Raw genomic sequence first — 56,501 nt, forward strand, 5'->3', positions numbered from 1 at the left:
CGACCTCGATCAGCGGGAAGCTGTGGCTGGTCGACAGCGACAGCACGATCGCGTCCTCGGTCGCGGCGGCCTGCAGCTCGAAGTTGAACTTGCGGCAGAAGCGCTTGCGCAGCGCCAGGCCCCAGGCGCGGTTGATGCGGCTGCCGAACGGCGTGTGGATGACCAGCTGGGTGCCGTCGGACTCGTCGAAGAAGCGCTCGATCACGAGCATGCGCTGGGTCGGCATGACGCCGAGCGCGGCGCGTTGGCGGGCGAAGTAGTCGACGAGTTGGCTGGCGGCGTTTTCGTCGAGGCACAGTTCGTCGAGCAGCCAGTCAAGCGCGGCCCGACTCCCCTCTCCGGTCGGGAGGGGGAGTGGGGGCGAGGGTCCGGTTTCCGGTGGATCTCCAAGAGTCGCCGCGCCGGCCTGCTTCTCCAAGCCAACGAATGAAGATTCGCTGCGATCATCGGCGTCGTCGTACTCCGGACCCTCACCCCAACCCCTCTCCCGACGGGAGGGGGGCTCAAGCCGCGCCGCAATTTCTTCGCGCAACCGCGACACGCCATACGACAACTCGTCGGAACGCCCGGGCGCCTCGCCGAGCCAGAACGGAATGCTCGGCGGCGCGCCCTGCGCGTCCTCCACCCGCACGCGGCCGGTCTCGACGCGCAGGATCCGGTAGCTGGCGTTGCCGAGCTGGAACACGTCGCCGGCGAGGCTCTCGATCGCGAAGTCCTCGTTGACGTTGCCGATCGCGATCGCCTGCGGTTCCAAGATCACCGCGTAGTCACCGGTGTCGGGAATCGTGCCGCCGGACATCACCGCGGTCATGCGCGCGTTCTTGCGGCCGCGCAGGCGGCGGTGCACGGCGTCGCGGTGCAGGTAGCCCGCGCGCGGGCCGCGACGGGTGGTGAAGCCGTCGGCGAGCATCCGCACCAGCGCGTCGAAATCCGCGCGCGCCAGCTGCGCGTACGGCCAGGCGCGGCGCAGCCAGTCGTACAGCGCGTCCTCGTCCCATTCGCGCAGCGCCACTTCCGCCACGATCTGCTGCGCGAGCACGTCCAGCGGTGCGCGCGGGATGGTCAGCGCGTCGAGTTCGCCGCGGCGCACGCAGTCGAGCAGCGCCGCGCATTCGACCAGGTCGTCGCGCGACTGCGGGAACAGCCGGCCTTTCGGCACGCCACCGACCTGGTGCCCGGAGCGGCCGACGCGCTGCAGGAACGCGGCGATCGCGCGCGGCGAGCCGAGCTGGCAGACCAGGTCGATGTCGCCGATGTCGATCCCCAGCTCCAGCGACGCGGTCGCGACCAGCACCTTGAGCTGGCCGTCCTTGAGGCGCTGCTCGGCATCGAGCCGCAACTCCTTGGCGAGGCTGCCGTGGTGGGCGGCAACGTGCTGCTTGCCGAGCCTGTCGGCCAGGTGCCGCGCGGCGCGTTCGGCCATGCGCCGGGTGTTGACGAACACCAGGGTGGTGCGGTGCGCCTGCACCAGTTGCGCCAGCCGCGCGTAGACCAGCTCCCATTGCGCGTTCGACATCACCGCCTGCAGCGGCACCGGCGGCAGTTCCAGCGCGAGGTCGCGCTGCTTGGCGTAGCCGATGTCGACGATCGCGCAGTCGGGCGTGCCGTCGGCCGCGACCGCCGCGGCGCCAACCAGGAAACGCGCGACCTCGTCGATCGGCTTCTGCGTCGCCGACAGGCCGATCCGCGTCAGCCGCCGCCCGCACAGTGCTTCCAGCCGCTCCAGGGTCAGCGCCAGGTGGCTGCCGCGCTTGCTCGCGGCGACCGCGTGGATCTCGTCGACGATCACCGAACGCGTGCTTGCGAGCATGCGCCGGCCGGACTCGGAGCCGAGCAGCACGTACAGCGACTCGGGCGTGGTCACTAGGATGTGCGGCGGCGTCCGCCACATCCGCGCGCGCTCGGCCGGCGGCGTATCGCCGGTGCGCACCGCGGTGCGGATCGCGACGTCGGGCAGGCCTTGGCGCGCGAGTTCGGCGCGGATCCCGGCCAGCGGCGCTTCCAGGTTGAGGTGGATGTCGTTGGACAGCGCCTTCAGCGGCGAGACGTAGACCACGGTGGTCGCGTCGGGGAGGGTGCCGTTGGCGGCCAGGCCCTCGCGCACCAGGGCGTCGATCGCGGCCATGAACGCGGTCAGGGTCTTGCCCGATCCGGTCGGCGCGGCGACCAGGGTGTGGCGCCCGGACGCGATCGCCGGCCATGCCAGCTCCTGCGCCGGGGTCGGCGCCGGGAACGCGCCGGCGAACCAGGCGGCGACGGCGGGATGGAATGCCTGCAGGGGAGACGGAGGGCGCGGCATCGGCGGATTATCCCGCCGCGTGGCGCGGCCGGGATGAACGTGCTCGGAGAAGGAGCGGGGTGGGTGTTGTCGATGGCGACCGCCATGTCGCTGGCCGCGCCCGCGCGCGGCCGCCACAATGCGGCCATGGACAAACACTTCGATCGCCAAGCCCCCGCGTTGCTCGACACCGTCGAACTGGAAACCGGCCCGTCGCCGGCCTGGAGCGTGCTCTGGCTGCACGGCCTGGGCGCGGACGGCAACGACTTCGCGCCGATCGTGCCCGAACTCGTGCGCCCCGGTTGGCCGGCGCTGCGCTTCGTGTTCCCGCATGCGCCGGTGCGCGCGGTGACGATCAACAACGGCGCGCGCATGCGGGCCTGGTACGACATCCGCGATTTCGACCTGGCCAACCGCGCCGACGCCGCCGGGGTCGAGCAGTCGGTCGCCGAGGTCGAGGCGCTGATCGCGCGCGAGCACGCGCGCGGCATCCCGGCCGAACGCATCGTGCTGGCCGGTTTCTCGCAGGGCGGGGCGGTCACGCTGGCGGTCGCGTTGCGCCGGCAGGAGCCGCTCGCCGGGCTGGTCGTGCTGTCGGCGTACCTGCCGATGGCGCCGCAGGCCGTGGGCGACGTGCCGCGGGCCGCGACCGCGCAACCGGCGTTCATCGCCCACGGCACCCAGGACCCGGTGGTGCCGTTCCAGGCCGGCCAGCACAGCGCGGCGTTGTTCCGGCAGCTCGGCTTCGAGGTGACCTGGCACGCCTACCCGATGGCGCACCAGGTCTGCGCCGAGCAGATCCGTGACCTGGGCGACTGGCTGTCGCGGCGTTTCGCCGCCGCCTGAGCTCGACCGGGATGACCGCGGTGCATGGCCGGGTGACCGACCCCGGCGGCGGGGCTACTATCACCGCGAGTCCAGCGGATGCGCCGGTGCATGGGAGCGGCAAGCCAATGAAGGTGGTGATCGCCGATGACGAACCGCTGGCCCGCGAGCGCCTGCGTGCCTTGCTGGGCGAGCAGCGCGGGATCGAGATCGTCGCCGACGCCGCCGACGGGCTGGAGGCGCTGCACGCCTGCGCCGAGCACCAGCCCGACCTGGTGCTGCTCGACATCTCCATGCCCGGCATCGACGGCCTGGAGACCGCGCGCCACCTGGCCGCGTTCGAGCCGCGCCCCGCGGTGGTGTTCTGCACCGCGTTCGACGCCCACGCGCTGTCGGCGTTCGAGGCCGAGGCGATCGACTACCTGGTCAAGCCGGTACGCGCCGAACGCCTGGCCGCGGCCCTGGAGCGCGTGCGCACGTTCGCCGCCGGGCGCGGTGCCAGCGGCGACACCCGCGCCGGCCAGCGCCGCACCCACCTGTGCGCGCGCCTGCGCGGCAGCCTGCGGCTGATCCCGATCGAGGACGTGCACTACCTGCACGCCGAAGAGAAGTACGTGATCGTCCACCACGCGCGTGGCGAGGACCTGATCGAGGAATCGCTGAAGTCGCTGGAGGAGGAGTTCGGCGAGCGCTTCGTGCGCATCCACCGCAACTGCCTGGTCGCGCGCCACGAGATCGTCGAGCTCAAGCGCGGCGCCGACGGCCACGTGCACGCGATGCTGCGCCACGGCAAGGCGCCGCTCGAGGTCAGCCGGCGCTGCGTGTCGGGCCTGCGCGAGACGCTGAAGCACCTGTAACCCCTCCACTTCCACCATCGCGACGCCGCAGGGCGCCGCGCCTGGGCGCACCCGATCATCACCTCCAACCATCGCATCGAAGGGAATCCCATGCAGACCCATCCCGCCCGCAAGCCGTCCGCCGCGTTCGTCGGTGCCTCGTGGTTCGCCCTCGTCCTCGGCATGGGCGCGTTCCTGGTCGGGCTGTGGAATGCGCAGATGCTGCTCAGCGAGAAGGGCTACTACCTGACGCTGCTGCTGTACGGGCTGTTCGCCGCGATCTCGGTGCAGAAGAGTGTGCGCGACCGCCTCGACGGCGTGCCGGTGACCGCGCTGTACCACGGCCTGGCGTGGTTCGCGGTGGTCTCGGCGCTGCTGCTGCTGTTCGTCGGCCTGTGGAACGCCCAGCTGGTGCCCAGCGAGAAGGGCTTTTACGGCATGGCCTACGCGCTGAGCCTGTTCGCCGCCATCGCGGTGCAGAAGAACACCCGCGACAGCCTCGCCGTCGACGGCGCGGGCACAGACGGATACCCGCGCGTGGCCGCGGCCAGCGAACTGCGCGAGTAGCGGCCTGCTCCGGGACGGGGCGGCGACGCTCCGCCCGGCGCACGGCGGCCCGGGCGATAATGCGCCGATGGACACGCTACGCATCGCCACCCGCAAGAGCCCGCTCGCCCTGTGGCAGAGCGAACACGTCGCCGCCGCGCTGCGCGCCGCGCACCCCGGCCTCGAGGTCGTGCTGGTGCCGATGAGCACGCGCGGCGACGAGGTGCTCGACCGCTCGCTCGCGGCGATCGGCGGCAAGGGCCTGTTCCTCAAGGAACTCGAACTGGCGATGCAACGCGGGCAGGCCGATTGCGCCGTGCATTCGCTCAAGGACGTACCGATGGAACTGGAGCCGGGCTTCGCGCTGCCGGCGATCCTGGAGCGCGCCGACTACGCCGACGCGTTCGTCAGCAACGACCACGCCGACATCGCATCGCTGCCGCGCGGCGCGGTCGTCGGCACGTCTTCGCTGCGGCGCCAGGCGCAACTGTGCGCGCTGCGCCCCGACCTCGTGTTGCGCGACTTGCGCGGCAACGTCAACACGCGGCTGGCCAAGCTCGACGCCGGCGAGTACGCGGCGATCGTGCTGGCGTGCGCGGGCTTGCAGCGGCTCGGCTTCGACCGGCGCATCCGCGCGCGCCTGCAGGCACCGCAGTGGTTGCCGGCACCGGCGCAGGGCGCGATCGCGATCGAGTGTCGCGACGATGCTGCCGCCATCCGCGAACTGTGCGCGGCGCTCGACCACGCCGCCACCCGCACCTGCGTCGAGGCCGAGCGCGCGATGAACCGCGCTCTGCACGGCAGCTGCCACGTGCCGGTTGCCGCGTTCGCGCGGCTCGATGGCCAGCACCTGCACCTGCACGGTCTGGTGGGCTCGGCCTCCGATGGCCGCGCCGTGCGTGCCGACGCCGCCGGGCGCGGCGATGCGCCCGATTGCCTCGGGCTGGAAGTCGCGCAGGTGCTGTTGGCGCAGGGTGCGGCGGAGCTGATCGGGGAGATCGGATGAGTCGCGGCGCGGGATCCGCCGGCACCAGCGTTCGCGCGAGGTGCGTAGGGCGGGTTTCAACCCGCCGTCCGGCGATCCTTGGTCGCCGCGTGCCGGCGGGTTGAAACCCGCCCTACCCCGGCGCGCTCAGTAGTACAGCGTCACCAGGTGGCGCGCCTGCGCGAAGAACAGCCAGCGCTCGACCACCGCGCCGAGCAACGCTGACAGCGAGGCCAATGGCAAGACCACGGGCGCGCTCGCCGGGATCACCCACGCGATCAGCGCCGCGAGCGCCGGCACCGCGCCGAACAGGACCACGGCGATCACCCGCAGCCGGCGCGCATGCTTGCGCGCGACCACGAAGCCCATCTCGCGGGTGAGGTAGTTGTCCTGCGTGTGCGGACGCTCGAACACGCTGATTTGCCGACCCGGCAGGCCGACCGCGTCGCCACGCGTGGCCGGCAGCGCCAGCGCGTCGATCGCGCGCCAGTAGCGCCACTTGGTGGCGCCGGCAGCGATCGCCGCAATCGCGAGCACTCCCGCCACGGCCCGCGCATCCGCGCCGGCCAGCGCCAGGCCGGCGGCCAGCAGCGCGACCCCGGTCAGCAGCGCGAACACGACGTAGGCCGGCAGCACCAGCCGATGCCGCCACGCCGGGATCGGTTTGAGCGAGGCGTAGATCATCGCGGTGCAGACCACGGTCGCGCCCGCGCCGACGATCGCCAGGATGCAGGCCGCGATGCCCCAGGCGTTGCCGCGCACGGCGGGGGTATCGGCATTGGCGGCGATCAGGTTGGGCAGCAGCAGCGCGCCCAGCGCCAGCGCCGGCAGGTAGGTCAGCAGCGACGCCACGCCCTCACGCGACAGCCACGACGTGCGCCATTGCGACAGCGCGCGCCACGCCCGCAGCGGCTTGCCCAGGTGCGCGAGCGAGCTGAGCAGGCCGACGGTGATCATCGCCATCGCGAGCAGCCACAGCAGCAGCAACGCGCGCGCCGGTTGGCCGCCGACCAGGACCGACATCGCGATGGCGGCGAGCAGGCCGTAACCGGCGCCCGACAGGGTGGTGAACCAGATGACCGAGAACGCGGGGTTCATGCGGGCCTCGTTTGCGCGGCACTGCCGCGGCGCTTCGTCGTCATCGCGACAGCACCCGGTCCAGCCAGCGCATCAGCGGCGGCAGCGCGGCGGGGTCGAGCGCTTCGGCCGGTGCCGCCGGCGCAGCCTCGGTCGGTGCGTTGCCCGCGCGTCGCGGCCGCGGCGGCAGGTACTGGTTGACCGGCTTGTAGCCCAGCTGCGGCATCAGGTCGACGCCGCCGCGCGCGGCCACCAGCTGCGACACCTTCGACTCCGGATCGCCGAGGTCGCCGAAGTGGCGCGCCTTGGTCGGGCAGGCCTGCACGCAGGCCGGCTGGCGCTCGCTCTCGTCGAGGTGCTCGTTGTAGATGCGGTCGATGCACAGCGTGCATTTCTTCATCACGCCTTCGACGTGCGAGTACTCGCGCGCGCCGTACGGGCACGCCCACGAACACAGCTTGCAGCCGATGCACTTGGCCTCGTCGACCAGCACGATGCCGTCGGCCGCGCGCTTGTAGCTGGCGCCGGTCGGGCACACGGTCACGCACGCCGGCTCCTCGCAATGCAGGCAGCTGCGTGGGAAGTGCAGGGTCATCGCCGGCTGCGCGGCTTCGCTGGCGAGGCTGTTGGTGGAACTGCAGGCGGTGGCGGTGGCGCTGGCGCCGCCGCGCAGACCGAGGGCATCGTGGCCGCCGGGATCGAACGCCGGCGTCGTGAAATCTGTCGCGGCGACCTCGTAGCTGTGCACGCGGTTGAACCAGACGCCGGTCGGGTCCTTGCCGTACGGCTGCTCGTCGGTCAGCGGCGCGGCGAAGCCGCCGGCGTTCCACTCCTTGCAGCTGACCGCACAGGCGTGGCAGCCGACGCAGGTGTCGAGGTCGATCACCAGGCCCATCTTGACCTTCGACGGGGGTGGCAGCGCGGTCATTTCGATTTTCTTCCGGTGCTGATCAGCCAGACGCCGACCGCGAAGATCGCGATGCCCACGCTCACGCTGGGCAGCAGCGCCACCAGCACCGGTGTCAGCGAGGTGGCGCGGGCCGCCGACGCGCCAACCGGATCGAGCACGCCCAAGGCGAGCAGCACCACCAGCGCAAAGCCAATGGCGATGCACAGCCAGCCGGCGAGCAGGCGCATCGGCTTCATGGGGTGTCCTTGCGACGGGCGTTCTTGTCGCGAAAGCCGATGCCGTAGCGCAACGGCTTGTTGTCGGCGGCGGCGAATTCCAGCGGCACGAATTGCGGTTCGCTCTGCCGGTCGTCATCGGTCGCGCGGGGCGCGTTCGGCGGCGTGGCCTTGGCGATGCGCACGCGCAGGTCGAACCACGCCGCCTGGCCGGTGACCGGGTCGGCGTTGGCGTAGTCGCCGCGCGGCGTGATGTCGCTGATCAGGTGGTTGAGCAGGAAGCCCTGGCGGCCTTCCGGCGCATCCTTGGCCAGCCGCCACGCGCCCTTGCGCTTGCCGATCGCGTTCCAGGTCCAGACCGTGTCGGGTTGGGTGTTCGCGGCGAAGCGGGCCTGCACGGTGATCGTGCCGTGGTGCGATTGCACCGTCACCCAGTCGTCGTCGCCGATGCCGTGGCGCGCACCGGTGTCCGGGTGCAGGTACAGGTAGTTGCGCGCGCTGATCTGCCGTAGCCACGCGTTCTGCGAACCCCAGGCGTGGTACATGAACATCGGTCGCTGGGTAACGGCGCTGAGCGGGAAAGGATGATCGCCGGTCCGGCCCTCGCGCACAGCGCTCGGGCGTTCGTCGACGCGCGAACCCGTGGTTCGCAAACGCGCCTCCTTACCCTGAGCGCCCTCGAACGGCTCGTACCAGATCGGCAGCGGATCGAAGTAGGTCGCGACGCGCTCGCGGTGCTGTTCGGGTGGCTGGTGGTCGCCGTGGCCCTGCGCGGCGAGTCGGAACTTCTGCAGCGTTTCCGAGTACAGCTGCAGCACGATCGGCTCGGCGTGGCCGAGGAAACCCATCTTCTGGGCCCAGTCCAGGTAGCCGCGGTTGGCCATCTTGAAGTAGCGCGCGTGCGCAGGCAGTTCGCTTCGCCAGAAGCCGCCGTGCTCGATGTAGCGCTCGAGCTGTTGCGGGTTCGGCGCGCCCTTGGCCTCGAGCTCGCCGTGCTCGCCGCGCCAGCCCGCGAGCAGACCGACGCCTGGCGCGCGTTCGTGGCGGACGATGTAGTCGGCGTAATCGCGGTAGCGCGGACTGCCATCCTCCAGGGTCATGCCCGGCAAACCCAGGCGCGCGCCTAGATCGAGCAGCATCGACTGGAAGCCACGCACGTCGCGGCCTGGCGACTGCGTCGCCGCATCGAGCACCGGGTGGCGGATCGCATCGGCCGCGCCGTCGGCATCGGAGATCGGCCGGTCCAGCATCGAGATCGCATCGAAGCGTTCCAGGTACGTCGTGTCCGGCAGGATCAGGTCGGCATACGCGACCATCTCCGACGCATACGCGTCGGCGTAGATGATGCGCGGGATCCTGTACTCGCCGCTGGCGTCCTTGTCGGTCAGCCAGGCGATGGTCTCGGCCGTGTTCATCGCCGAGTTCCAGCTCATGTTGGCCATGAACATCAGCAGCGTGTCGATCCTGTACGGGTCGCCGGCCCAGGCGTTGCGGATCACCGTGTGCATCATCCCGTGCGCACTGAGCGGGTACGCCCACGAGAACGCGTGGTCGATCCGGCGCGGGTGGCCGTCGGCATCGACCAGCAGGTCCTCGGGTGCATGCACGAAGCCCAGCGGCGCGGCATCGAGCGCACCGTTCGCCTGGCGGGTCTTGCCGGGGCGGTTCGGCGGCGGGACCGGCTTCGGGAACGGCGGCTGGTAGCGGAACGAACCGGGCGTGTCGACCGCGCCGAGCAGCAGCTGCAGCAGGTGCAGCGCGCGGCAGGTGTGGAAGCCGTTGCTGTGCGCGCTGATGCCGCGCATCGCGTGCATCGCGACCGGCCGGCCGACCATTTCGCTGTGCTCGCGGCCGTGGGCGTCGGTCCATGCGATCGGCAGCGTGACCGGGTGCTCGAACGCGGCCTCGGCCAACTCGCGCGCAATGCGGCGGATAGTGTCGGCGGGGATGCCACAGCGTTCGCTCACGGCGTCGGGCGCGTATTGCGGATCGAGGTAGCGTTCGGCGACCAGTTGGAACGACGGCACCGCGCGGCGGCCGTCGGCGAGCGTGTATTCGCCGACCACAGCCGGCGAGATATCGATGGCGTCGGCGAGGGCTTCTGCTCCTCCCCTTGCGGAAGCAGGGGGAGGTTGGGAGGGGGTGCTTCCGGCAGCCAGCGTTTCGTCCAGCGCCCGACCAACCCCTCCCCAACCCTCCCCTTCGCTACGCGAAAGGGAGGGGGCAGAAGCGGCGCTGCGGTCCCAGCACAACGGCCGCCCCTCGCCGTCGCGCGCAAACAGGCCGTCGTCGGCGCCGCCGGGGTTGCGGATTACCAGCCAGTGCGCGTTGGTGTAACGCACCAGGTAGTCGAGGTCGATCCGGTCGGCGTTGAGCAACTCGTGGATCAGCGCGAACGCGAACAGGCCGTCGGTGCCGGGGCGGATCCCGATCCACTCGTCGGCGATCGCGCCGTAGCCGCTGCGCACCGGGTTGACCGCGATGATCTTGGCGCCGCGCGCCTTGAGCTTGCCCAGGCCGAGCTTGATCGGGTTGGAGTCGTGGTCCTCGGCCACGCCCCACATCATGAAGATGCGCGCGTGCTCCCAGTCGGGCTCTCCGAACTCCCAGAACGAACCGCCCAGCGTGTACAGCCCGCCGGCGGCCATGTTGACCGAGCAGAAACCGCCATGCGCGGCGTAGTTGATGGTGCCGAACTGCTGCGCCCACCAGCCGGTCAGCGCCTGCGACTGGTCGCGGCCGGTGAAGAACGCGAGCTCATCGGGGTTGCGCGCGCGGATCGGCGCGAGCCAGTCGGTCGCGATCGACAGCGCCTCGTCCCACTCGATCTCCTTGAACTCCGCCTTGCCGCGTTCGCCCACGCGCAGCAGCGGCTTGTCCAGCCGCGCCGGCGAGTAGTGCTGCATGATTCCGGCCGAGCCTTTCGCGCACAGCACGCCCTGGTTGACCGGATGCGCGGGGTTGCCCTGGATGTAACGAATCATCTTGCCTTGGGGCCCGCCGTCGGTGAGCCAGACCTTGATGCCACAGCGGCAGGCGCACATGTAGCAGGTCGTGGTCTTGACCTCGTCGCCGGGCGAGGGCGAGGTGTCGATGAACGGTTCGTCGGGCACGTGCGGGCGCATGCGGGGCATTGTGCCTACCCCGCCCACCAACCGCGAGCGCATGCGCTGCACAGCCCGTGATGGCGTCTGGAATCGCTGCGTGCCGCTTTCACGCGTTGGCCGTGGCCACGCGAGCCGCGCGGACTATCTGGGTGGGTCGATGCGGATCGCCGGATCGTTGTAGCGCGAGTAGCGGATCGTGGTGGTCACCGCCTGCCCCTGCAGTTCGCCGTCGCTGGCCACCTGCAGCGGGTAGCCGTCGGTGCCGATCCACAGCGTCACCATGCCCGCTTGCGGCGGCGGGTGGTCGATGCGGAACTTGCGCGCGGGCTGCTCGCCCAGCGTTTCCTCGCCCAATGCCGTGACCGTCATGTCGGCGGCGTTCTGCGCCAGCCGTACCGGATCGCGCCACTGCAGCAGGGTGTCATCGGTGATCGCCGTCGCGCTTGGCTTGCCGTCGACGGCGACGAACAGCACGTCACCGATCACGACCTGCTCGGCCGCGTCCTCGCCGCGCATCCGGTAGCGCCCGGGGGCGACGAACTCGAGCCGTCGGCGCTGGGTGACCGCGCCAGTGATCAGAATGTCGGCATGGAAGCTGCGGGCGGCGAGGAACTGGTCGATCGCCGCATTCACGTCTTCGCGCGGCCCGGCCCACGCCGTTGGCGCCAGCCACGCAGCGAAGCAGGCTGCCAGCACGATCCCGCGCATCGACGCCTTCATGACCGTTCCCTGAGGTATATCAGTAGCGGCCAACGCAAGGCCGATGCCATGCTTAACGCAGGACGCCGGCAGCACCAGCCAGCCCGGACGCGCCGGCGCTCTTCCGCCAATCCCTCTCCAGCGAGTAGCCACCAGCCCCCGCCATGGAACGCATCGAACGCATCCACGCCCTGCACCGGATCCTGACCGCGTCGCGCTACCCGGTGACGGTGCAGCGCCTGCAGGAGGACCTGGAGTGCTCGCGGGCGACGGTCTACCGCGACCTGGCCTACCTGCGCGATTACCTGATGGCGCCGGTGACCGGCAACGGCGAGGCCGGCTTCCGCTACGACCACAGCGACGGCCAGCGCTTCGAGCTGCCGGGCCTGTGGCTGAGTTCGGAGGAGCTGCATTCGCTGCTGGCCGCGCAGCAGCTGCTGCTGCGCACCGGTGGCGGCGTGCTGTCGAACGCGTTGGCGCCGCTGCAGCACCGCATCGAGAAGCTGCTCGACGAGCACGCCGGCGGCCGCCGCGTGCCGGTCGAGCGCGTGCGGGTGATCCCGCACCGCACGCGCAAGCTCGACGAGACCGCGTTCCGCAACGTCGCCACCGCGGTGCTGGACCGCAAGCAGCTCGCGTTCGAGTACCGCGCGCGCTCCACCGACGAGCGCACGCGCCGGCTGGTGTCGCCGCAGCGCCTTACCCACTACCGCGAGAACTGGTACCTCGATGCCTGGGACCACGAACGCGACGCGCTGCGCAGCTTCTCGGTCGACCGCATCGCCGCAGCGAAGTTGTCCGACGACGCGGCGCGCGACGTGCCCGACGAGGAACTCGACCGCCAGCTCGCATCGAGCTATGGGATCTTCTCCGGAACCCCGAAAGGCTGGGCGACGATCGTATTCAATGCCCGCGCCGCGCGCTGGGTCGCCGACGAGCACTGGCATTCGCAGCAGCAGGGGCGGTTCCTGGCCGACGGTCGCTACGAGTTGAAGGTGCCGTTCAGTTCCGGCCGCGAGCTGCTGATGGACGTGCTGCATTACGGTGCCGACGCCGAGATCGTCGAGCCGCCGTCGCTGCGCGAGCAGGCACGCGCGCTGCTGTCGCTGGCGCTGAGCCAGTACGACCGCTGATGGCCGCCGACGCCCCGAAGATCGCACGCGGCGAACGCGTGGCGCTGGTGCTCGGCGCCGGCGGCGCGCGCGGGCTGGCGCAGATCGGCGTGATCGAGGCGCTGCAGGCGCGGGGGCTCAACATCGTCGCGGTGGCCGGTTCCTCCAGCGGCGCGCTGGTCGGCGGCCTGTTCGCGGCCGGCAAGCTGGGCGCCTACCGCGACTGGCTGTTCGGCCTGAGCCGCACCGACATGCTGCGGCTGCTCGACCCGGTGTTCGGCAGCGCGGCGCTGTTCCGCGGGCACCGGTTGATGCAGGCCTTGCGCGAGCTGACCGGCCATGTCCGCATCGAGGAGCTCCCGGTAGATTTCACCGCGGTCGCGGTCGACCTGCTGCGGCAGCGCGAGGTCTGGCTGCGCGAGGGCGACCTGTGGGACGCGGTGCGCGCCTCGATCGCGATCCCGGGCCTGTTCACGCCCTACGAAGTGCACGGCCGCGAGCTCGTCGACGGCGGCCTGCTGGCGCCGTTGCCGATCGCGGCCACGCGCCTGTCGGACGCGCACCGGCTGATCGCGGTCGACATGCACGGCTGGCCGCAGCGCCCGCCGGGCAGCCCGGCCGAGCCCGGGCGCGAGGATGCGCGCGAGGCTCCGAGCCGCTCGCGGCTGGGCGAGTGGTTCGAGCGCCGCCTGCACCGCGATGCGCAAGCGGCCGAGGCGGACGGGCCGGTGCAGCATCCGCCGGTGGGCTTCACCGAACTGATGGCGCGCTCGCTCGACACCATGCAGGCGCAGATCGCGCGCGTGCAGCTGGCGCTGGACCCGCCCGAGCTGGTGATCCGCATCCCGCGCGATGCCTGCCAGTTCTACGAGTTCTGGCGCGCCAAGGAGTTGATCCAGATCGGCCGCGCCGAGGCCGACAAGGCGCTGGACGCGGCCGGGTACTAGCGCCCCGAGCAACCTGTAGATGTCATCCCGAACGAAGTGAGGAACCTGCTGTCGGTCCGTCACAAGCGCATCGGCTGGGGAGGTATCGTCGGACGCCGGCGCGGCCTCAGCTACGACGCTGGTTGGGGATCATCGGGGGCCGGTCGCAGCCCCTGAGACGGCCCGGCGGGATGGTGGCGTCCACCGCCTTCGGAGCCATCGCCATGATCGCCACGTCCTCCCCGACCCGCGCCCGCCCCGCGTCCGAGATCGACCCGCGCCTCGACGCGGCGCTGCGTTACGCCGTGGCGATCGGCGCGGTGCTGGTGTTGCTGCTGCCGGCCGCGCGCGCCAGCCACGCGGCGATCGGCTGGTTGCCGCTGTGGCTGCTGGCGATGCCGCTGGCCGCGTGGTGGGCGTTGCACCGGTTCCCGCTGCCGATGCGGGCCGTCACCCTCGCGGCCTCGACGCAGGTCGCGCGGCCGCGTCGGGTGGGCGCGCAGGCCCGGCGCCGGGTGCGTCCCGCGCCCCGTCGGGTATTGCCGCAAGCCGCTTGACCGAATGCGGCGGGAACCGGCGCGCGTGACTCGGGGCACGGCGGCGGCCGCGGAGGCGTGTGCTAGCGTTCGGGGCCGACTTTCACCCCCACCTTGCCACGCACCGGAGCCACCATGCCCACGTTTTCCCAGGCCTGCCAGAACGCCATGATGTCCGCCGGCCTGGCCGCCGCGGCCGTGGCCGGGACCGTCCACGCCGAGGAGGGCGCAACCATGAACCCACCGGCCGACCCGCATGCCTGGCTCGAGGACGTTGGCGGCGAACGCCAGCTGGGCTGGGTCAAGCAGCGCAACGCCAGCACCGAGGCTGAGCTGGCCAATACCCCGCAGTTCAAGCAGCTCGAAGCGCAGATCCGCGCGATTCTCGACTCCGACGCGAAGATTCCCGCGGTGCAGAAGATCGGCGAGCACTACTACAACTTCTGGAAGGACGCGCAGCACCAGCGCGGCCTGTGGCGCCGCACCACGCTGGCCGAGTACCGCAAGCCGCAGCCGCAATGGGAAACGGTGATCGACCTCGACGCCCTGAACCAGGCCGAGGGCGAGAACTGGGTCTGGCACGGCGCCGACTGCCTCAAGCCGGTGCCCCCGAACAAGGTGTACGAGCGCTGCCTGGTCGCGCTGTCGCGCGGCGGCGCCGATGCCGATGTCACCCGCGAGTTCGACCTCAAGAACAAGGCCTGGCTCAAGGACGGTTTCTATCGCGCCGAAGCCAAGGGCGCACTGGGCTGGATCGACCAGGACCACGTCTACGTCTATACCGACTTCGGACCCGGCACGATGACCTCCTCGGGCTACCCGCGCGTGGTCAAACAGTGGCGGCGCGGCACGCCGCTGGCCAGCGCCAGCGTGGTCTACGAGGGCCAGGCCGACGACATGTACATCGCGGCGATGCACGACGACACGCCCGGTTACGCGCGCGATTTCGTCAGCCGCACGCTGGCGTTCTACAACGACGAGCTGTACCTCAGGGGCAGTGAGGGCAAGCTGGCCAAGATCGACGCGCCGAACTCCGCCAACAAGTCGGTGCACAAGGACTGGCTGGTGCTGGAGCTGCGCGAGGCCTACGCGGCCGGCGGCAAGACCTACCCGGCCGGCAGCCTGCTCGCGGCGAATTTCGATGACTTCATGGCCGGCAAGCGCGAGTTCACCACCCTGTTCGCGCCGACGCAGCGAACCTCGCTGGCCGGTTACACCTGGACCCGGAACCACCTCGTGCTGAACGTGCTCGAGGACGTCAAGAACAGGCTCAGCGTGCTGACCCCCAACGCCCAGGGTGGGGCCGGCGAGTGGAAGCGCGAGGCCTTCGTCGGCGCGCCGACCTTCGGCACGCTCGGCGTCGACGCGGTCGATGCCGATCACAGCGACGCGGTGTGGCTGACCGCCACCGACTACCTGACCCCGAGCACGCTGGCGCTGGCCGACATCGGCCAGAAACCGGAGGTGCTCAAGACCATGCCGACGTTCTTCGACGGCAGCGCGCACGCGATCGAACAGCACTTCGCTACTTCCAAGGACGGCACCAAAGTGCCGTACTTCCTGGTCAAGCCCAAGGACCTCGCGCTCGATGGCAGCGCGCCGACCCTGCTGTACGGCTACGGCGGCTTCGAGATCTCGCTGACCCCGGGCTACTCGGGCTCGGTCGGCAAGGGATGGCTGGAGAAGGGCGGCGTGTACGCGGTCGCCAACATCCGCGGCGGCGGCGAGTACGGCCCGCGCTGGCACCAGGCGGCATTGAAAGCCAACCGGCACAAGGCCTACGAGGACTTCGCCGCGGTCGCGCGCGACCTGATCGCCAACAAGGTCACCTCCACCCCGCACCTGGGCATCCAGGGCGGCAGCAACGGCGGCCTGCTCACCGGCAACATGCTGACCCAGTACCCGGAGCTGTTCGGCGCGGTCGTGGTGCAGGTGCCGCTGCTCGACATGAAGCGCTACAGCCACCTGCTGGCCGGCGCCTCGTGGATGGCCGAGTACGGCAACCCGGACACCGCCGACTGGAGCTACATCCAGACGTTCTCGCCGTACCACCTGTTCGACGCCAAGCGCGACTACCCGCCGACCATTTTCATGACCTCGACCCGCGACGACCGCGTCCACCCGGGCCACGCGCGCAAGATGATGGCCAGGATGCTGGAGGCGAACAAGGACGTGCGCTACTACGAGAACATCGAGGGCGGCCACGGCGGCTCGGCCAACAACGCCCAGGCCGCGCACATGAGCGCGCTCGCCTTTACCTTCCTGTGGAACCAGCTCGGCGGCCAGGAGGTCACCGGCAGCAAGTAAGCCTCAGGCTTGGTCTTAGGGCCGCGGACCAGGTTCGTGATTCCCGGCGAAAGCCGGAATCACGGCAGCGGCAGGTCGGTGCCTGCCGACAGCACCCCGCGGATTGCCAGCCGGAAAACACGCGCCACCCAGTTGCTTCTCCAGCCACCGGACCCCATCCATGAAACCGACTTCCCTCCTGCTCGCGGCCTCGCTCCTGATGACCACCTCGCTCACCGCCCACGCCGCCGCCCCGACGCCGCCCGACGCCGCCAAGAAGCCGCACCTGGTGAAGGCGCCGCACGGCGCGCAGCGCGTTGACGAGTACTACTGGTTGCGCGACGACACCCGCAAGAACCCGGAGATGCTCGCCTACCTCAACGCCGAGAACGCCTACGTCGACGCCTCGATGGCGTCGCTCAAGCCGCTCGAGAACAGGCTGTACGACGAGATCGTCGGCCGCATCAAGCAGGACGACAGCACCGTGCCGTACCGCGAGCGCGGTTACTGGTACTACTCGCGCTACGAGACCGGTCAGGACTACCCGATTTACGCGCGCCGCAGCGGCAGCATGGAGGCGGCCGAGCAGGTGCTGCTCGACGTCAACGCGATGGCCAAGGGCAAGGAGTATTTCAGCGTCGGTGACTGGGAGGTCAGCCAGGACAACGAGCTGCTGGCCTGGGCCGAGGACGCGATCGGCCGCCGCCAGTACACGATCCGCATCAAGAACCTCGCCACCGGCGAGACCTACGCCGACAGCATCTCCGGCGTGTCGGCCAACCTGGTCTGGGCCGACGACAACAAGACACTGTTCTACATCGAGAACGACCCGGAAACCCTGCTCACCGTGCGCGTCAAGAAGCACGTGCTCGGCACCCCGGCGTCGGCGGACGTGCTGGTGTACGAGGAAAAGGACGACAGCTTCTACATGGGCATCGGCCGCACCCGCGACGACAAGTACATCTGCATCGGCGTCGACAGCACCGTGGCCAGCGAGGCGCGCTGCGCCCTCGCGGCCGACCCGAAGGAGTTCGTGGTGCTCGCGCCGCGCCAGCGCGACGTCGAATACAGCGCCGACCATCACGGCGGCCGCTGGGTGATCCGTACCAACGAAGGTGGCGCCAAGAACTTCAAGCTGATGACCGCGCCCAGCGATGCGACCGCGCGCAGCCAATGGAAGGACTGGATCGCGCACCGCGACGACGTGTTCATCGAGGGCTTCGAGCTGTTCGACGGCTTCACAGCGATCGGCGAGCGGTCCGAGGGTCTCGAGCGCTTGCGCCTGCTGAAGCCCGACGGCACCCAGGAGTACGTCCAGGCCGACGAGCCCGCGTATTCGATGGGCCTGGACGTCAACGCCGAACCCGACACGCCGTGGCTGCGCTACACCTACACCTCGCTGACCACGCCGGCGACCACCTACGAGGTCAATACCACCACCGGCGAGCGCAAGCTGCTAAAGCGCCAGCCGGTGATCGGCTACGACGCCGACCGGTACGCCACCGAGCGCGTGTGGGCGACCGCAAAGGACGGCACCAAGGTCCCGGTGTCGCTGGTCTACAAGAAGGGCTTCGAGAAGAACGGCCAGGCGGCGCTGCTGCAGTACGCCTACGGCAGCTACGGCTCGTCGATGGACCCCGGCTTCAACCTGCCGGTGGTGAGCCTGCTCGATCGCGGCATGGTCTACGCGATCGCGCACATCCGCGGCGGCCAGGAAATGGGCCGCAACTGGTACGACGCCGGCAAGCTGTTCAACAAGAAGAATACCTTCACCGACTTCATCGACGTCACCGACTTCCTGGTCAAGGAAGGCTATGCGGCGAAGGGCCGCGTCGCCGCGTACGGCGGCAGCGCCGGTGGACTGCTGATGGGCGCAATCTCCAATATGGCGCCGGACCGGTACCGGGTGATCCTGTCGCAGGTGCCGTTCGTCGATGTGGTCACCACCATGCTCGACGCCAGCATCCCACTGACCACCAACGAGTACGACGAGTGGGGCAACCCGGAGAAGAAGGAGTACTACGACTACATGCTGTCGTACTCGCCGTACGACAACCTGAAAGCGCAGGACTACCCGGCGATGTTCGTCGGCACCGGGCTGTGGGACTCGCAGGTGCAGTACTTCGAACCGGCCAAGTACGTCGCCCGCCTGCGCGACCTCAACACCTCCGAGCAGCCGGTGCTGTTCCGCACCAACATGGACGCCGGCCACGGCGGCAAGTCCGGCCGTTTCCGCCGCTACCGCGAACTGTCGGAGATGTACGCGTTCACCCTCGACCAGCTGGGCGTGCCCAGTGGCGATGCCGGCGCGACGAACGCGGCGAAGTAGCGCGCCCTGGCTCCCTCCCTTGCGAAGCAGGGGAGGGTTGGGGAGAGGTCCTCTTCGCCCGATGCCGAATCCACCCCACACGGCCGCGCCGATGCCCGCTCCTGCATCACCCGAACCACCTGCGACCGGCCGCTTCCGCTGGGCCTGGTGGCTACTCGCCTACGCCAGCCTGGGCCTGGGCCTGGTCGGCATCGTGGTGCCGGGCCTGCCGACGGTGCCGTTCGTGCTGCTGGCCGCGTTCGCCGCGGCGCGAGGTTCGCAGCGCTTGCACGGGTGGCTGCTCGCGCACCGCCAGTTCGGCCCGGTGATCCGCGACTGGGAGGCGCACGGGGCGGTCAGCCGCCGCGCGAAACGGCTGGCGCTGGCGATGATGGCCGCGTGCGCGGTGTTGCTGTTCCTGACCGCACCGCGCGCGTGGATGGCGGCGACCGGCACCGCGGTCATGGCGCTGGTGGCGAGCTGGCTGTGGTCGCGACCGGAACCTCCGGCATCGTGAACCGGCGCGAGCGCGTGGTCGTTGAGCCGCGCCGACGCCGCGCTACACTCCCCGGCATGAACCTGAAGCTCGCCATTGCACTGATCGCGTTGTCTTTGCCGCTCGCCGGCTGTGGCAACAAGGGGCCGCTGGTACTGCCGTCGAAGCCGGTTCCGGTCGAGGCCGACCTGCTGCAGGCCGAGCCGCCCGCGGACGCCGCCAGCACCGACGACGCAACCGCGCCGCCGCCCGCCGCCGACGCGCTCGACCCGGCGACCGACCTCGCTACGCCGCCGCCGGATCCCGCCACCGACGAGCCGGCCACCGAGCCCGTCCCGCCCACCCCGCCCACCAACGATGGCGGCAATGGCTGACGAAGCTGCGCGCGCGCCGGGCCAGCCTCTGCGCTTCAGCAAGATGCACGGCGCCGGCAACGATTTCGTGGTGATCGACCTGCGCGGCGGCCGGCCGCCGCCCGATGCCGCGCAGTGCCGCGCGCTCGCCGACCGCCACACCGGCGTGGGCTGCGACCAGATCCTCACCGTCGAGGACCCCACCGACGCCGGCGCGCTCGCGCGCTACCGCATCTGGAACGCCGACGGCTCGCCGTCGCAGCAGTGCGGCAACGGCGCGCGCTGCATCGCTGCGTGGCTGGTGCGCGATGGCGTCGCAGGCGGCACCGACTTCGCGCTCGACAGCCCGGTCGGCCGCCACGCGGTCACGCGCCTGGGCGACGACCGCTACCGCATCGTGATGGGCGTGCCGCAGTTCGATCCGCCACGCATTCCCCTGCACGGCTTCGCCGACGAGCAGGAGCAGTACGTGATCGACCTGCGCGACAACCTGCTGGGCTTCGGCGCGGTGTCGATGGGCAACCCGCACGCGGTGATCGAGGTCGACGACGTCGATGCGGCGCCGGTCGAGACCATCGGCCCGCTGCTGCAGGCCAGCGACGCGTTCCCGCAATCGGCCAACGTCGGTTTCGCGCAGGTGCACTCGCGCGCCCGCGTGCAACTGCGCGTCTACGAACGCGGCGCCGGCGAGACCCTCGCGTGCGGCAGCGGCGCGTGCGCCGCGGCGGCGGTGCTGATGCGGCGCGGCCGCGTCGATCGCGAGGTCACCATCGCCATGCCCGGCGGCGACTTGCAGGTTTCCTGGCCGTCGGACGACGCGCCGTTGGCGATGGCCGGTCCCGCGGCTTTCGTGTTCGAGGGGGAGTGGAAGCAATGAACGAGACACAAGAAAAGCTCGGCGCGCACGAAGTGGCCGCGTGGCTGCGCCGCCACCCGCGCTTCCTGCAGCAGTTCCCCGACCTCGCGCTGACCCTGGTGGTGCCGCGCGAGGAAGGTTCGGCCTCCTCGCTGGCGAGCTACCAGCTGGAAGTGCTGCGCGACAAGAACCGCGAGCTGTCGCGGCGCCTGCAGGAACTGTTCGGCAACGCCCAGGACAACGAGCGCCTGTCGGTGCGCACCCACCAGCTCACGCTCGGGCTGATGCGCCAGGCAAGCGCCGCCGACACCGTGCGCGCGATGGCCGCCAGCCTGGCCGAGGACTTCAACGGCGACCTGGTGCGGCTGGTGCTGTTCCGGCCGGTCGCAGGTCTGGAGGACAGCGAGTGGCTGCAGGTCATCGACCAGGCCGATGCGCGCCTGCAGCCATTCCGCGATTGCCTGCGCGACGGCGAGCCGCTGTGCGGCCGCCTGCAGCCGGAGAAGCACGCGCTGCTGTATGCAGCGCGCGCGTCCGACGTGCAATCGACCGCGCTGCTGCCGTTGCCGGGCGTCGGCCTGGTGGCCGTGGGCAGTCGCGACGCGAACCGGTTCTTCCCGGGTATGGGCACGGCGTTCCTGCGGATGATGGGCGAGTCGCTGGCCACGGCGTTGCAGCGCTTCGAACGCGACTGATGCGCGCGGCCGACGCCGATGCCGGGGGCGACGTCGCGCTGGAGGTCGATGCCGTGATCGAGCAGTACCTCGCGCACCTGGCCGTCGAACGGCGGATGTCGACGCACACACTCGATGCCTACCGCCGCGACCTCACGGCCCTGTCGGCGTGGGCGTCGACCCAGGCCGTCGCGCTGATCGCCGTGGATGCCGAGCAACTGCGCGGCTTCATCGCCACCGAACACCGCCGCGGGCTGTCGCCCAAGAGCCTGCAGCGCCGCCTGAGCGCGTGCCGCAGTTTCTACGGCTGGGTGCTGCGGCACGGCCGCATCGCCGCCAACCCGGCCGCGGCGATCCGCGCGCCGAAGGCGCCGCGCAAGCTGCCGCAGGTGCTCGATCCGGACGAGACCAAGGCGTTGGTCGAGGTGCCCACCGACGCGCCGCTGGGCCTGCGCGATCGCGCGCTGCTGGAGTTGTTCTATTCCTCCGGCCTGCGCCTGAGCGAGCTGTGCGGCCTGCGCTGGCGCGACCTCGACCTCGCCGACGGCCTGGTCACGGTGCTCGGCAAGGGGTCGAAACAACGCAGCGTGCCGCTGGGTTCGCATGCGCGCAACGCGTTGGCGCAGTGGCGCACCTCCACCGGCGCCGGCAGCGAGGCGCCGGTGTTCCCGGGCCGCGCCGGCGGCCCGATCACCTCGCGCGCGATCCAGCTTCGCGTGCGCCAGCTCGCGCAGCGGCAGGGTCTGTTCAAGCGCGTGCACCCGCACCTGCTGCGGCACTCGTTCGCCAGCCACATCCTCGAATCGTCGGGCGACCTGCGCGGCGTGCAGGAGCTGCTGGGCCACGCCGACATCGCCACCACCCAGATCTACACCCACCTCGATTTCCAGCACCTGGCCAAGGTCTACGACGCCGCGCACCCGCGCGCCAAGCGCAAAGCGTAGGGCGGGTTTTCAACCCGCCGGCTTTTCGGGTCGCCTGCGTCTGGCCGCTCTTTGCTTCGCCGCCGGGTTTGTCGCGGCCATCGTTCGCGACGGCGGGTTGAAACCCGCCCTACGTGGCTGGTAGCGACGCAAGCGAGGATCGCGGCGCGCGGCGGCGCGGCGTGGAATCATCGCAAGCCGGTCTCGTCCCCGCGCCCCTTGCGCGCCCACGACGCGACCCCCATCCAAGGGGTTCGCCCCCCGGAGGTCGCATGGACCCGAGCCAGAATCCCCACGTATTCCACGCCACCACCATCATCTCGGTGCGCCGCGACGGCCGCGTCGCCGTCGCCGGCGACGGCCAGGTCACGCTCGGCGCGACGGTGATGAAGGGCAACGCGCGCAAGGTGCGCCGGCTCGGCCGCGACGGCCAGGTGTTGGCCGGTTTCGCCGGCGCCGCGGCCGATGCGTTCACCCTGTTCGAGTTGTTCGAGGCCAAGCTCGAGAAGCACGGCCAGCTGCAACGCGCCGCGGTCGAGATGGCCAAGGATTGGCGCACCGAACGCCGCTTCGGCAAGCTCGAGGCGTTGCTCGCGGTGGCCGACAAGGACACCTCGCTGATCATCAGCGGAACCGGCGACGTGATCGAGCCGGAGGACGGCCTGATCGCGATCGGTTCGGGTGGCATGTACGCGCTGTCGGCCGCGCGCGCGCTGCTCGCGCATACGCCGCTCGACGCGCGGACGATCGCCGTCGAGGCGCTCAACATCGCCGGCGACGTGTGCATCTACACCAACCGCAACGTCGTGGTCGAAGAACTCTGATTTTGCTCCATCTCCCGCTTGCCACCCAAGGTGACTTCCTTCGGGGCGCGGGAGAGGGTTGGGGTGAGGGCCCGCGGCAGTAGCGCATTGGCGCATCGCCCTCGGGCCCAATCACCTCCACCTCAATCACCTCCACCCGATGATCGCGACGCCACCCGTGGTTCGCGCCCTCATCCGCCCTCCGGGCACCTTCTCCCGCCAGCGGGAGAAGGGAACGACAGACACAGGCAACCCCCATGCCCAACCAACCCGACACCAGCCACGCCACCATGACCCCGCGCGAGATCGTGCAGGAGCTCGACCGCCACATCGTCGGCCAGCACGCCGCCAAGCGCGCGGTCGCGATCGCGCTGCGCAACCGCTGGCGGCGCATGCAGCTCGATCCCGAGCTGCGCGACGAGGTGATGCCGAAGAACATCCTGATGATCGGCCCGACCGGCGTCGGCAAGACCGAGATCGCGCGCCGCCTGGCGACGCTGGTCAATGCGCCGTTCGTGAAGGTCGAGGCGACGCGCTTCACCGAGGTCGGCTACGTCGGCAAGGACGTCGAGCAGATCGTGCGCGACCTGGCCGACACCGCGGTCAAGCTGTATCGCGAGCAGGCCAAGCAGCGCGTGCGCACCGCCGCCGAGGAGCGCGCCGAGGACCGGATCCTGGATGCGCTGCTGCCCAGGCGCGCGGCCAACACCGTGTTCGGTTTCGGCGGCGACGAGGCCAAGGACGAACCGTCGGCGCAGCACAACTCGCCGGAAGCCAACGAGACACGCCTCAAGCTGCGCAAGCAGTTGCGCAGCGGCGCGCTCGACGAACGCGAGATCGAGATCGAGACCGCGCTCAACGTCGGCGTCGACATCATGGCGCCGCCGGGAATGGAGGAGATGGGCCAGCAGCTGCGGCAGATGTTCTCGCAGGTCGCCGGCAGCAAGACCCACAAGAAGACTCTCGCGATCAAGAGCGCACGCACGCTGCTGATCGAGGAGGAGGCCGCCAAGCTGGTCAACGAGGACGAGGTGCGCGAAGCCGCGATCGAGGCCTGCGAGCAGCACGGCATCGTGTTCATCGACGAGATCGACAAGGTCGCCAAGCGCGGCGAGAACATCGGCGGCGGCGACGTGTCGCGCGAAGGCGTGCAGCGCGACCTGTTGCCGCTGGTCGAAGGTTCGACCGTCAGCACCAAATACGGCTCGATCAAGACCGACCACATCCTGTTCATCGCCTCGGGCGCGTTCCACCTGGCGAAGCCATCCGACCTGATCCCCGAGCTGCAGGGCCGCTTCCCGATCCGGGTCGAGCTGACCGCACTGAGCAAGGCCGACTTCGTGCGCATCCTCACCGAGCCCAAGGCGGCGTTGATCACCCAGTACGTCGAGCTGCTCAAGACCGAGGGCGTGGCGCTGGAGTTCAGCGCCGACGCGGTCGACCGCCTGGCCGAGATCGCGGCCACGGTCAACGAACGCCAGGAGAACATCGGTGCACGCCGCCTGCACACCGTGCTCGAACGCCTGCTCGACACGCTGAGCTTCGAGGCCCCCGACCGCGGCGGCCAGACGATCGGCATCGACCGCGGCTACGTCGACGCGCACCTGGGCGAACTGGTGCAGGACCCGGACCTGAGTCGTTACATCCTCTGACGTTCTGCCCCCTCCCTTGCGCAGCAGGGGTGAGGCGAGGCGCTTGCGAGCCACCGGCTCGCGCATCGACGAACGCCCGCAGGCGCCCTGCGGGCGGGACGGGTTGGGGAGGGGCGCTCTACCTTCAGGCGAGCGCGAACGTAACGCGCTACATATTGTCCATCGTGACGCGAAACGTCATTCCTCGCCGATATCCTCGTTCCAGACCTCGGGATTCCTGGCGATGTAGTCGCCGAGCATCGCGATGCATTCGGCGTCGGCCAGGTCGATCACCTTGACGCCGTGCTCGCGCAGCCAGTCGAGACCGCCGGGGAAGTTCACCGACTCGCCGACCACCACCGTGCCGATGTTGAACTGGCGCACCAGGCCGCTGCAGTACCAGCACGGCGCGAGCGTGGTGACCATGATCGTGTCGCGGTAGCGGCGCTGGCGGCCGGCCTTGCGGAATGCATCGGTCTCGCCGTGCACCGAGGGGTCGTTCTCCTGGATGCGGCGGTTGTGGCCGCAGCCGAGCAGGCGGCCGTCGTCGTGGAACAGCGCGGCGCCGATCGGGATGCCGCCCTCGGCCAGGCCCCGACGGGCTTCGGCGACGGCGGTGGCGAGCAGGGCGCGGTAGTCGGGAGTGGCGATCATGCGGGTGGCCCGGCCTGGATTCAGTGCAGTGATTCAGCGCAGTCTGGGGCCGGATCTTGGGTGGGTCGATAGCGGGCGCGATTTGCGTCGTCGGTGCGCCTTCGTAAGCCCTCACCCCAACCCTCTCCCGCGCCCCGAAGGAAGTCACCTTGGGTGGCGAGCGGAAGAGGGAGCAGGGTGAAGCGGTGCGATAATCGCCGCCATGAGCGAGCCCACCTCCAAGTCAGACACCCCCGGCACCACCCACTTCGGCTTTCGCGACGTGCCCACCGGCGACAAGCAGAAGCTGGTGGGCGAGGTGTTCTCCTCGGTCGCGGGCAAGTACGACCTGATGAATGACCTGATGTCGCTCGGCGTGCACCGGGTCTGGAAGCGCTACTTCGTCGGCACCGCGCAGGTGAAGCGTGGCGACCGCGTGCTCGACCTGGCCGGCGGCACCGGCGACATCGCGGCGCTGCTGCGCGACCGCGTCGGCGAGGCGGGCAGCGTGGTGCTGGGCGACATCAACGGCGCGATGCTGCGCGTCGGCCGCGACCGCATGGTCGACCAGGGCAAGATCGTCGGCTTCGAGTACGTGCAGCTCAATGCCGAGAAACTGCCGTTCCCGGACGCGAGCTTCGACCTGGTCACGATCGCGTTCGGGTTGCGCAACGTCACCGACAAGGACGCCGCGCTGCGCGAGATGCAGCGCGTGCTCAAGGTCGGCGGCCAGGCGCGGGTGCTGGAGTTCTCGGAAGTGAAGGCCGACTGGTTCAAGCCGATCTACGACTTCCACTCGTTCAACATCCTGCCCAAGCTCGGCAAGCTGTTCGCGAACGACGCCGACAGCTACCAATACCTGGCCGAGAGCATCCGCAAGCACCCGCCGCAGGACGAGCTCAAGGCGATGATGGCCGCGGCCGGCTTCGCGCGCTGCGACTACAAGAACCTGTCGGGCGGGATCGTCGCGGTCCACACCGGTTACAAGGTGTAGGGCAGGCAGCGTGCACCGGCTCGCGGTTCTACTGCTCTGCGCATGGCTGGCGGCCGCCTGTGCGCTGCCCCGCCCGGCGGCGGCGGACCGCGCGCTGGGCAGCGCGCTCGAAGGCCGTTGGGGTGGCGCGCACGTCGACTTGCAGTTGTCGCAGTCCGGCGGCCGCATCGAATACGACTGTGCCGAAGGCACCCTCGACGCGGCCGTGGTGCCCGCGGCCGACGGCTCGTTCCGCGTGCCGGGCCGGCACGTGCACGGCCACGGCGGTCCGGCCCGGATCGGTGAGCGGCTGCCGTCGCGGCCGGCGCTCTACGAGGGGCGCGTTGACGGCGACCGCATGCAGCTGCGGATCCGGGTGGACGCCGACACGCTCGGTCCGTACAGCGTGCAGCGCGGCGCCGCCGCGCAGCTGTTCAAGTGCTTGTAGCGCGCTAGCGGTTGGCCCGCGCGCAAGGTTTCGTCGAATCGCGGCGGCCGACCTGGCGAACGTGGCGCGGGCCCCATGTAGCGATCTTCGTGACCTTTACGACGCGGGTGCTGCACCCAGCGCGTCTCTGTAGCCTGAACGCTTCACCTTTGTGTTCTGAATGAACACACGACGTTGTTAGTGTGAGCCACGTCACACTTTTCCGCCTCGAGGTGAGCCATCAAGGCGTCCCGCGCGCTGTCGGAGTTTTTTCCGCACTCCTATCGGGCGCGACTGCTCGCGCTGGTGTTGTGCTGCCCGCTGCTGCCGATGCTGGTGCTGGTGGGGTGGTTGTGCACGCGCAATGGGATCCCACCCGAGCGCTTGCTGTTCGGAGTGACGGTGGGGCTGGGCGCGACCCTGGTCGGCACGATCGTGTCGTTGCTGCTGATCTACAAGCTGCTCGATCCGTTGCGGCGTGCCGCGATCGCGCTGGACGACTACTACAGCCAGCAGAAGCTGCCGACCCTGCCGGAAAGCGGCGACGACGAGATCGGTCGCCTGATCCGCGGCATCGACCGCTGCCTGCGCGGGATCGACGCCGGCCGCCGCGAGCTGGAACGCCATGCGCTCGAGGACGCGCTGACCGGGGCCATGAACCGGCGCGGCAGCGAGCAGCAGCTGGCGCACTCGATCGCGATGGCGGAGGGCGGCGAATCGTTCGTGTTGTTCGTGCTCGACCTGGACAACCTCAAGCCGATCAACGACGCGCACGGCCACGACGCCGGCGACCGCGTGCTGGTGTCGCTGGTGGACAGCGCCCGTGCCCGCTGCCTGGGCGAGCACGACTGGATCGGTCGCTGGGGTGGCGACGAGTTCCTGATCGGGCTGCGCGATGAGCTGGGCCAGGCCAAGGGCCGCATCCGCGCCTGGCTGACGGCCCTCGCGCAGCCGCAGGACGGCGTGCCCGCGGTGCAGGTCAGTGCCGGCTGTGCGCATTACCGGCCCGGCCAAAGCGCGGTCGAACTGTTCCGCGAGGCGGACAAGGCGATGTACCAGGCCAAGTTTTCCGGCGGCCACAGCCTGGTCTGTCACAGCCAGATACGCTCCCCCTCGGGATTGGACGCCGTTTACGCCGAGGCCACAGGGCAGCAGTAAACTCCACGGTCCCCTGTCCTGGAGCCGCCGATGCGCCTGTCGATCCTGTCCCTGAGCCTCGCGGCGCTGTTCGCCGCCGGCTGTTCGCGCGATGCCGCGCCGCCGGCCGATCCGGCCGTCAAGCCTGCCGCCACCCAAGACACCGCGAGCACCGCCGTGAACGCCAGCGCCGAACGCGACGAGCACTCCTACGCACAGCCCGAGCAGGTCAAGACCACCGATCTCGCGCTCGCGCTGGCAATCGATTTCGCCAACAAGCAACTCGGCGGCAGTGCCACCTACACGCTCGAGTGGCTCGACCCCAAGGCCACGCAGTTGGTGCTCGACACCCGCGAGTTGACGATCGAGAAGGTTGTCGGCGAACGCAGCGACGGCAAGTGGGAAGACCTCAAGTACGCGCTCGCGCCGGCCGACAAGACCCTCGGCAGCAAGCTCACCATCGAGACCCCGCAGCGCAACAAGCGCGTGCGCGTGACCTACAAGACCGCACCGACCGCGTCCGGCCTGCAGTGGCTGGAGCCGTCGATGACCGCGGGCAAGACCACGCCCTTCATGTTCAGCCAGTCGCAGCAGATCCACGCGCGTTCGTGGGTGCCGCTGCAGGACACGCCGCGGGTGCGCTTCACCTACACCGCGCACGTGACCGCACCGAAGGACGCGATGGTGCTGATGAGCGCCGACAACGACCCCAACGCCGCGCGTGACGGCGACTACACGTTCACGATGCCGCAGAAGATCCCGTCGTACCTGCTCGCGATCGCGGCTGGCGACCTGGTGTTCGAGCCGATCTCGGCGCGCGCCGGCGTCTGGGCGGAGCCATCGATGGCGAAGAAGGCCGCGGCCGAGTTCGCCGACACCGAAAAGATGATGACCACCACCGAGGCGCTGTACGGCCCGTACCGCTGGGGCCGCTACGACATCCTGGTGCTGCCGCCGTCGTTCCCTTACGGCGGCATGGAGAACCCGCGCCTGACGTTCGCCACCCCGACCGTGGTCACCGGCGACCAGTCGCTGGTGTCGCTGATCGCGCACGAGCTTGCGCATAGCTGGTCGGGCAACCTGGTGACGTTCTCCAGCGCCAAGGATGCGTGGCTCAACGAGGGTTTCACCAGCTACGTCGAGAACCGCATCATCGAGTCGCTGTACGGCAAGGAACGCGCCGACATGGAGAGCGTGATCTCGCGCAACGAACTGGCGGTCGAGTTCAAGGAGATCGACCCGAAGCTGCAGGCCCTTGCCCTGAAGCCCGACGCGCTCCCGGATCCGGACGGTTCGTCGAGCGCCACCGTCTACACCAAGGGCGCGTGGTTCCTGCAGTTCCTCGAGCAGCGCTTCGGCCGCGAGGTGTTCGACCCGTTCCTGAAGGGCTACTTCGACCACTTCGCGTTTCAGTCGATCCCGACCGCCACGTTCGTCGAGTACGCCAAGGCCAACCTGCTCGCCAAGCATCCGGGCAAGGTCACCGAGGCCGAGCTGATGCAGTGGATCTACGAGCCGGGCGTGCCCGACTCCGCGCCCAAGACCGTGTCGCCGCGCTTCGACGCGATCGACGCCGCGCGCAAGGCCTGGCTCGACGCCGGCACGTTGCCGGCCAAGGCCGCGACCGCGAAGTGGACCACCCAGGAATGGGTGCACTTCATCGAAGGCATGCCGGAGACGCTCAAGCCCGAACAGCTGGCCGCGCTTGACGCCGCCTACAAGTTCACCGGCACGCCCAATGGCGAGATCGCGCAGCGCTGGTACCCGCTCGCGGTGCGCAGCGGCTACACCCAGGCCAACGACGCGATCGCCGCGTTCCTGTCGACGATCGGCCGGCGCAAGCTGATCATGCCGACCTACGAGGCGCTGGTGAAGACGCCCGAGGGCCTGAAGCTGGCCGAGGCCACGTTCGCGAAGGCCAAGCCGGGCTACCACCCGATCACCACCGGCTCGGTGGTCGAGGCGATCGCCACGGCCAAGGCCGCCCCCGCGGCGCCGGCGCCGGCGAAGTAGGCGTGCAGCCACGCAAGAAGATCGCGGCGACCACCCTGGTGACCGCCGTGCTCGGGGTCGGCGCGGTGGTGGCGACCAACCCGTTCGTGCTGGTGCGCGCGCAGTTCGAGCGCCAACGCATGGTCGCCGGGCTGGAGGCGGACGAGGTCCAGATTGGCGACCATCGTTGGGCCTACGCGCATGCCGACGACGCGCCGCCGGGTGCGCCGGTGGTAGTGATGCTGCACGGCTTCACCGGCAGCAAGGAGAACTGGTACCCGGTCGCCGAGCGCCTGCGCAGCCAGTACCGGCTGCTGGTGCCGGACCTGCCGGGTTGGGGCGAGAGCGAACGCCAGCCCGACGCCGACTACGGATACGCCGCGCAGGCGCAGCGCGTCGCGCAGTTCATCGAGCAGGTCGCGCGCCCCATCGCGGATGAGGGCATCGCAGACAAGGGCGCGTCCGGCACGCGCGGCGAGGTGGTGCTGCTCGGCCATTCGATGGGCGGCGGCATCGCCGCACTGGTCGCCGCGGGCCATCCGCAACTGGTCGATCGGGTTGGCCTGCTCAATGCGTCGGGCGTGCTGTTCAAGGACAACCAGTTCGGGCTCGACGTGCTCGCCGGCAGCAATCCGTTCGGCGTGTCCGACGCGGCCACGCTGAAGCGCTACATCGACATCCTGTTTCACCGCGAGGCCGCCAAGCCGTGGATCCCGTGGCCGGCCTCCAGTGGCCTGATCGCCTTCCGCCGCGAGCAGGCGCAGTTCGAGCAGCAGGTGCTGGAACACATCGGCCGCGGGCCGGAGCGCTTCGCGCCCGGCGAGGCCGCCGCGCGCATCGCCCAGCCGGCGCTGCTGCTGTGGGGGCGCCAGGACCAGGTGATCGACCCCAGCGCGATCGACCTGTTCGCGCAGCAGATGCCGCAGGCGACCAAGGTGCTGCTCGACGATGCCGGCCACATGTCGCTGGTGGAACAACCCGACGCGGCCGCGGCCGCGGTGACGATGCTGATCGAACGAGGCCAACCCCGATGAACCCACGATTCCCCATCGCCGTGCTCGCCGCCGCGCTCGCTCTGTCCGCGTGCACCCCGACCGAAGACCCGCAGGCCGCCGCGGCCGCGAACGCCGCCGCGAGCGAGCAGGCCGCCGCCGAGGCCGCGAAGCAGTTCGAGGCCGAATACGCGAAACAGAACTGGGAGCTGGCGCGCGCGCACGGCGACGTGCTGCTGGCCAAGTACCCCGACAGTGCCGCGGCCGAGCAGATCCAGGCGCGCTACGAGGAGGCCAAGGCCAAGGGCGACGCCGCGCGCGACCTGCGCCGCACCGCCGCGTTGTGGGCCTACCAGACCGAGCCGGCCAAGGGCGGCAGCCAGCTGTCGGCGGCGATCTACGCCAAGGACACCCTCGACACCGACGGCAGCGGCGCGCGGCCGGTGCGACTGATCTTCCGCGACCATTCCGAATGGGGTCGCAGCAGCTACCTCACGCTCGAGCGCGGCGACTTCAATTGCTACGGTGGCTGCCGGGTCAAGGTGAAACTCGACGATGCCGCGCCGAAGCCGATGGCCGCCAGCCGTCCGGATACCGACGAGGCCATCGCGATGTTCATCGAGGACGAGCGCGCGCTGTGGCGCATGGCCAAGGACGCGAAGGTGATCGCGATCGAGTTCCCGGTGAAGGCCGGTGGCACCCGCACCGCGGTGTTCGAGGTCGGTGGGCTGGAGCCGTCGAAGCTGCCGAAGTGGAACTGACGCGGCCCGGTGCCAGCACCGCGCGTGCGGCATGTGCAGCACGCGCGCGCGGCGCTCACGCCACCGCCGCGCGGGCGGAGTAAGCTGCGGGCGACGGCGTTCCCCGCGCCCATGCCGGGCGTTGCGCCGCGATGACGCGCTGCCGGATGCGCGCGCCAGGCCCACCCAGCGGCGCCGCCGCCACCGGATCGCAGCGGCCGCCCCAGCGGAGGCGATCATGCTCAGCCCACGCCTGTACAACTTCCTCGACGAACGCCATAGCCACTACACGACCGTGCCCCACGAGCGCACGATCACCGCGCACGAGACCGCCAGCGCTGCGCACGTCGGCAACCGCCATTTCGCCAAGACCGTGATGCTCAAGGTCGATGGGCAACTGGCGATGATGGTGATGCCGGCCGCCTACCGCGTCGACCTGACCCGCGTGTCGCGCGCGCTGGGCGAGCAGGTAGTCGAGCTGGCCGAGGAATCGGAGTTCCAGCACGCGTTCCCCGACTGCGAGCTCGGCGCGATGCCGCCGTTCGGCAACCTCTACGGCGTGCCGGTGTACGTCGACTCGCGCCTGGCCGAGCAGTCCGAGATCGCCTTCAACGCCGGCTCGCACACCGAGGCCGTGCGCATGCCGTACGCCGAGTTCGAGCAGCTCGCGCAGCCGCGCAAGCTGTGGTTGACGCACGTGATGTAGGCATCGGAGTGGCGGGTCGTCGGCGCAGAAAAAAGCCCCGCGTCGCGGGGCTTCTGGGCGACGACGACGTGTGGTTGCGTCAGAGCGCGTAGCCGAACTGCTGGCGGAACTGCTCGGCGAACTCGGCGTAATCGAAGCGCTGGTTCTGGGTGCCGGGGTGCTCGACCTTGAGCGCGCCCATCAGGTTGCCGATGCGGCCGATGGTCAGCCAGTCGTAGCCCTTCTCGATGCCGAAGATCAACCCGGCGCGGAACGCGTCGCCGCAACCGGTCGGGTCGGTGACGCGGCGCTCGTGTGCCGGCGGGATGTTGTGCTTGGTGCCTTCGGCATGGATCTCGCAGCCCTGCGGACCGCGCGTGACGATGTAGGCCTTGACCTTGCCGGCGATGGTTTTCTCATCCCAGCCGGTGCGTTCCTGCAGCAGGTTGGACTCGTAGTCGTTGACGGTGACGTAGTCGGCCTGCTCGATGAAGTGACGCAGCTCCTCTCCGTTGAACAGCGGCATCGCCTGGCCCGGATCGAAGATGAAGGGAATGCCGGCGGCGGCGAACTCGGTCGCGTTCTGCAGCATGCCCTCGCGGCCGTCGGGGCTGACGATGCCAAAACTCACGCCAGGCACGTCGCGCACGTGGTTCTCGTAGCTGCGCATCATCGCGCCGGGATGGAACGCGGTGATCTGGTTGTTGTCCAGGTCGGTGGTGATGAACGCCTGCGGGGTGAACAGTTCCTCGATCACCTTGACCTGGTCGAGGCGGATGCCCTGCTCGTCGAACCACTCGCGGTACGGGCCGAAGTCCTGGCCGACGGTCGCCATCGGGATCGGGTCGCCGCCGAGCAGCTTGAGGTTGTAGGCGATGTTGCCGGCGCAGCCGCCGAACTCGCGGCGCATGCGCGGCACCAGGAACGACACGTTCAGGATGTGCACCTTGTCCGGCAGGATGTGGTTCTTGAACTGGTCCGGGAACACCATGATGGTGTCGTAGGCCAGCGAGCCGCAGATCAGGGCAGACATCGAATGCACTCCGTGGATGGTCCGGCGAGGCCCGCCGGGCCCGTGCGACCGATTCGCCCGAGCCGCGGCCCGACGCCGCGCGGCGCGTAGGGTAGCCGCTGGCTCGCTTGCGGGCCAGTTTGTTAATGCTGCGTCGCCGCGGGCCAGTGGGTGGATGGCGCGGTCGCCGCCCGGCCGATTCGATGACTGTGCCACCGCGCACCGCCTCGCCGCCACGGCTTGCCGATCGGTTCCCCCAAGGTTGTGTGACCGGATGCCGGAACCGCGCAACCGCAGCTGACCCAAAGCGGCGCAAAGTGCGCAGCCACGCGGTTTTCTCCTTGCCCGGGTGGGGGGTGGGCGTTAGGCTAGCCGGCCTGCTCCCGCACCCCCTCAGACGGCCTGTTCCCCGATGTTCAAGAAGTTTCGCGGCATGTTCTCCAACGACCTGTCCATCGACCTGGGCACGGCCAACACCCTGATCTACGTGCGCGGGCAGGGGATCGTGCTGAACGAGCCGTCCGTGGTCGCGGTGCGCCAGGACCGCCTGATCGGCGGCAACCGCACGGTCGCGGCGGTGGGCAGCGAGGCCAAGCAGATGCTCGGCCGCACCCCGGGCCACATCACCACGATCCGGCCGATGAAGGACGGCGTCATCGCCGACTTCACCTACACCGAAGAGATGCTCAAGCACTTCATCCGCAAGGTGCACAAGTCGCGCTTCCTGCGGCCCAGCCCGCGCGTGCTGGTGTGCGTGCCGTGCGGCTCGACCCAGGTCGAGCGCCGCGCGATCAAGGAGTCGGCCGAGGAGGCCGGCGCGCGTGAGGTCTACTTGATCGAGGAACCGATGGCCGCGGCGATCGGCGCCGGCATGCCGGTGACCGAGGCGCGCGGCTCGATGGTGGTCGACGTCGGCGGCGGCACCACCGAGGTCGCGGTGATCGCGCTCAACGGCATCGTTTATTCCGCTTCCGTGCGCATTGGTGGCGACCGCTTCGACGAGGCGATCATCGCCTACGTCCGCCGTACCTACGGCACCCTGATCGGCGAGGCCACCGCCGAGCGCATCAAGATCGACATCGGTTGCGCCTACCCGCAGGCCGACCCGCGTTCGATCGAGGTCTCCGGCCGCAACCTCGCCGAGGGCGTGCCGAAGATGATCTCGATCGGCGCCAACGAGGTCCACGAGGCGCTGCGCGAGCCGCTGTCCGGGATCGTCGCGGCGATCCGCCTGGCGCTCGAGCAGACCCCGCCGGAGCTGTGCGCCGACGTCGCCGAGCGCGGCATCGTGCTCACCGGTGGTGGCGCGATGCTGCGCGACCTGGACCGTCTGATCAGCGAGGAGACCGGCCTGCACGTGCAGGTCGCCGACGACCCGCTGACCTGCGTCGCTCGCGGTGGCGGCCGCGCGCTGGAGCTGGTCGACATGCACGGCAATGAGTTCTTCGCACCGGAGTAATCCGGCGTGGGTGGTACCGAGGCCGGCCCGTCGGGCGGCTTCGCGGCACGGCGAGGAGGTTTGCGCCGCGCCACAGGGGGCAGGAGCCGCTTGCATCGGTCCAGGGTCGGGCCACATCGGCGTGTTCGCCAACGACTTTTACCGCCTCTTTCCGTGACCCAGCCGCAGACCGCCTGACGTGCCCGCCTACGCCGGTCCCTCCACCGCCGCCCGCACGGGCGATGTCGCCGGCACGCTGCGGCTGATGGCCTACCTGTCGCTGTCGCTGGCGCTGGTGGTGCTCGACCACCGCGGCGGCTGGCTCAGCCAGGCGCGCAAGCAGGCCGCGGCGCTGGTGCAACCGCTGTGGATGGTCGCCGGCTGGCCTGGACGGCTGGCCGAACGCCTGTACGAAGACGCCGGCACCCTGGGTTCGCTGACCGAGGAAAACCGCCGCCTGCGCAGCCAGGCGCTGGTCAACCACGCGCGCATGGCGCGCATGCAGACCCTGGTGGCCGACAACGCGCGCCTGCGCGGCCTGCTCGACGCCGCCCAGCGCGGCCGCCTCGACGTGCAACTGGCGCCGATCCTCGACATCGACCTCGACCCGACCCGGCAGCGCCTGGTGCTCGATGCCGGCAGCAACGACGGCGTGCGCATCGGCCAGAGCGTGATCGACGCCGGTGGCCTGCTCGGGCAGATCATCGAACTCACCCCGATGCACTCCAACGTGCTGCTGCTGACCGACCCCGACCACGCGGTGCCGGTGGTGATCGCGCGCAACGGCGTGCGCCTGGTCGCCTACGGCCAGGGCCGCAGCGACCTGCTGGCGCTGGCCAGCATCCCGCTGTCGAGTGACGTCAAGGTCGGCGACGCGATCGTGACCTCGGGGCTGGGCGGGCGTTTCCCGCCGGGCTTCCCGGTCGGCACCATCACCGCGCTGCGGCCCGACGAGAGCCGCGCGTTCCTGCTCGGCGACGTCAAGCCGGCGGCGCAGCTCGACCGCGGCCGTGACGTGCTGCTGCTGCGGTCGATGCCACCGCCGGCGCCGCCGGTCGAAGTGCCGGTGGGCGGCGTCGCAGCACCTGGTACTGCGAACGCGGCTGGCGCCCCGATCTCCTCCAGTTCCGTGCCCAACGTTGCGCTGTCGAGCCCCTCTCCCGCCGGGAGAGGGGTTGGGGTGAGGGTCCGGCGGAGCGATGTGGCTGCCAATCGCGTCACACCCACCCCGGACTCCCGTAGCGATCTTCAATCGCCTCGCTCCGCCGAACCCTCGCACCCCCAGAGTGCTTCCTCCGGGGCGTCCGCCCTTCGGGCACCTTCTCCCGACAGGAGAAGGAATCAGCAAGCGACTCCCCCGTCCACTCCCCCCACCGAGCCCCGCCGCTGATGCGCACCCAACGATCAAGCTGGGTCTTGCCGCTGAGCATCGTGATCGCGCTGCTGCTCGGCCTGCTGCCGTTGCCGGAGCTGCTGGCGCCGCTGCGGCCGTACTGGCTGGCGCTGGTGGTCGCGTACTGGGTGATCGAAGACCCGAACCGGGTCGGGCTCGGCTTCGCGTTCATCGTCGGCCTGGTCGCCGACCTCAGCTTCGGCAGCCTGCTCGGCGAACAGGCGCTGCGGCTGGTGGTGATGGCCTTCATCCTGCAGCGCTTCCGCGCGCGGCTGCGGTTCTTCCCGTTGTCGCAGCAGGCGCTGGCGATCGGCGGGCTGCTGCTCAACGACCGCATCGTTACCGCCGCGATCCACGTCGCGCTCGCCCAGCCGACGCTGCCGGCCGCATTCTGGCTGGCGCCGGTGGCCGGGATGCTGCTGTGGGCGCCGGTGTTCCTGCTGCTCGACGCGTTGCGCCTCGGTGGCTGGCGGGGGCGCTGAGTGGTGGGGCTGGAGAAGATGCTCTCGCGCAAGCCGCGCCCGCGCCGGCGCGTGCTCAAGAACGCGCCGGCCGAGACCGAACAGTTCCGGCGCCGATCGGCGCTCGCGTTCGCGGGCGTGCTGCTGGCGCTGGCGGGGCTGTCGCTGTGGTACTTCCGCCTGCAGGTCTGGCAGCACGCCGACTACGCCACGCGCTCGGAGGCCAACCGCATCAAGCTGCGGCCGGTGGTGCCCGGGCGCGGGCTGATCTACGACCGCAAGGGCCGGATCCTGGCCGACAACGTGCCGGCGTTCCGGCTCGACGTCACCCCCAACGAGGCCGGCGACCCGGCGACGTGGTTGCCGCAGCTGGGCAAGATCGTCGCGCTCAGCGCGGACGACCTCAAGCAGTTCGAGGACGCGCGCCGCGCCGCGCGCGGCTTCAAGCCGGTGACCCTGAAGCTGCGCGTGTCCGAGGAGGAGGCCGCGCGCTTCGCGGTCGACCGCTGGCGCTACCCGGGAGTGGAGCTGGTGTCCTACCTCAACCGCCGCTACCTGCACGGAGAGCTGTTCTCGCACGTGATCGGCTATGTCGCGCGCATCGACGCCAAGGACGCGGCGATGCTCGGCGAGGCCGGCAGCGCGCTGAGCCACATCGGCAAGACCGGGCTGGAGCGCTACTACGAGGAAGCGCTGCGCGGCCAGGTCGGCTACGAGAAGATCGAGACCAACGTCGACGGCCGCGCGCTCGGCCTGGTCGGGCGCGTGCCGGCGGTGCCCGGCGCGGACCTGCGGCTGAGCCTGGACCTTGACCTGCAGCAGGCGATGGTCACCGCGTTCGGCGACAAGGACGGCTCCGCGGTCGCGCTGGATCCGCGCACCGGCGAGATCCTGGCGATGGTCAGCCTGCCCGGCTACGACACCAACCTGTTCGTCAACGGCATCTCGCAGAAGCACTACGTCGCGCTGACCAGCAACCCGTCGCGGCCGCTGTTCAACCGCAACGTGCTCGGCGGTGGCCCGCCGGGCTCGACGGTCAAGCCGTTCGTGGCGCTGGCCGGCGTCGACAGCGGCATGCGCACGCCCGAGGACGTGGTGTACTCGACCGGCACCTTCTACATCCCCGGCCAGCGCCGCGGCTACCGCGACGCGCACGGCGGCGCCGGTCGCACCGACCTGCGCAAGTCGATCGCGGCCTCGGTCAACTACTACTACTACAAGCTCGCCTACGACATGGGCATCGAGCGGTTCGCGCAGTGGATGCAGCGCTACGGCTTCGGCCAGCCCACCGGCATCGACCTGGCCGGCGAGAACGCGGGCGTGGTGCCGTCGCTGCAGTACAAGGCGTCGCGCACCAAGGAGCGCTGGTACCCGGGCGAGACCGTGATCGCCGGCATCGGCCAGGGCTACTGGATCGCCACCGCGCTGCAGCTGGCGCGCGCGACCGCCGCGGTCGCCGACAACGGCGCGTTGCGGCGCCCGCACCTGGTGGCCGCGCGCCGCGACGGCTACGGCGCGCCGTGGACGGCGCTGCCGCAACCGGCCCCGGGCCGCATCACCGACAACGCCGCGCACCTGCGCGCGGTGCAGGAAGGCATGCTCGCGACCATCCACGGCGGTGGCGGCACCGCGCGCGCGATGGCCATCGGCGCGCCGTACATGATGGCCGGCAAGACCGGCACCGCGCAGAAGGTCAGCCGCAAGGGCGGCGGCGCCAGCGTCGATCCGCGGTCGCTGCCGTACCACCTGCGCCACCAGGCGCTGTTCGTCGGCTACGCGCCGGCCGAGAGCCCGACGATCGCGATCGCGGTGTCGGTCGAGCACGGCGGTTACGGCGGCACCGCGGCGGCGCCGATCGCGCGCAAGGTGTTCGACGCCTGGCTGCTGGGCACGATGCCCGAGCCGGTGCCCGACACGCTGCGCTCGCCGCAGGGCGGGGCGTCGCTGGACTTCGTGCCGCCGCCGGTGAATGTGCCGGCAGCGTCTGCGTCGACGTCGGCAGGTGCAGCGGCGAATGCGACCAAGGGCGGCGCCGCGCCGGCCGCCGCTGCGAGCCCCTCTCCCGTCGGGAGAGGGGTTGGGGTGAGGGTTCGGCGGAGCGATGAAGCGGCCAATCCCGTCCGGTCAGTACAGAACCCGCGTGGTGATCTTCAATCACGCAGCTCCGCCGAACCCTCATCCGCCCTTCGGGCACCTTCTCCCGAGGGGAGAAGGGCTGTGCAACCGCAACTGCAACAGCAACAGCAACCAAAGCCGAAGCCAAAGCCAGGGCCTGCGCCATGAACATCATCCTGCGCTGGCTGCTCGACCTGCTCGTGCGCTTCCTGCGCACCATCGACCTGCCGCTGCTCGGCGCGTTGCTGGCGCTGATGGCGATCGGCCTGGCGGTGCTGTACAGCGCCGGCGAGCAGTCGCCGCGGCTGGTGATGGCGCAGGGCGCGCGCTTCGCCGTGGGACTGGGCGCGATGTGGGCGCTGTCGCGGATGCCGCCGTCGCAGCTGCGCAACTGGACGCCGCTGGTCTACGGCGTGTCGATGGTGCCGCTGCTGCTGGTGCTGTTCGTCGGCGAGGGCAAGCACGGCAACCACTGGATCAACCTGGGCGTGTTCTATTTCCAGCCGGCCGAGCTGCTCAAGCTGAGCCTGCCGATGATGGTGGCCTGGTACCTCAACCGCCGGCCGCTGCCGCCGCGGTTGCCGGTGGTGCTGATGGCGGTGCTGATCATCGCCGCGCCGACCTTGCTGATCCTCAAGCAGCCCGACTTCGGCACCGCGATGCTGGTCGCGGCCAGCGGCGCGTTCGCGCTGTACCTGGCGGGGCTGTCGTGGTGGTGGTTCGTCGCCGCGTTCGGCGCGGTCGCCGCGATCGCCCCGGTGGCGTGGCTGTGGCTGCTGCGGCCGTACCAGCAGGACCGCATCCTGACGTTCCTCAATCCCGAATCCGACCCGCTGGGCACCGGCTGGAACATCATCCAGTCGAAGATCGCGATCGGCGGCGGCGGGCTGACCGGAAAGGGCTGGGGCGAGGGCACCCAGGTGCACCTGAACTACATCCCCGAGCACACCACCGACTTCATCTTCGCCGTGCTCAGCGAGGAGTTCGGCTGGGTCGGGGTGGTGACGACGTTGGCGCTGTACCTGTTCGTGGTCGGCCGCTGCCTGTGGATCGCCGCCGACGCGCGCGACGGCTACTCGCGGCTGCTCGCCGGCGCGCTCGGGCTGGCGTTCTGCGTCTACGTGATCGTCAACGGCGGCATGATCTCCGGCCTGCTGCCGGTGGTCGGCGTGCCGATGCCGTTACTCAGCTACGGGGGCACCTCGGCGGTGTCGCTGCTGGCGGGCCTGGGCGTCGTGATGGCGGTGCGCGCGCACCGGCCGGTGCACGGCCGCTGAGGGCGCGGTCACGCCCCGTCGCACCGAGCCGCGAGCAACCTGACTCCTCGTTCATGCAGGCGAAATCACGCGGTTTTGACCCCAACGCACGCGTGCTAACCTCGCCCCGATGACCCAACGCCACCCCGCCCGTCGCGCCTTGATTGGCGCGCTCACGCTCGCGTTGGCCGCCTGCGCCACGCAGGCGCCGCCGCCGAGCGCCCCCTCGCCCACCGCCAGCCAGCCTCCGGCGCCGGTGATCGTCACCCCGGGTACCAACCCGCTGCCCGAGCCGGTCAAGCCGATGCCGCTGGCGGAAGCGCGTGCCGCGTTCGTGCGCGACACCGCCGCGCAGTACGGCATCGACCCGGGCTACATCCAGTCGGTGCTGGCCGGACGCGAGGTCCGCGAGAGCATCGTCGCGGCGATGTCGCGGCCGGCCGAGGCCAAGCCGTGGCGCGACTACCGGCCGATCTTCATCACCCAGGCCCGCATCGACGGCGGCCAGGCGTTCCTCGCCCGGCACCGCGACGCGCTGGCCCGGGTCGAGGCGCAGACCGGGGTGCCGGCGGAGATCATCGTCGCGATCATCGGCGTGGAGACCAGTTTCGGCGCCAACACCGGCAGCTACCCGGTGGTCGACGCGCTGTACACGCTCGCGTTCGCCTACCCGCGCAGCGGCGACCCGGCCAAGGCCGACCGCGAGAACCGCCGCGAGGCGTTCTTCCGTGGCGAGCTCGCGCAGCTGTTCGCGCTGGGCAAGGAAACCGGCCTGGACATCACCACCCTGACCGGCAGCTACGCCGGGGCGATGGGCTGGGGCCAGTTCATGCCCTCGAGCTACCGCGAGTTCGCGGTCGACGGCAACGGCGACGGCAAGCGCGACCTGTTCACCAGCACCGACGACGTGTTCGCCTCGATCGCCAACTACTTCCTGAAGAAGGGCGGCTGGGTGCGCGGCGGCCCGGTCACGCTGCGCGCCAACCGCGATGCGAACGCGGCCGACTTCGAGCCCGCGGGCCTGGAGCCGGTCTACACCCTGGCCGACCTGGCCGCGCGCGGCTACCGGCCGATGGGCGCGGTGGCGCCGACCGAGACCGCGGTGCTGCTCAACCTCGACGGCGAGTCCGGCAAGGAACACTGGCTGGGTTTCCGCAACTTCTACGCGATCACCCGTTACAACATCTCCAAGCACTACGCGATGGCGGTGTACCAGCTGGCCGAGGCGATTGCCGGCCGGGAGAACCCGCTGGCGGCTGGCGCGCCCGCGCCTGCGCCCGCCGCCGCGCCGGCCGGACAGCCGGGCGCATGACGGCGCCGGCACTGAAGGCGCTGGCCAGCGCGGCGCTGCTGCTGGGCCTGGCGGCCTGCGCCGCTGCCCCGAAAAAGCCGGCTCCCGCGACCGCCGCCGTGGTCGGAAAAATGCAGGACACGCCGCGCGACGCAAGCAAGAAGCGCTCGCCCTACGCACCGGCGCAGGAAGACCTCGGCACCCGCGGTGACTACACCGCCGGCGGCCTGTACAAGCCCGGCGTGCCCGACAGCACTCCCGACTACATCCCCGACGTCGATGCGATCCCCGAGCCGGAGATCGTCGCCGAGCCGCGTTCGCGCGCCGGCAACCGCTCCTCGTACTCGGTGCTGGGCAAGCAGTACCGCGTGCTCGACACCGCCAAGGGTTACGTCGAGCAGGGCAACGCCTCGTACTACGGCAAGAAGTTCCACGGCCGCCGCACCTCCAACCTGGAGGTCTACGACATGTACGCGTTCACCGCCGCGCACAAGTCGCTGCCGCTGCCCAGCTTCGCGCGCGTGACCAACCTCGACAACGGCAAGGCGGTCACGGTGCGCGTCAACGACCGCGGCCCGTTCCACGCCGGCCGCATCATCGACCTGAGCTACGCCGCCGCGGTCAAGCTGGGCATCACCCAGCGCGGCACCGGCCGGGTCGAGGTGCGCGCGCTGCACCCCGGTGAACCCACAACGCCGACGTACGCCAGCGCCGCCAACAACCCGCCGCCGGCCAAGGGCGCGGTCCGCACCGGCACCAGCAGCACCCTCGATAAGCTCGTCGCGGCGATGCCGGTCGCCAGCGGCGCCGCCGGCGAGCTGCCGCCGGGCGTGCGCATCGCCACCGGCAAGCCGGCCCGGCGGGATCCGGCGGCGGACAAGGCCTCGACGGCGAACGCATCCGCCATCGCCGCGCCCGCCGTACCGGCCAGCACCGATTACCGCTTCGACATGCGCCAGGACGGCAAGGCGATGACCGCGGCCGAATTCGATGCCTGGATGAAGGCGCGCCGGGTGCGCGTGGCGACCGGCAAGCCGGGCCAGCCCGCAGCCGCAGCACCCATCGCGCCGGCGCCGGCGGCCCCCGCGGAACCCTCCACCGCAACGCGCGCGCCGCGCGGCCAGGACGTGACCCTGCAGATCGCCAGCTTCGCCGCGCGCGGCAACGCCGACCGCGCGCTGGCGATGCTGCGCAGCGCCGGCATCGACGACGCCCGGCTGCACGACGCCGACGCCAACGGCCAGAAGGTCTGGCGCCTGCGCGTCGGCCCGCTCGCCGCGACCAGCGAACCGGCGCTCGCCGCGCGCATCGCAGGCCTGGGCTTCGGCCCGCCGCAGCGCGTCCGCGACTGATCGCCCGCCCCTTTCCTGACGACCTTGGCCCGCCACGCGCCGGCCCCCGGAGTAGTTGAAACGATGAATGCCCCCGTCCTTGCCAAACGCGCCGTTCTCGCCGCGCTGACCACCTTCGTGGTCGGGTTCGCGCTCGCGCAGACCCCCGCGACGCCGCCCAAGCCGGCCGCGCCGCGTCCGCTCAGCGCCGACCTGCCGGTGCCGCCGCCGCCGAAGATCGTCGGCACCGCGTGGGTGCTGATGGACGCGGCCAGCGGCAACGTGCTCGCCGGCGAGAACTACGACACCCAGCTCGAACCGGCCAGCATCACCAAGGTCATGACCAGCTACGTGATCGCCGCCGAGATGGCCGGCGGCAAGGTCAAGGACAGCGACCAGGTGATGATGAGCGAGAACGCCTGGCGCTCCGGCGGCGCCGGCACCGACGGCAGCTATTCGGGCTTCGAGGTCAACAAGACCGCGCCGCTGCTGCAGATGGAAAAGGGCATGGTGGTGCAGTCCGGCAACGACGCCGCGATCGCCCTGGCCGAGCACGTCGCCGGCAGCACCGACGCGTTCGCCGCGTTGATGAACCAGTACGCCGCGCGCATCGGCATGAAGAACTCGCACTTCGTGAACCCGCATGGCCTGCCGGCCGAGGGCCACGTTTCGAGCGCGCGCGACCTGGCGCTGCTCGGGCGCGCGCTGATCAACGAATTCCCGGTCGCGTACTCGTACAACAAGATCAAGGAATTCACTGTCGGCCCGATCACCCAGCCCAACCGCAACCTGCTGCTGTGGCGCGACTCGACCGTCGACGGCATCAAGACCGGCCACACCTCCGGCGCCGGCTACTGCCTGATGGCCTCGGCCAAGCGCGGCGACCAGCGCCTGATCTCGGTGGTGATGGGGTCGACCAGCGAAAGCCAGCGCGCGGTCGACTCGCAGGCGCTGCTCAACTGGGGCTTCCGCTTCTACGAAACCCACAAGCTGTTCGATGCCGGCAAGCAGGTCTCGCAGCAGAAGGTCTGGAAGGGTCAGGTCAACGAAGTGCAGCTGGGCCTGGCGGCGCCGCTGCTGGTGACCGTGCCGCGCGGCAAGTACGACCGGCTCAAGCCGATGATGGACGTGCCCAAGACCCTGGTCGCGCCGATCACGAAGGGCCAGAAGATCGGCACGGTCAAGGTGATGCTGGACGGCAAGCTGATCGCCCAGCGCCCGCTGGTCGCGATCAACGCGATCGAGACGGCCGGCTTCTTCAAGCGCCTGTGGCACGAACTGCTGATGTGGTGGCAGTCGGAGTGATCCGCCAGGTCATCTGACTGTTGCAAGCAAAGGGCCGGCGCAAGCCGGCCCTTTTGCATCTGGCGCGCTGCATCGCGACACCGCCGCGACCCACTCCGCGGCGCGCTTCCTCAGCGCACCACCACCGTCGTGGCCTTGTTGGCCACGATGTACGGCTGCAGGTCCTCGACGAAGCTCACCTTGCCAATCGCGCGCTGCGCGAACTTCTTGCCGGTGACGCGCACGTGGCAGTTCAGGAACGGCGCGGCCTCGTCCTTGCCCTTCGAGGTGTAAACCACGCGGCCGTCGCGGTCCCAGCCCAGCACGAGGCGTTCCTGGTGGTTGCTGGTGCGGTAGATCCAGCCTTTCTGGATATCGGTTTCGGACATCGCCATGGCGGCGGGCTTCCTGGGTCATTGGGCCGCCCGGGGCATGGCGGCGCGAGCGGCCCATGATGCCAGTGTCGCGCGATCGGCGGACCCGCAGCCCGGCCCGGGCGCGATCGCGCGGCTTGGGTTGCCCCTCCCGCGCCACCATAATGCCGGCATGGAAATCCACTCCGACAACCCCGAACACGGCTTCCAGTTCCCCGGCACCTTCGAGCTCAGCGCGCTCGGCCCGGCCGAATCGGGCCTCGAGCGCGTCCTGCCGCAGCTGCTGATGGACGCCGGCATCGAGGTGCTGAGCGAGGCGATCACGTGGAAGCACTCGGCGAACGGCAAGTACGTGTCGGTGCGGATCGGCTTCCAGGCCCGCGACCGTGCCCAGTACGACCTCGCGCACCAGGTGCTGCGCGACCACCCGGAAGTGAAGTGGACGCTGTAGCCGCGGCCGTCCCGACCGCTGCGGCGCCACCCGTGCCGAGCGCGCGGGTCCGCGACCTCGGCCGCCAGCCGTACACGCCGGTGTGGCGCGCGATGCAGGCCTTCACCGACGCCCGCGACGCCGAGACCGCCGACGAGCTGTGGCTGGTCGAACACGACCCGGTGTTTACCCTCGGCCAGGCCGGCAAGCCCGAGCACGTGCTGATGCCCGGCGACATCCCGGTGCTGCACGTCGACCGCGGCGGCCAGGTCACCTACCACGGCCCCGGCCAGATCGTGCTGTACCCGCTGCTGGACCTGAAGCGGCTCAAGGTCGGGGTCAAGGACTACGTCTGCCGCATCGAGCAGGCGATCATCGACACCCTGGCCCAGTGGAACATCGAGGCTGTCCGCCGCGACGGCGCCCCGGGCGTGTACGTCAACGGCGCCAAGGTCGCCGCGCTCGGCATCCGCGTGCGCCGCGGCTGCACTTTCCACGGCCTGGCGTTCAACATCGCCATGGACCTGGCGCCGTTCTCACGCATCAACCCCTGCGGTTACGAGGGGCTGCAGGTGACCTCGATGCTAGACTTGGGCGGCCCGTCCGGACTGGATGCGGTCAAGCCGGTGTTGATCGAGAACATCGCCCGCCAGTTCGGGCTCGCGGTCGAATCCGCGCCACCGCCGTCGCTCCCCGCCGCCTGATGCCCCCTTCGAAAGACCTGCGTGCCATGACCGAGTCCGTCGCCAAGTCCATTCCGCTCGCGGTCGTCAGCGGCGACGCTCCGGCGCCGCTGCAGCCGGGCGTGAAGCAGCTCGGCGGCGACAAGATCGGCCGTTCGCCGGTGCAGTTCGCCGACGTGCTGGTGCTGCGCAAGCCGTCGTGGATCCGGGTGCGCATTCCGTCCGGCAACTCGGTCGCCCTGCTCAAGGCCAAGCTGCGCGAGAACCGCCTGGTCACGGTCTGCGAAGAGGCCAGCTGCCCGAACATCCACGAGTGCTTCAGCCACGGCACCGCCACTTTCATGATCCTCGGCGAGGTCTGCACGCGCCGCTGCAGCTTCTGCGACGTCGCCCACGGCCGGCCGAAGCCGCCGGACGCGTCCGAGCCACTGACCTTGGCGCAGACCGTGGCCGACATGGGCCTGAAGTACGTGGTGGTGACCAGCGTCGACCGCGATGACCTGCGCGACGGCGGTGCCCAGCACTTCGCCGACTGCATCGCGCAGATCCGCGCCCACAGCCCGAAGACCAAGATCGAGGTCCTGACCCCGGACTTCCGCGGCAAGGGCCGGATGGAGCGCGCGCTGGAGATCCTCGCGACCAGCCCGCCGGACGTGTTCAACCACAACGTCGAGACCGTGCCGGGCCTGTACCCCAACGTCCGCCCCGGTGCCGACTACCAGTGGTCGCTGACCCTGCTGCAGAAGTTCAAGGCGCAGCACCCGGAGGTCGCGACCAAGTCCGGGATCATGCTCGGTCTGGGCGAGACCATGGAGCAGGTGCAGCAGACCCTGCGCGACCTGCGCGCGCACGATGTCGACATGATCACCATCGGCCAGTACCTGCAGCCGACCGCTCACCACCATCCGGTGATGCGCTACTGGACGCCGGACGAGTTCAAGCAGCTCGAGGAATTCGGCATGGCGCTGGGCTTCACCCACGTCGCCTCCGGCCCGCTGGTGCGCTCGTCGTACCACGCCGACCGCTCGGCGATCGAAGCCGGTTTCGCCGAAGCCTGAGCGCCGCGCGAGCGTTAGGTTCTTGCCGCGTGGCCGCTGCGCCGCGCGCTTCGCGTCGCCACAGGTAACGACTCGATAACGCCTGCGTCACGGCCTGCGCGCGCAAGCTGAATGCCGCCTGCCTTCCACCGTGCCCGTTCATGCGCCGGAAGGGTGACAGCCCCGGCAACTTTCGGCACTGTGGGGTTGTCGAACCGCGTTACATGCTGGCCCCGATCAACCGGCTCCGACCCCACCCCGAACATCTGGCCCGCGTTGGCCGAGAAGCTGCCTCGATGAAATTCCAGACCCCCCTGTATGCGTTCCTGCTGACCGCGCCGCTGGCCTTGCTGGCGCGTGCCGACAATGGCGCGCCGTCGACGGCCGAGACCACCGCGCAGGCGCAGACCGCGCAGGTGCCGACGAAGGCGAAGCGCGGCGACACCACGCTGCTCAAGGAGCGGGTCGCGCTGCCGACCACGCCGACCGCCGACCAGACCACCGCGGCCAAGCTGGTCTACGGATTGCTCTCGGACAGTCGCTACGCCTACCGCCCGCGTGCGCTCGACGACGCGCTGTCGGCCGACATGTACACGCGTTACCTGGAATCGCTCGACGGCGGCAAGCAGTTCCTGACCGCCGCCGATGTCGCCCGCTTCGACACCCACAAGCTCAAGCTCGACGACGCGATCAAGAGCGGCAACCTCGCGCCGGCGTACGCGATCTTCAGCACCTACCGCCAGCGCGTCGACGAGCGCGTGGCGCATGCGCGCGCGCTGCTGAAGCAGGACATCTTCGACTTCACCGGCAACGACCGCTTCGAGTACGACCGCGAGGACGCGCCGTGGGCCGCCGACCAGGCCGCGCTCGACACGCTGTGGAAGCAGTCGGTGCGCAACGACTGGCTGCGTCTGAAGCTGGCCGGCAAGCAGCCGGCGGACATCCGCAAGACGCTCGACAAGCGTTACGCCAACCTGTCCGACAGCATCTCCGAGCTCAAGGGCGAGGACGTGTTCCAGACCTTCGTCAACAGCTACGCCAACGCGATCGACCCGCACACCGATTACTTCACCCCGCGCTCGGCCGACAACTTCAACCTGTCGATGTCGCTGTCGCTGGAGGGCATCGGCGCGGTGCTGCAGAAGCAGGACGACGTGGTCGCGATCCGCGAGATCGTGCCGGGCGGCCCGGCCGGCAAGTCCGAGAAGCTCAAGCCCGGCGACCGCGTGGTCGCCGTCGGCCAGGGCGACAGCGGCGCGATGGAGGACGTGGTCGGCTGGCGCATCGACGACGTCGTCGCCAAGATCCGCGGCGCCAAGGGCACCAAGGTGCGGCTGGACGTGATCCCGGCCGAGGTCGGCCTCGACAGCAAGCCCAACCGCGTGGTGCTGGTGCGCGACAAGGTGCGGCTGGAAGACCAGGCCGCCAAGTCCAAGGTCCTGACCATTCCCGCGGCCGGCGACGCGCCGGCCAAGCGCATCGGCGTGATCGAACTGCCGGGCTTCTACCAGGACTTCGAAGGCCGTCGCCTCAACAAGGACGACTACGCCTCCGCCACCCGCGACGTCGCCAAGCTGCTGACCCAGCTGCGCGCCGACAAGGTCGACGGCGTGGTGCTCGACCTGCGCAACAACGGCGGCGGTTCGCTGACCGAGGCGATCGAGCTCACCGGCCTGTTCATCGACCGCGGCCCGGTGGTGCAGGTGCGCGAGTCCGGCGGCCGCGTCAGCGTCGAGGGCGACAGCGACACCGGCATCGCCTGGGAAGGCCCGCTGGCGGTGCTGATCAACCGCGGCTCGGCCTCGGCTTCGGAGATCTTCGCCGGCGCGATCCAGGATTACGGCCGCGGCATCGTCATCGGCGAAACCAGCTTCGGCAAGGGCACGGTGCAGAACCTGGTCGACCTCGACCGCTGGCCGGCCAACGAGAAGGCGCGCTTCGGCCAGGTCAAGCTGACCATCGCCCAGTTCTTCCGCGTCAGCGGCGGCTCGACCCAGAACAAGGGCGTGGTGCCGGACGTGTCGTTCCCGGTCTCGGTCGACGCCAGCGAGTACGGCGAGAGCACCTACGACAACGCGCTGCCGTGGACCCGGATCGCGGCGGTGCCGCACACCAGCTACGGCAACTTCGCGCCGCTGCTGCCCAAGCTGGAGGCGCTGCACGGCAGCCGCATCGCCGCCGACAAGGAGTTCCAGTGGTGGTCGGACGACGTCGCGCAGTTCCGCGAGGAACGCGCCGAGAAGTCGATCTCGCTCAACGAGGTTGCACGCCGCGCCGAGCGCGACAGCGAGGACGCCAAACGCAAGCAGCGCCAGGAAGCGCGCAAGACCCTCGGCTTGGACCTCGACCCGCTGGCCGACGAGGCCGGCGATGACGGCCTTCAGGCCAGCGAGCGCGACTTCGCCAAGGACGTCGCGCGCGAGAAGGCCGCCGAGAAGCGCCCGGATCCGCTGCTGCGCGAGTCGGCCGCGATCCTCGCTGACGCGGTGCGCCTGCTCAACAACGACCGCCAGCTGTCGGCGCAGGTGCTGCCGACCGCGGTGCAGCCGGGGCACTGGGCGGACTGACTTTTCCCTTCTCCCCAGACTCGTGCAAAGCCGGGGGAGAAGGTGCCCGTAGGGCGGACGCCCCAGAGGAAGCACCGTCGGGGTGTGAGGGTTCGGCGAAGTGGTGTTGAACAAGGGCTCATTGTGCGCACCAGCATGCCGTTCTGCCTTTGGAGTTACATCGCTTCGCCGAACCCTCACCCCAACCCCTCTCCCACAGGGAGAGGGACTTAAGCGCAGGAATCGGATAGCGGGCACCTTCGGGTGCCCGTTACGCTTTGGGCCATGAACGCCATGCCTCGAAACCACGCCGCTTTCGACCAGCTCGACCAGGTCCGCGCGCTGCTCGACAGCGGTGAGCCGACCCTGGCCGAACTCGCCCGCGCCACCGGCCTCAGCCCGACGCAGCTGCAACGCCGCTTCAGTGCGCGCTATGGCATCAGCCCGGCCGAGTACCTCGCGCAGCGCAAACTTGGCACGCTGAAATCGGCGCTGCGGGCCGGCAACCCCGACGTCAGCGCCGCCCTGTACGACGCCGGCTACGGCTCGCCGTCGCGCGTGTACGAGGGCGGCGCGGCGAAACTGGGCATGACCCCGGCGCGTTACCGCGCCGGCGGCGCCGGTGAGCAGGTGCGCTGGAGCCTGGCCGACACCGCGCTGGGCACCGCGCTGGTCGCGACCACCGCGCGCGGCGTGTGCATGGTCGAGCTCGGCGACGACCCGGTCGCGCTGGAAGCGAAGCTTCGCGCCGAATTCCCGCATGCCACGCTCGAACGCGTCGACGCCGGTCGCGACGAGTTCCTCGCGCCCCGCGTGCGCGCGGTCGCCGATGCGCTGGCCGGCAAGCAGGCGCAGGTGCCGGTCGACCTGATCGGCACCGCGTTCCAGAAGAAGGTCTGGGATGCGCTGATGAGGATCCCGGCCGGCCAGACCCGCAGCTACGCGCAGCTGGCCGCGCAACTCGGCCAGCCGCGCGCCGCGCGCGCGGTGGCCAGCGCCTGTGCGCACAACCGGGTCGCGATCGTGGTGCCGTGCCACCGCGTGATCCGCGGCGACGGCTCGCTCGGCGGTTACCGCTGGGGCCTGCCGCTGAAGCAGCAGGTGCTGGAACGCGAGCGCGCGGCGTAGCGCCTGGTTAGGCTGCACAGCACCGTCGTCGCAATTTCGACCCAAGAATTTGGAGTTACCGTGTCTGCACCCGCTCGCGCCGGCCTCTTCATCTACGCCCAAGACCCTGACCGGCTTTCTGACTTTTACCAGTGCGTTCTAGGCATGACCGCTGCTCATCGCACCGATCAAATGGTCGTGCTTCGCTCGCCAGATTTGCAGCTCATCGTGCACGCCATGCCCCCGCAAGTTGCGTCGCAGGTCGTCGTCACCAGGCCTCCGCAGCTGCGCGACAGCGCCGCAATCAAGTTCTTCTGCACCGTGCCCAGTCTTTCTTCCGCGCAAGAGTCAGCGCAATCCTTGGGCGGCCAGGTCCTTCCCGAGCAATGGCAGGGGCCGGGGTTCGTGGTGCGCAATGCCTGCGACCCCGAGGGCAACATCTTTCAGCTTCGCCAGAGTGCGGCCTGAGCATGGATTCGATTCACGCCGAAGCCCCTTCGCGGCGCGGCTGGGTTCACGCGGTAGCGCCTATTTCTTGGCGCGCCGCCGTGGCGACAGCCGGGTCGGCAGGTTGAGGCCGAGCTTGACGGTGTCGAATACCATCCGCGTCTCGTAACGGCGAATCGTGCCTTCGTCGGCGAACAGGCGCTCGGCCACTTCGCGGCAATGGGCGACGCCGCTGGTGGCCAGGATCACCAGGTAATCCCATTCGCCGGCGAGCACGTAGCACTGCTGCACCTCGGGCGCGGCGCGCATGCGCGCGGCGAAGCTGGCGTGGATCTTGGCCGATTCGCGCTCCATCGCCACCGACACCGCGGCCAGGGCGACGCCGCCGAGCTGCTGCGGGTCGAGCACCGCGACCTGGCGCAGCAGGCCGGCCCGGCGGTAGCGGTGGATGCGCCGCTGCACCGCGCTGGCCGACAGGCCGACCACGTCGCCCAGCGCCGCCAGCGTGACCGCGGCGTCTCGCTGCAGCAGCTCGAGCAGGCGGTGGTCGAATTCATCCAGCGCGGCGGGCGATCGGGCCATGCAATATTCTTGCGTCGCAGTGCACGGATTTTCAATCGCGATGCTGGTGTCGCCGCTACGCTGGCCATCTCGATACGCCGCGCCATCGATCGCGCCATCGCCAGGCGCCTTGGCGCCATTCTTTCCCCCGAGCCGTCCTCCCCGTGAACGCCATCGCCTCCGCTCCCGCCCGCACCGCCTCCGCGCTCGCCGTGGCCTTGGCCCTGGCCTCGGTCTACATCCTCTGGGGCTCGACCTACCTCGCGATCCGCTTCGCGCTGGAAAGCTACCCGCCGTTCCTGCTCGGCGCCATCCGCATGTTCCTGGCCGGCGCGCTGATGTACGCGGTGCTGCGCGCGCGCGGCGCCACGCCGCCGACCGCGAAGCAGTGGCGCACGCTCGGGGTGCTGTCGATCTGGATGGTGTTGCTCTCGAACGGCCTGGTGAACCTGGCGGAGACCGAGGTCGGTTCGGGCCTGGCGGCGATCGCGGTGGCGTCGATGCCGCTGTTCGCCGGGGTGTTCGCGATGCTGCGCGGCAAACATCCATCGCGAGCGGAATGGGCGGGGCTGACGATCGGCTTTCTCGGCGTCCTTTGGCTCAACGCCGGCAGCGAGCTGTCGTCTTCCACGCTCGGCCTGGTGTGTCTGATCATCGCGCCGATCGCCTGGGCCTGGGGGTCGATCTGGAGCCGCGACCTCGACCTGCCCGAGCCGTTCATGGCCGCCAGCGCGCAGATGATCGCCGGCAGCGCGTGGATGCTCGCCGCCGCGCTGGTCACCGGCGAACGCATCACCGAAGTGCCGACGCTCGATGCGACCGCGGCACTGCTGTACCTGGTCGTCGCCGGCTCGATTTTCGGCTTCACCGCCTACATCTGGCTGTTGCACCACGTGCGCCCCGCGCTGGCGACCAGTTATGCCTACGTCAATCCGCCGATCGCGGTGCTGCTCGGCGCGTTGCTCGGTGGCGAACATTTCACCCGCCACGATATCGGCGCGATGGCGGTGATCCTGGTCGGCGTGGTGATCATCACCTTGTCGAAATCGCGCGCGGCCAAACCGGCCGCGGTCGCGCCGAGCGAGCCGGCCGCATGAGCACCGCGGCGACGCTCGATCGCCGCGGGCTGTGGATCGCGTTCGGCTCGTTCGTGCTGTGGGGGCTGATGCCGCTGTACTGGCACCTGCTCAAGGCGGTGCCGTCGCTGCAGATCGTCGCCCACCGGATCGTCTGGAGCGCGCTGCTGGTCGGCGCCTGGCTGACCTGGACGCAGGGCCGCGGCTGGCTGCGCGCGGCGCTGGCCAGGCCGCGAGTGGCGTGGATGCTGGCGCTGAGCGGGGTGCTGATCGGCGGCAACTGGGGCCTGTACATCTGGGCGGTCAACGCCGGGCACGTGATCGAGACCAGCCTGGGCTACTTCATCAACCCGCTGTTGAACGTGGTGCTCGGCGTGGCGCTGCTGCACGAGCGCCTCAACCGCGTGCAGTGGGCTTCGGTCGCGATCGCGGCGGCGGGGGTGGGGTGGCTGACCTTCCAGCACGGCGCGGTCCCGTGGATCGCGCTGGTGCTGGCGGCGTCGTTCGCACTGTACGGGCTGATCCGCAAGCTCGCCGCGGTCGAGTCGATCCCCGGCCAAGGCATCGAGGGCCTGTACCTGCTGCTGCCGGCGCTGGCGCTGGTGGCGTGGGGCGAAAGCCACGGCCAGGGCGGCTTCCTGCACGGCTGGGGCTGGGGGCTGGGCGTGCTGCTGGTGGTCAGCGGCGCACTGACCGCGCTGCCGTTGATCGGTTTCGCCTACGCGGTGCGGCGCGTGCCGCTGTCGGTGGTCGGGCTGATGCAGTACATCGCGCCGACGCTGCAATTCCTGCTCGGCGTGTTCGTGTTCCACGAAGCCTTCGACCGCGAGCGCGCGATTGGCTTTGCGTTGATCTGGCTGGCGTTGGCGATCTTCGCCGGCGACGGCCTCGCGCGTTCGCGCCGCCCGGTGCCGGCCCCGGCCGCGACAAGCCGGGCATGAACCAGACCCCCCTGAGCGCGCTGGCGCTGTTCCGGCTGCAACGGGAGGCGCACTACGCGGCAGGGTCGGCTTGGGTGCGCTGCCGGGCGCGCGGCCGACAGGCCCAGCCACCCGGTCGGCCGGGGCTGAGAGCCGCTCGGAGAGCGGTAGCAGGACCGCTTCAATGCGGCAGGAAGACCGCTCTAGAGCGGTTCAAGAACCGCATTAAAGCGGCAGGACAACCGCTCTAGAGCGGTAGGGGAACCGCATTAAAGCGGCAGGACAATCGCTCTGGAGCGGTAGGAACACCGCATCGGAGCGGTTCCGAGCCGCACTAGAGCGGCAGGAGAACCGCTCTGGAGGGGCTCGGAGTCGCATCGGAGCGGTTCAAGAACCGCATTGAAGCGGTAGCAGGACCGCTCCGGAGGGATTAAAAGCCGCATTGAAGCGGTGGGGCGACCGCATTAGAGCGCTAGGAATACCGACCCCCCAGCGCCGGCGGCTCAGCGCTCGGACGCGCGCCGCGAACCGGCGTAGGGCTGGATCAGCGACCAGCGCCAGCGCGAAGGATGGCCAAGCCGCTGCGCGGATCCGCCGCCGGGCCTGTCAGGGAACAGATTCCCGCGGACAGGGCACTGTCGGCGCCGTGCGCGTACACGACGTAGTGCCTGCCGGTCTGGAACAGGTAACCGCAATCCCCCCGGCCCGTGCCCGTTGCCAGTTGCAGCTGTTGGACCGGCGCGCCCTTGAACGTCTGGGTGACGGAAAAGCTCACCCGGTTGTAGGGGTGGTCGCGGTCGCCCAGTGGCCGCTCGGCAGCAAACTGCCGCTTGACCCAGTCGATCGTGACGGCAAGCCAGCCGCGGTCCATCTGCGGCGTCCGTTCCTCGATGGCGGTGACGCGGCCCAGAAAGACACGGGTGCTGCGCGCCTTTTCCTGCGGCACCGTGCCGGGTGGTATGCAGCTGCAGGCCGCTGCGCCTAAGGGAGTGAAGCAAACCCCCAGCAAGATCATCGCGAGCCGGCGCTTCATCGGGGATGGTGCCTCAGTGTGATCGAGAACTCGTAGGGTGGAATCCCCCAAGGGACTTCCTTCGGGGCATCCCCCAAGGGGACTTCCTTCGGGGCGTAAGCGGAGCGCATTGCACCATCGCCATCTACGACGACCGCGCCGAGCCCCGCATCCGGCGCAATGCCCTTCGGTTATTGCGCCCTACGGCGCTGTTAGAGCGCACCGCGGACACCTCAAACCACGCCTCTAATGGACCGAGATCCGACACGCATGTGACCCGGTGCCAAGGGCCATCGACGCTATCAACCTTGCAATAGAACTCTTGGTTGCGCGGCTTTGCGTAGTAGATGACGTGAAGCAAGAGGTTCTTGGTCTCCGTGCCACACCTCACATACTGGACCGAACCCTTTGTTGCTATGGGCCTAACGCGCCGACTCAGGCTCAGAGATTTTCCATTCTTGGTGATCTGCAACTCGCCAGCATACGCACTGCCACTAGCGTCCATACCGACGACCTTGTACCTGCCCATAAACCAGCTTGGCAGTAGGTGATGGCCAGGTTGTGCAGGTATGCAGTAAGGCTCCTTTGGGGGAGGCGGTGGTGGCGGTGTGTAGCCCGCAGATAATAGGAATAGAAGAGAGACGGCCGTAGCTGACATGCGCTTTAACGCCAGTTACGCCGCACGCAACGCTTCAGTCACTGGCAACCTTGCCGCGCGCAGCGCCGGGAACAACCCGCCGACCAGGCCGATGCCGAGCGCCCACTTCATGCCGTTCCAGATCAGTTCGGGCGAGACCCGGAACTGGAACATCACCTGGCTGAAGTTGGAGCCCAGTGTGCTGACCGAGTAGCCGTTGAACAGCAGCCAGGCGACCGCGGCCCCGAGGGCGCCGCCGAGCAGCGCGAGCAGCATCGTCTCCAGCATCACCGCGATCACCACCGGCAGGCCGCGGAAGCCGAGCGCGCGCATCGTCGCGATCTCGCGCGCGCGGCCGGCGACCGCGGCGTACATGGTGTTGAGCGCGCCGAACACCGCGCCGATCGCCATGATCGTGCCGACCACGGTGCCGAGGATCGCGATCACCTTGGTCAGGCCTTCGGACTGCTTGCCGTAATAGCTGCGGGTGGTCTGCACGTCGAGCTTGAGGCGCGGGTCGGCGGCCATCGCCGCCTTCAGCTGCTTGAAGCCGTCCTTGCCGTCGAGCTTCGCGGTCACCGACTGGTACGAGGTGCGCTGGTAGGTGGACGCCAGCGTTTCCACGTCGGCCCACAGTTCCGAATCGTGCGAGTCGCCGGATTCGAATGCCCCGACGATCGTCCACTGCTGGTTGGCCAGCTCGATCTGCTTGCCGACCTCCAGGCCGACGTACTGGCGCTGCGCGCCCTTGCCGACCACCAGCTCGCGCATGCCGGGATTGAACCGGCGGCCCTCGACCAACTTGATCTTCGGCCGCAGTTCCCAACCGGCCTGGTCGACGCCGCGCATCTGCGCGTTGGCATCGGTGCCGTCGGCCTTGGTCACCATGTTGATCACCTGCGAGGCCTCCGCCGAGACCAGCGGCCGGCCGTCGCGGCCCTTGGCGATGCCGGCGAGATTGGCGATCAGCGGCACCTGCTCGCGGGTGATCACCGAGTTGGTTTCCGATTGCGAGCCGCCGCGCAGCATGATCGCGCTGTCGTCGCCGCCGGTGCGGTTGAGGGTGGCCTTGAAGCCTTCGCCCATCGCCAGCATCGCCACCAGCACGCCCACGACCCCGGCGATGCCAACTATGATCACCATCGACGCGCCCCAGCGCTGCGGCAGGCTGGAGATGCCGATGCCGGTCACCGCCAGCGTCTGCCGGCCGCGCTGGGTCAGCAGCAGCCACGCGGCGAGCACTGCCACCACGATCGCCACGCCGTACCACGGCAGCACGATCCACGCCGCCAGGCCGGCGATCAGTGCGAGCAGGACTCCGAGGTTGCCGAGCCACCTCTTCATGCGGTTCATGTCGTTGTCCTTGTCTCAGCGGCCGGCCAATGCATCAACGATATTCAGGCGCATCGCCCGCAGCGCGGGCAGCAAGCCGACCACCAGTCCGATCGCCAGCATCAGGCCGATCGCCATCAGCCAGGTCTCCGCCGGCACCGTGTCGAGCTGGATCATGCCGCCACTCACCGCGGCGATCATCGACATCACCACGCTGGCGATCGCCATGCCGATCAGGCCACCCAGCAGCACCAGCAGCACCGATTCGGCCATCACCAGCAGCAGCAGGCTGCGGTTGCTGAAGCCGATCGTCTTCATCACCGCCAGCTCCGGGATGCGCTCGCGCACCGCCTGCGCCATGGTGTTGCCGGTCAGCAGCAGCAGGGTGAAGAACACCGCGCTCATGATCGCGGTCACGATCAGGCCGATGTCGGCGAACTGCTTGACGAACGCCTGGTTGAACGCGGTCTCAGTCTGGGTCTTGGTCTCGTGGTCGGAGTTCTCGCTGAGCGCGTCGATCGCGCGCGCGACCTGGGTGGCGTTGTCCGCGTCGTCGAGCTTGACGATGTACCAGCCGACCCGGCTCTTGACGAAGTCGTTGGCCTCGTCGAAGTACTGCCAGTTGAACACCAGCTGGTTTTCCTCGCCGCGGCGCTTCTGGTCCTTGACCTTGAACACGCCCATCAGCTTGAAGGTCCAGGTGTTGCCGCCCTTGGTCGGGAAGATGGTGGCCTGCAGCGGCACGGTGTCGCCGATCTTCCAGCCGTGCTTCTTGGCCAGCGACTCGCCGACCACGA

51 protein-coding genes and 2 pseudogenes (2 of these 53 cut by a window edge) are annotated in these 56,501 nt (G+C 69.9%); 39 read left to right on the forward strand and 14 right to left on the reverse strand.

Features of this window, described 5'->3' with window-relative positions:
• Positions 1-376 (reverse strand): annotated as a pseudogene (locus ACFQZQ_RS14855) (Lhr family helicase); its annotated part reaches 2,294 nt to the left of the window's first position; the annotation flags it as partial.
• Between the two features lie 129 nt (positions 377-505).
• Positions 506-2,299: pseudogene (locus ACFQZQ_RS14860) on the reverse strand (DEAD/DEAH box helicase); the annotation flags it as partial.
• Between the two features lie 126 nt (positions 2,300-2,425).
• Between ACFQZQ_RS14860 and ACFQZQ_RS05860 the strand changes: the two are divergent.
• The 4 genes from ACFQZQ_RS05860 to hemC all read left to right on the forward strand — a co-directional run bounded on the left by ACFQZQ_RS05860 (position 2,426) and on the right by hemC (position 5,491).
• The gene (locus ACFQZQ_RS05860) at positions 2,426-3,124 is read left to right on the forward strand and encodes an alpha/beta hydrolase (RefSeq protein ID WP_386812548.1); all 699 of its coding nucleotides are present in this window, start codon (positions 2,426-2,428) and stop codon (positions 3,122-3,124) included.
• A 107-nt stretch (positions 3,125-3,231) separates the two neighbouring features.
• Positions 3,232-3,960, forward strand: a complete 729-nt coding sequence (locus ACFQZQ_RS05865) for a LytR/AlgR family response regulator transcription factor (protein WP_386811783.1) — start codon at positions 3,232-3,234, stop codon at positions 3,958-3,960.
• Between the two features lie 90 nt (positions 3,961-4,050).
• A complete protein-coding gene (gene yiaA / locus ACFQZQ_RS05870) occupies positions 4,051-4,506 on the forward strand; it encodes an inner membrane protein YiaA (RefSeq protein WP_386811784.1) in 456 nt (151 codons plus the stop codon).
• Between the two features lie 67 nt (positions 4,507-4,573).
• Positions 4,574-5,491: a hydroxymethylbilane synthase gene (hemC, locus tag ACFQZQ_RS05875; RefSeq protein WP_386811785.1), complete on the forward strand. Its 918-nt coding sequence runs from the start codon at positions 4,574-4,576 to the stop codon at positions 5,489-5,491.
• Positions 5,492-5,617: 126 nt separating this feature from the next.
• On the opposite strand, the gene ACFQZQ_RS05880 is transcribed toward hemC, so the two are convergent.
• The 5 genes from ACFQZQ_RS05880 to ACFQZQ_RS05900 form a co-directional block, all read right to left on the reverse strand.
• Positions 5,618-6,568, reverse strand: a complete 951-nt coding sequence (locus ACFQZQ_RS05880; protein WP_386811787.1) for a dimethyl sulfoxide reductase anchor subunit family protein — start codon at positions 6,566-6,568, stop codon at positions 5,618-5,620.
• Positions 6,569-6,608: 40 nt separating this feature from the next.
• Positions 6,609-7,475 (reverse strand): 4Fe-4S dicluster domain-containing protein, encoded by an 867-nt coding sequence (locus ACFQZQ_RS05885; RefSeq protein WP_386811788.1) that lies wholly within the window; start codon positions 7,473-7,475, stop codon positions 6,609-6,611.
• Complete coding sequence (locus ACFQZQ_RS05890) at positions 7,472-7,693, reverse strand: hypothetical protein (RefSeq protein ID WP_386811790.1); 222 nt, start codon at positions 7,691-7,693, stop codon at positions 7,472-7,474. The genes ACFQZQ_RS05885 and ACFQZQ_RS05890 overlap by 4 nt, the downstream gene beginning before the upstream one ends.
• Entirely contained in the window at positions 7,690-10,797 is a 3,108-nt protein-coding gene (locus ACFQZQ_RS05895; protein ID WP_386811792.1) for a molybdopterin oxidoreductase family protein, read from the reverse strand. Before ACFQZQ_RS05895 ends, ACFQZQ_RS05890 begins: the two co-directional genes overlap by 4 nt.
• 123 nt (positions 10,798-10,920) lie before the next feature.
• A complete protein-coding gene (locus tag ACFQZQ_RS05900) occupies positions 10,921-11,499 on the reverse strand; it encodes a LolA family protein (protein WP_386811793.1) in 579 nt (192 codons plus the stop codon).
• A 143-nt stretch (positions 11,500-11,642) separates the two neighbouring features.
• Between ACFQZQ_RS05900 and ACFQZQ_RS05905 the strand changes: the two genes are divergently transcribed.
• From ACFQZQ_RS05905 to hslU, 12 genes are all read left to right on the forward strand, one after another.
• Positions 11,643-12,611 carry a helix-turn-helix transcriptional regulator gene (locus ACFQZQ_RS05905; protein WP_386811795.1) on the forward strand — a complete coding sequence of 323 codons (969 nt, stop codon included), beginning with the start codon at positions 11,643-11,645 and terminating at the stop codon, positions 12,609-12,611.
• Positions 12,611-13,537: a patatin-like phospholipase family protein gene (locus tag ACFQZQ_RS05910; protein ID WP_386811797.1), complete on the forward strand. Its 927-nt coding sequence runs from the start codon at positions 12,611-12,613 to the stop codon at positions 13,535-13,537. The genes ACFQZQ_RS05905 and ACFQZQ_RS05910 overlap by 1 nt, the downstream gene beginning before the upstream one ends.
• A 203-nt stretch (positions 13,538-13,740) precedes the next feature.
• A complete protein-coding gene (locus ACFQZQ_RS05915; RefSeq protein WP_386811798.1) occupies positions 13,741-14,073 on the forward strand; it encodes a hypothetical protein in 333 nt (110 codons plus the stop codon).
• Between the two features lie 147 nt (positions 14,074-14,220).
• A complete protein-coding gene (locus tag ACFQZQ_RS05920; RefSeq protein WP_386812549.1) occupies positions 14,221-16,359 on the forward strand; it encodes a prolyl oligopeptidase family serine peptidase in 2,139 nt (712 codons plus the stop codon).
• A gap of 160 nt (positions 16,360-16,519) precedes the next feature.
• Positions 16,520-18,667 (forward strand): S9 family peptidase, encoded by a 2,148-nt coding sequence (locus ACFQZQ_RS05925; RefSeq protein WP_386811800.1) that lies wholly within the window; start codon positions 16,520-16,522, stop codon positions 18,665-18,667.
• Positions 18,668-18,758: 91 nt separating this feature from the next.
• Positions 18,759-19,163 carry a YbaN family protein gene (locus ACFQZQ_RS05930; RefSeq protein ID WP_386811801.1) on the forward strand — a complete coding sequence of 135 codons (405 nt, stop codon included), beginning with the start codon at positions 18,759-18,761 and terminating at the stop codon, positions 19,161-19,163.
• Positions 19,164-19,219: 56 nt separating this feature from the next.
• Positions 19,220-19,516, forward strand: a complete 297-nt coding sequence (gene lptM / locus ACFQZQ_RS05935) for an LPS translocon maturation chaperone LptM (RefSeq protein WP_386811803.1) — start codon at positions 19,220-19,222, stop codon at positions 19,514-19,516.
• Positions 19,509-20,372, forward strand: coding sequence for a diaminopimelate epimerase (gene dapF, locus ACFQZQ_RS05940; RefSeq protein ID WP_386811804.1), 864 nt, complete (start codon positions 19,509-19,511; stop codon positions 20,370-20,372). The genes lptM and dapF overlap by 8 nt, the downstream gene beginning before the upstream one ends.
• Positions 20,369-21,046, forward strand: coding sequence for a DUF484 family protein (locus ACFQZQ_RS05945; RefSeq protein ID WP_386811806.1), 678 nt, complete (start codon positions 20,369-20,371; stop codon positions 21,044-21,046). The genes dapF and ACFQZQ_RS05945 overlap by 4 nt, the downstream gene beginning before the upstream one ends.
• A complete protein-coding gene (gene xerC, locus ACFQZQ_RS05950; protein ID WP_386811807.1) occupies positions 21,046-21,969 on the forward strand; it encodes a tyrosine recombinase XerC in 924 nt (307 codons plus the stop codon). Before ACFQZQ_RS05945 ends, xerC begins: the two co-directional genes overlap by 1 nt.
• Before the next feature lie 251 nt (positions 21,970-22,220).
• The gene (hslV, locus tag ACFQZQ_RS05955; protein WP_386811808.1) at positions 22,221-22,772 is read left to right on the forward strand and encodes an ATP-dependent protease subunit HslV; all 552 of its coding nucleotides are present in this window, start codon (positions 22,221-22,223) and stop codon (positions 22,770-22,772) included.
• A 236-nt stretch (positions 22,773-23,008) separates the two neighbouring features.
• Positions 23,009-24,403 carry an ATP-dependent protease ATPase subunit HslU gene (gene hslU, locus ACFQZQ_RS05960; RefSeq protein WP_386811810.1) on the forward strand — a complete coding sequence of 465 codons (1,395 nt, stop codon included), beginning with the start codon at positions 23,009-23,011 and terminating at the stop codon, positions 24,401-24,403.
• Between the two features lie 177 nt (positions 24,404-24,580).
• Here the strand turns inward: hslU and ACFQZQ_RS05965 are convergent, their stop codons facing one another.
• On the reverse strand, positions 24,581-25,036 hold the full coding sequence (locus tag ACFQZQ_RS05965; protein WP_386811811.1) for a nucleoside deaminase: 456 nt from the start codon (positions 25,034-25,036) through the stop codon (positions 24,581-24,583).
• A gap of 202 nt (positions 25,037-25,238) precedes the next feature.
• Here ACFQZQ_RS05965 and ubiE point away from each other — a divergent pair, with 202 nt between their 5' ends.
• The 7 genes from ubiE to ACFQZQ_RS06000 all read left to right on the forward strand — a co-directional run bounded on the left by ubiE (position 25,239) and on the right by ACFQZQ_RS06000 (position 31,982).
• Entirely contained in the window at positions 25,239-26,009 is a 771-nt protein-coding gene (gene ubiE, locus ACFQZQ_RS05970) for a bifunctional demethylmenaquinone methyltransferase/2-methoxy-6-polyprenyl-1,4-benzoquinol methylase UbiE (RefSeq protein WP_386811813.1), read from the forward strand.
• Between the two features lie 10 nt (positions 26,010-26,019).
• Complete coding sequence (locus tag ACFQZQ_RS05975; protein ID WP_386811815.1) at positions 26,020-26,436, forward strand: hypothetical protein; 417 nt, start codon at positions 26,020-26,022, stop codon at positions 26,434-26,436.
• A gap of 219 nt (positions 26,437-26,655) precedes the next feature.
• Entirely contained in the window at positions 26,656-27,573 is a 918-nt protein-coding gene (locus ACFQZQ_RS05980; protein ID WP_386812550.1) for a GGDEF domain-containing protein, read from the forward strand.
• 30 nt (positions 27,574-27,603) lie between these two features.
• On the forward strand, positions 27,604-29,565 hold the full coding sequence (locus ACFQZQ_RS05985) for a M1 family metallopeptidase (RefSeq protein ID WP_386811817.1): 1,962 nt from the start codon (positions 27,604-27,606) through the stop codon (positions 29,563-29,565).
• A gap of 2 nt (positions 29,566-29,567) precedes the next feature.
• Positions 29,568-30,578 (forward strand): alpha/beta fold hydrolase, encoded by a 1,011-nt coding sequence (locus ACFQZQ_RS05990; protein WP_386811819.1) that lies wholly within the window; start codon positions 29,568-29,570, stop codon positions 30,576-30,578.
• On the forward strand, positions 30,575-31,297 hold the full coding sequence (locus tag ACFQZQ_RS05995; RefSeq protein WP_386811820.1) for a hypothetical protein: 723 nt from the start codon (positions 30,575-30,577) through the stop codon (positions 31,295-31,297). The genes ACFQZQ_RS05990 and ACFQZQ_RS05995 overlap by 4 nt, the downstream gene beginning before the upstream one ends.
• Positions 31,298-31,514: 217 nt before the next feature.
• Positions 31,515-31,982, forward strand: a complete 468-nt coding sequence (locus ACFQZQ_RS06000) for an aminoacyl-tRNA deacylase (protein WP_386811821.1) — start codon at positions 31,515-31,517, stop codon at positions 31,980-31,982.
• A gap of 79 nt (positions 31,983-32,061) precedes the next feature.
• On the opposite strand, the gene ACFQZQ_RS06005 is transcribed toward ACFQZQ_RS06000, so the two are convergent.
• Complete coding sequence (locus ACFQZQ_RS06005) at positions 32,062-32,994, reverse strand: carbohydrate kinase family protein (protein WP_386811822.1); 933 nt, start codon at positions 32,992-32,994, stop codon at positions 32,062-32,064.
• 391 nt (positions 32,995-33,385) lie between these two features.
• Between ACFQZQ_RS06005 and ACFQZQ_RS06010 the strand changes: the two genes are divergently transcribed.
• From ACFQZQ_RS06010 to ACFQZQ_RS06045, 8 genes are all read left to right on the forward strand, one after another.
• Positions 33,386-34,432 (forward strand): rod shape-determining protein, encoded by a 1,047-nt coding sequence (locus ACFQZQ_RS06010; RefSeq protein WP_386811824.1) that lies wholly within the window; start codon positions 33,386-33,388, stop codon positions 34,430-34,432.
• Positions 34,433-34,610: 178 nt separating this feature from the next.
• Positions 34,611-35,801: a rod shape-determining protein MreC gene (gene mreC, locus ACFQZQ_RS06015; RefSeq protein ID WP_386811825.1), complete on the forward strand. Its 1,191-nt coding sequence runs from the start codon at positions 34,611-34,613 to the stop codon at positions 35,799-35,801.
• Complete coding sequence (gene mreD / locus ACFQZQ_RS06020) at positions 35,801-36,286, forward strand: rod shape-determining protein MreD (protein ID WP_386811826.1); 486 nt, start codon at positions 35,801-35,803, stop codon at positions 36,284-36,286. The genes mreC and mreD overlap by 1 nt, the downstream gene beginning before the upstream one ends.
• An 18-nt stretch (positions 36,287-36,304) precedes the next feature.
• Entirely contained in the window at positions 36,305-38,548 is a 2,244-nt protein-coding gene (gene mrdA, locus ACFQZQ_RS06025) for a penicillin-binding protein 2 (protein WP_386812551.1), read from the forward strand.
• Entirely contained in the window at positions 38,545-39,657 is a 1,113-nt protein-coding gene (gene rodA, locus ACFQZQ_RS06030) for a rod shape-determining protein RodA (protein ID WP_386811828.1), read from the forward strand. The genes mrdA and rodA overlap by 4 nt, the downstream gene beginning before the upstream one ends.
• Before the next feature lie 109 nt (positions 39,658-39,766).
• Positions 39,767-40,948, forward strand: coding sequence for a lytic murein transglycosylase B (gene mltB / locus ACFQZQ_RS06035; protein ID WP_386811830.1), 1,182 nt, complete (start codon positions 39,767-39,769; stop codon positions 40,946-40,948).
• Entirely contained in the window at positions 40,945-42,279 is a 1,335-nt protein-coding gene (locus ACFQZQ_RS06040; protein ID WP_386811832.1) for a septal ring lytic transglycosylase RlpA family protein, read from the forward strand. Before mltB ends, ACFQZQ_RS06040 begins: the two co-directional genes overlap by 4 nt.
• Before the next feature lie 63 nt (positions 42,280-42,342).
• Positions 42,343-43,563 (forward strand): D-alanyl-D-alanine carboxypeptidase family protein, encoded by a 1,221-nt coding sequence (locus tag ACFQZQ_RS06045; protein ID WP_386811834.1) that lies wholly within the window; start codon positions 42,343-42,345, stop codon positions 43,561-43,563.
• Between the two features lie 110 nt (positions 43,564-43,673).
• On the opposite strand, the gene ACFQZQ_RS06050 is transcribed toward ACFQZQ_RS06045, so the two are convergent.
• Positions 43,674-43,937 (reverse strand): hypothetical protein, encoded by a 264-nt coding sequence (locus ACFQZQ_RS06050; protein WP_386811836.1) that lies wholly within the window; start codon positions 43,935-43,937, stop codon positions 43,674-43,676.
• A gap of 151 nt (positions 43,938-44,088) precedes the next feature.
• Here ACFQZQ_RS06050 and ACFQZQ_RS06055 point away from each other — a divergent pair, with 151 nt between their 5' ends.
• The 6 genes from ACFQZQ_RS06055 to ACFQZQ_RS06080 all read left to right on the forward strand — a co-directional run bounded on the left by ACFQZQ_RS06055 (position 44,089) and on the right by ACFQZQ_RS06080 (position 50,187).
• Positions 44,089-44,367 carry a DUF493 family protein gene (locus ACFQZQ_RS06055; RefSeq protein ID WP_386811837.1) on the forward strand — a complete coding sequence of 93 codons (279 nt, stop codon included), beginning with the start codon at positions 44,089-44,091 and terminating at the stop codon, positions 44,365-44,367.
• On the forward strand, positions 44,355-45,050 hold the full coding sequence (gene lipB, locus ACFQZQ_RS06060; protein WP_386811839.1) for a lipoyl(octanoyl) transferase LipB: 696 nt from the start codon (positions 44,355-44,357) through the stop codon (positions 45,048-45,050). Before ACFQZQ_RS06055 ends, lipB begins: the two co-directional genes overlap by 13 nt.
• 26 nt (positions 45,051-45,076) lie before the next feature.
• Entirely contained in the window at positions 45,077-46,087 is a 1,011-nt protein-coding gene (lipA, locus tag ACFQZQ_RS06065; protein ID WP_386811841.1) for a lipoyl synthase, read from the forward strand.
• A 275-nt stretch (positions 46,088-46,362) separates the two neighbouring features.
• On the forward strand, positions 46,363-48,633 hold the full coding sequence (locus ACFQZQ_RS06070; RefSeq protein ID WP_386811843.1) for a carboxy terminal-processing peptidase: 2,271 nt from the start codon (positions 46,363-46,365) through the stop codon (positions 48,631-48,633).
• A 264-nt stretch (positions 48,634-48,897) separates the two neighbouring features.
• The gene (locus ACFQZQ_RS06075; protein ID WP_386811844.1) at positions 48,898-49,740 is read left to right on the forward strand and encodes a bifunctional transcriptional activator/DNA repair enzyme AdaA; all 843 of its coding nucleotides are present in this window, start codon (positions 48,898-48,900) and stop codon (positions 49,738-49,740) included.
• 60 nt (positions 49,741-49,800) lie between these two features.
• Positions 49,801-50,187, forward strand: coding sequence for a VOC family protein (locus ACFQZQ_RS06080; RefSeq protein ID WP_386811846.1), 387 nt, complete (start codon positions 49,801-49,803; stop codon positions 50,185-50,187).
• Between the two features lie 60 nt (positions 50,188-50,247).
• On the opposite strand, the gene ACFQZQ_RS06085 is transcribed toward ACFQZQ_RS06080, so the two are convergent.
• Entirely contained in the window at positions 50,248-50,748 is a 501-nt protein-coding gene (locus ACFQZQ_RS06085) for an Lrp/AsnC family transcriptional regulator (RefSeq protein WP_386811847.1), read from the reverse strand.
• 143 nt (positions 50,749-50,891) lie between these two features.
• Here ACFQZQ_RS06085 and yedA point away from each other — a divergent pair, with 143 nt between their 5' ends.
• Both yedA and rarD read left to right on the forward strand, forming a co-directional pair.
• A complete protein-coding gene (gene yedA / locus ACFQZQ_RS06090; protein WP_386811849.1) occupies positions 50,892-51,824 on the forward strand; it encodes a drug/metabolite exporter YedA in 933 nt (310 codons plus the stop codon).
• Complete coding sequence (gene rarD / locus ACFQZQ_RS06095) at positions 51,821-52,744, forward strand: EamA family transporter RarD (protein ID WP_386811851.1); 924 nt, start codon at positions 51,821-51,823, stop codon at positions 52,742-52,744. Before yedA ends, rarD begins: the two co-directional genes overlap by 4 nt.
• 523 nt (positions 52,745-53,267) lie before the next feature.
• Here rarD and ACFQZQ_RS06100 read toward each other — a convergent pair.
• From ACFQZQ_RS06100 to ACFQZQ_RS06110, 3 genes are all read right to left on the reverse strand, one after another.
• The gene (locus ACFQZQ_RS06100; RefSeq protein ID WP_386811853.1) at positions 53,268-53,756 is read right to left on the reverse strand and encodes a hypothetical protein; all 489 of its coding nucleotides are present in this window, start codon (positions 53,754-53,756) and stop codon (positions 53,268-53,270) included.
• Between the two features lie 652 nt (positions 53,757-54,408).
• Positions 54,409-55,725, reverse strand: coding sequence for an ABC transporter permease (locus ACFQZQ_RS06105; protein ID WP_386811854.1), 1,317 nt, complete (start codon positions 55,723-55,725; stop codon positions 54,409-54,411).
• Positions 55,726-55,740: 15 nt separating this feature from the next.
• Positions 55,741-56,501 carry the 3' portion of an ABC transporter permease gene (locus ACFQZQ_RS06110; protein WP_386811856.1) on the reverse strand. The gene runs 397 nt beyond the window's last position, so 761 of the gene's 1,158 nt are visible here — the last part of the coding sequence; the start codon falls outside the window, past its right edge — the gene reads right to left on this strand; it ends in the stop codon at positions 55,741-55,743.

It is taken from the genome of Lysobacter koreensis (assembly GCF_042677045.1).
GTDB lineage: Bacteria > Pseudomonadota > Gammaproteobacteria > Xanthomonadales > Xanthomonadaceae > Lysobacter_K > Lysobacter_K koreensis.

Bases quoted from the DNA above. Each gene is read 5' to 3' on its own strand.
- ACFQZQ_RS05900 (WP_386811793.1), bottom strand. From the start codon at position 11,499: ATGAAGGCGTCGATGCGCGGGATCGTGCTGGCAGCCTGCTTCGCTGCG.
- dapF (WP_386811804.1), top strand. From the start codon at position 19,509: ATGGCTGACGAAGCTGCGCGCGCGCCGGGCCAGCCTCTGCGCTTCAGC.
- ACFQZQ_RS05910 (WP_386811797.1), top strand. From the start codon at position 12,611: ATGGCCGCCGACGCCCCGAAGATCGCACGCGGCGAACGCGTGGCGCTG.
- ubiE (WP_386811813.1), top strand. From the start codon at position 25,239: ATGAGCGAGCCCACCTCCAAGTCAGACACCCCCGGCACCACCCACTTC.
- ACFQZQ_RS05895 (WP_386811792.1), bottom strand. From the start codon at position 10,797: ATGCGCCCGCACGTGCCCGACGAACCGTTCATCGACACCTCGCCCTCG.
- ACFQZQ_RS06100 (WP_386811853.1), bottom strand. From the start codon at position 53,756: ATGAAGCGCCGGCTCGCGATGATCTTGCTGGGGGTTTGCTTCACTCCC.
- lipA (WP_386811841.1), top strand. From the start codon at position 45,077: ATGACCGAGTCCGTCGCCAAGTCCATTCCGCTCGCGGTCGTCAGCGGC.
- ACFQZQ_RS05965 (WP_386811811.1), bottom strand. From the start codon at position 25,036: ATGATCGCCACTCCCGACTACCGCGCCCTGCTCGCCACCGCCGTCGCC.
- yiaA (WP_386811784.1), top strand. From the start codon at position 4,051: ATGCAGACCCATCCCGCCCGCAAGCCGTCCGCCGCGTTCGTCGGTGCC.
- mreD (WP_386811826.1), top strand. From the start codon at position 35,801: ATGCGCACCCAACGATCAAGCTGGGTCTTGCCGCTGAGCATCGTGATC.
- ACFQZQ_RS05885 (WP_386811788.1), bottom strand. From the start codon at position 7,475: ATGACCGCGCTGCCACCCCCGTCGAAGGTCAAGATGGGCCTGGTGATC.
- ACFQZQ_RS05945 (WP_386811806.1), top strand. From the start codon at position 20,369: ATGAACGAGACACAAGAAAAGCTCGGCGCGCACGAAGTGGCCGCGTGG.
- ACFQZQ_RS06055 (WP_386811837.1), top strand. From the start codon at position 44,089: ATGGAAATCCACTCCGACAACCCCGAACACGGCTTCCAGTTCCCCGGC.
- ACFQZQ_RS05860 (WP_386812548.1), top strand. From the start codon at position 2,426: ATGGACAAACACTTCGATCGCCAAGCCCCCGCGTTGCTCGACACCGTC.
- ACFQZQ_RS06005 (WP_386811822.1), bottom strand. From the start codon at position 32,994: ATGTCTGCCCTGATCTGCGGCTCGCTGGCCTACGACACCATCATGGTG.
- rodA (WP_386811828.1), top strand. From the start codon at position 38,545: ATGAACATCATCCTGCGCTGGCTGCTCGACCTGCTCGTGCGCTTCCTG.
- ACFQZQ_RS05930 (WP_386811801.1), top strand. From the start codon at position 18,759: ATGCCCGCTCCTGCATCACCCGAACCACCTGCGACCGGCCGCTTCCGC.
- ACFQZQ_RS05995 (WP_386811820.1), top strand. From the start codon at position 30,575: ATGAACCCACGATTCCCCATCGCCGTGCTCGCCGCCGCGCTCGCTCTG.
- ACFQZQ_RS05915 (WP_386811798.1), top strand. From the start codon at position 13,741: ATGATCGCCACGTCCTCCCCGACCCGCGCCCGCCCCGCGTCCGAGATC.
- ACFQZQ_RS05985 (WP_386811817.1), top strand. From the start codon at position 27,604: ATGCGCCTGTCGATCCTGTCCCTGAGCCTCGCGGCGCTGTTCGCCGCC.
- ACFQZQ_RS06045 (WP_386811834.1), top strand. From the start codon at position 42,343: ATGAATGCCCCCGTCCTTGCCAAACGCGCCGTTCTCGCCGCGCTGACC.
- ACFQZQ_RS06050 (WP_386811836.1), bottom strand. From the start codon at position 43,937: ATGGCGATGTCCGAAACCGATATCCAGAAAGGCTGGATCTACCGCACC.
- ACFQZQ_RS06105 (WP_386811854.1), bottom strand. From the start codon at position 55,725: ATGAACCGCATGAAGAGGTGGCTCGGCAACCTCGGAGTCCTGCTCGCA.
- rarD (WP_386811851.1), top strand. From the start codon at position 51,821: ATGAGCACCGCGGCGACGCTCGATCGCCGCGGGCTGTGGATCGCGTTC.
- ACFQZQ_RS06070 (WP_386811843.1), top strand. From the start codon at position 46,363: ATGAAATTCCAGACCCCCCTGTATGCGTTCCTGCTGACCGCGCCGCTG.
- lptM (WP_386811803.1), top strand. From the start codon at position 19,220: ATGAACCTGAAGCTCGCCATTGCACTGATCGCGTTGTCTTTGCCGCTC.
- mrdA (WP_386812551.1), top strand. From the start codon at position 36,305: ATGCTCTCGCGCAAGCCGCGCCCGCGCCGGCGCGTGCTCAAGAACGCG.
- xerC (WP_386811807.1), top strand. From the start codon at position 21,046: ATGCGCGCGGCCGACGCCGATGCCGGGGGCGACGTCGCGCTGGAGGTC.
- ACFQZQ_RS05920 (WP_386812549.1), top strand. From the start codon at position 14,221: ATGATGTCCGCCGGCCTGGCCGCCGCGGCCGTGGCCGGGACCGTCCAC.
- ACFQZQ_RS06040 (WP_386811832.1), top strand. From the start codon at position 40,945: ATGACGGCGCCGGCACTGAAGGCGCTGGCCAGCGCGGCGCTGCTGCTG.
- ACFQZQ_RS06085 (WP_386811847.1), bottom strand. From the start codon at position 50,748: ATGGCCCGATCGCCCGCCGCGCTGGATGAATTCGACCACCGCCTGCTC.
- hemC (WP_386811785.1), top strand. From the start codon at position 4,574: ATGGACACGCTACGCATCGCCACCCGCAAGAGCCCGCTCGCCCTGTGG.
- ACFQZQ_RS05865 (WP_386811783.1), top strand. From the start codon at position 3,232: ATGAAGGTGGTGATCGCCGATGACGAACCGCTGGCCCGCGAGCGCCTG.
- ACFQZQ_RS05925 (WP_386811800.1), top strand. From the start codon at position 16,520: ATGAAACCGACTTCCCTCCTGCTCGCGGCCTCGCTCCTGATGACCACC.
- ACFQZQ_RS05905 (WP_386811795.1), top strand. From the start codon at position 11,643: ATGGAACGCATCGAACGCATCCACGCCCTGCACCGGATCCTGACCGCG.
- ACFQZQ_RS06010 (WP_386811824.1), top strand. From the start codon at position 33,386: ATGTTCAAGAAGTTTCGCGGCATGTTCTCCAACGACCTGTCCATCGAC.
- ACFQZQ_RS05880 (WP_386811787.1), bottom strand. From the start codon at position 6,568: ATGAACCCCGCGTTCTCGGTCATCTGGTTCACCACCCTGTCGGGCGCC.
- ACFQZQ_RS05890 (WP_386811790.1), bottom strand. From the start codon at position 7,693: ATGAAGCCGATGCGCCTGCTCGCCGGCTGGCTGTGCATCGCCATTGGC.
- ACFQZQ_RS06000 (WP_386811821.1), top strand. From the start codon at position 31,515: ATGCTCAGCCCACGCCTGTACAACTTCCTCGACGAACGCCATAGCCAC.
- ACFQZQ_RS06075 (WP_386811844.1), top strand. From the start codon at position 48,898: ATGAACGCCATGCCTCGAAACCACGCCGCTTTCGACCAGCTCGACCAG.
- hslV (WP_386811808.1), top strand. From the start codon at position 22,221: ATGGACCCGAGCCAGAATCCCCACGTATTCCACGCCACCACCATCATC.
- mltB (WP_386811830.1), top strand. From the start codon at position 39,767: ATGACCCAACGCCACCCCGCCCGTCGCGCCTTGATTGGCGCGCTCACG.
- hslU (WP_386811810.1), top strand. From the start codon at position 23,009: ATGCCCAACCAACCCGACACCAGCCACGCCACCATGACCCCGCGCGAG.